Genomic DNA, 57,671 nt, shown 5'->3' with positions numbered 1-57,671 from the left:
AAATGCAAATCCAGATTATCGAGCGTCAAAAGCAGATTGAGCTAGAAGAGCGGGAGATTCTGCGTCGAGAGCGGCAATATGATTCAGAAGTGAAGAAAAAGGCAGACGCAGAGCGATATGCGATCGAACAGCAGGCAGCGGCTGATAAGATGAAGCAAATTGCACAGGCAGAGGCAGAAAAATATCGTATCGAAGCACAGGCCCAGGCAGAAGCGGAGAAAATCCGCCTTGATGGACTGGCAAAAGCGGAAGCAGAAAAGGCCCAAGGAACAACAGAGGCAGAAATTATTCGTCTACGTGGTCTAGCAGAGGCGGAAGCAAAGCAAAAAATTGCAGAAGCGTTTGAGCAATACGGACAGGCAGCTATTTTGGATATGATTATCCGTATGATGCCAGAATATGCTAAGCAGATTGCTGCTCCTCTATCAAATATCGATAAGATTACAGTAGTCGATACAGGAGGAGGATCAGGAGGCGGCGCCAACAAGGTCACTTCTTATGCAACAGACCTGATGGCAACTCTTCAGGAGAGTTTGAAAGAATCATCGGGAATTGATGTTAAACAATTGATTGAAGGCTATGTCAGCGGAAAATAAATGTGTCATTACTGAAAAGATACCATGAGCATAATATATGGTATCTTTTTTGTTTTTTTAACAGATAGGGAGGTTTGATTGCGTTAGGGAAGTTAAATATACGAAAAAGATTTGCACATAGGAAACAAAGTGTATATAATACAAATAACAAACTGGAATATGAAGGGGACTTACTGCATGGAAGAAAATGTGCTGCTGGCAATTGGGCTGACCTTGTTCGCCGGTCTTGCGACAGGAGTAGGTAGTTTAATTGCTTTTTTTACCTCGCGTACTAATACAAAATTTTTATCTTTTGCATTGGGGTTTTCAGCCGGGGTAATGATCTATGTTTCGCTTATTGAAATCTTTGTAAAAGCAAAAGATTCCTTAACGGCTGCTTTAGGTGAGACACAGGGATATTGGATGACACTAGTCGGTTTCTTTGGTGGCATGCTGCTGATTGCGCTGATTGATAAGTTTATCCCAAACAAAAACAATCCGCATGAGGTCCGAATGGTAGAAGATATTAACAAGGCAGAGGCGCAATCAACAATCGCCGACGCCGATAAGCTGATGAAGATGGGAACCTTCGCTGCTCTGGCCATCGCTATCCATAACTTTCCGGAGGGGATTGCAACCTTTATGTCCGCTTTGCAGGATCCAAGTCTTGGGATTGCAATAGCTGTAGCTGTAGCCATTCATAATATTCCGGAGGGAATTGCGGTAGCAGTACCGATCTTTTATGCAACAGGTAACCGAATGAAGGCATTCAAGCTTTCTTTTTTATCAGGACTGGCTGAACCGGTTGGGGCTATCGTTGCTTATTTGGTCCTAATGAATTTTTTGACAGATGTTATGTTTGGGGTTATTTTTGCGGGGGTTGCCGGAATTATGGTGTTTATTTCTTTAGATGAATTGCTCCCAGCAGCAAAAAGATATGATGAAACACATTTATCTATTTATGGTCTCGTGGGGGGGATGGCAGTAATGGCAGTCAGCCTTGTACTGCTTGCATAGGAGGAAAAAGAGAACCTGCACATAAAAGGTGTTCGCGCGTATGCGAACACCTTTATTTACGATGCAGATGTAACGTTTTCAGAGGCAACAGTAAAAAGGGTATTTACATGATTTGAATTTTCTAATTCATCAATAACAGCTACTGCAAAATCTGCATAGCTGATGTAGCTGTTAAACTGTGAGTTGACAACTAGACGCTGGCTTCCGATAATGTAGTGGCCAGTACGGGGGCCCTCTGAGTCAAACATAGCCGACGGACTTAAGAACGTCCATTTAATTGATGAATTCTTCAAATCTTGTAAATTTTGCAGCTGATACTTGGCAGATTCACGCAGGTGCTCCGGATAATCCTTATGCTCCATTAGACGAATGGAATGGTCTTTATCAACATAAAGACAGCCTGAGCTGCCGACAACGAATAATTTCTTTTCTGTACCTTCCATAATAGAAATTAAATGCCTGCCTGCTTCCACATGCAAGTAGGCGTCATCATTATTAATCGGGGCAAATGCATTAATCAGCACATCAAACGGCTCGATATCTTCCCTTGTTAAGTGGAATAGATCTTTTTCCAACGTTTCGACGTCATTTACCCTTAAGTTGGCCTTGTTCATGACAATAGCTGTTACGTCATGCTCTCTCATGAGTGCCTCACGTAAAATATGGCTTCCTGCTTTACCAGATGCAGCGATTAAACCAATTTTCATTTTCCATTTCCCCTTTCTTTCTTGATATCTAGTAAATATACCCCAAAATTAGCGAGAGTATGCATAAAAGAAGAGACTTTAATGAAAATTCAGACTTTTGTATGAGATTAAAAACCGCCCTTTGCACAAGGCGGTTGTACTTTTAATAGAATACTTGAGTCGTAACACCGGCTGGAGCAGCCTTTGTCAATAAAATCGTATGCTCGGGAAATGTTTTTTTCATCAAAGATAAAAATTGTGCCGCCAATTCATCTGGTATGAGCGAAATAAGAGTAGGGCCAGCCCCACTTAATGCTGTACCATAAGCGCCAGCTTGTTTTGCAGCCTCACGAATAGCATTATAGGCAGGGATTAGTTTAGCACGAAATGGTTCATGCCATAAATCCTGTTCCATATAACGTCCTATTCTTTCATAATCCTTGATCATTAAAGCAGCAGCCAGCATATTGGCACTTGCGCTTGCTCGTACTGCATAGCCGCGATCAAATTGAGAAGGAAGAACACTTCGGGCTTCGGCGGTTTTTAATTCTACCTGTGGAATATACACAACAAATGAGGCACCCAGCGCTGGTATATGAATTGTATCAACAACTCCGTTTTCACCCATGGCTGATACCGTCAGACCACCAAGTACAGATGCTGTAGCATTATCAGGATGTCCTTCAATTTGTGAAGAGATATTTAACTTGTCCTGTATAGATAGCTTTAATCCACATACAGCGTCAGCTAGTTCGATTGCTCCCACAATTGCTGCTGCACTACTTCCTAAACCACGTGCTAATGGCAGCTCGCTTGTCATTTCGACATGGCAGGCCGGTAGTTGATGGCCGAATTTCTCTGCTACTTCATTAGCGATTTTGTAAATTAAATGATTCTCAACCGTTGTGTCTGTTGGTACATGAGGCCCTTTATGGGTGAATTTCCACTCATCCGCTAAAGTGACAGTTAAACTAAGGTAAAGTGATAAACCAAGCCCGACAGAGTCGAAGCCAGGGCCTAAGTTGGCTGTACTTCCCGGGACTGTAATACGCCATTTAGTGCTCATAAGATGCCCTCAATATATTCACGAATTTCTTTTTCCTCATTTTTCAAGGAGATAAGGTCAATCGTAGAAACACTCATCGCTGTATCGGGGTCTTTTAAGCCGTTTCCGGTAAACACTGTTACTACCTGACTGCCTGCCGGGATTTTACCGGATTTTACGGATTTAATAACACCGGCAAGGGAAGCGGCTGAGCCGGGTTCCACAAAAATGCCTTCTTTGCCAGCAATCAGTTTATAGGCTTCAAGAATTTCTGCATCTGTCACCATATCGATAATGCCGTCGGATTCATCTCTTGCAGCCTCTGCAAGCTTCCAACTGGCAGGATTACCGATCCGGATAGCTGTAGCCACAGTTTCAGGATTAGCGATTGGTTCTCCTTTTACAATGGCCGCAGCGCCTTCAGCTTCGAACCCGAACATTTTTGGAAGCCCCGTATTTTTGGCGTCATTATATTCTTTAAAGCCTTTCCAATAGGCTGTAATGTTCCCCGCATTACCAACAGGGATACAGAGGAAATCAGGTGCTTTTCCTAATCCATCTACAATTTCAAAAGATGCTGTTTTTTGGCCTTCAATCCGGTACGGGTTTACAGAGTTTACAAGTGATACGGCTGTTGTCTCAGAAACTTGCCGCACAATATTTAGAGCGTCATCAAAATTGCCGTCTATTTCAATAATTTTAGCCCCGTACATGCAAGCCTGTGCCAGCTTACCAAGAGCAACTTTCCCTTTTGGAATGACAACAATAGACTGGATACCTGCACGGGCAGCATAGGCTGCTGCTGCAGCCGATGTATTGCCGGTAGAGGCACAAATGACACATTTTGAACCCTCTTCAACCGCTTTAGCTACCGCAAAAACCATTCCACGATCTTTAAAGGAACCGGTTGGGTTTGCCCCCTCTATTTTTCCGTATAGCTCAATCCCCAGTTCTTTTGAAAGATTGACCAGGTGGACAAGAGGGGTATTTCCTTCATTTAAAGTTAAAGGGGGTGTATTTTCGGTAACAGGTAAATATTGTTTATATTCTTCAATTAAACCTTTCCACATAACAAAACAAGCTCCTTTGTGCTCACTGGATGAACATTTGTTTTTTTATACAAGACATTGTACTCCTACGAAAAATCTATTTCAATAGGAAATAGATAAATAGTCGAAACAATGGGATATTTAAAGTTTTCTATTGTCACTTTCTCGAAACAAATGTATAGTAACTAAGTAACGTCAAGTGTAAAGACAGGTGAATAGAATGGTACAAGTAAAAAAACAAGCAATGGCAAATGCACAGCCTCTTTCCCGTAACAAGTTATTAGGTGTAGCAGGGGTAGGATGGATGTTTGATGCGATGGATGTCGGAATCCTATCATTTGTCATTGCAGCAATCAGTACGGATTGGGGATTGAATTCTACGCAGATGGGATGGATTGGCAGTGTCAATTCCATCGGGATGGCAGTCGGTGCATTGCTGTTTGGTGTGCTGGCAGATAAAATAGGCCGCAAGCAAATTTTTATGTGGACACTAATCCTTTTTTCCGTAGCAAGCGGTATTTCAGCTTTCGCTACGACATTAACGGTATTTCTCATTTTAAGGTTTTTAATCGGAATGGGACTTGGCGGCGAACTGCCTGTTGCATCGACTCTTGTTTCGGAAAGTGTAGAAGCAGAGGAACGCGGGCGGATTGTCGTATTGCTTGAAAGCTTTTGGGCAGGAGGATGGCTTATAGCAGCGGTTATTTCTTATTTTGTCATACCGGCAGATTTCTGGCCTGTTGAAGGATGGCGAATTGCTTTGTTATTGACAGCATTACCGGCCTTTTACGCTGTATATATTCGTTTAAAGTTACCGGATTCTCCACAGTTTGCTGTAAAGGCTAGATCGGAAAAACGCTCGGTCTTCCAAAACATGGCGACTGTTTGGTCGAAGGATTATGCCAAATCTACCCTTATGATGTGGATTTTATGGTTCGCTGTAGTGTTTTCATATTATGGCATGTTCCTTTGGCTGCCAAGTGTGATGGTCGGGAAAGGCTTTGATTTAATTTCCAGTTTTAAATATGTATTAGTAATGACATTGGCCCAGCTGCCAGGCTATTTTACAGCAGCCTGGTTTATCGAAAAGTTCGGTCGTAAATTTGTGCTTGTACTGTATCTGACAGGGACAGCTGCGAGTGCTGTAGTATTTGGAAATGCAGAAACTATATCGGTTCTTCTAATCTCGGGTATGCTATTATCTTTCTTTAATCTAGGTGCCTGGGGAGCTTTGTATGCTTATACCCCTGAGCAATACCCGGCTATTGTGCGCGCTACAGGGACAGGAATGGCAGCAGCAGTCGGCCGGGTAGGAGGAATTTTTGGCCCTCTCCTTGTCGGGGCGATGCTGGGAAGAGGGTACGAATACGGTACAATTTTTACTATCTTCTGTGTAGCTATTTTAATCGGAGTAGCAGCTGTAATTTTTTTAGGAAAAGAAACGAAGCAAACAGAGTTATATTAGCTTAAAAGAGAGAGTAGCGAATGCCGCAAAGCATATCTGCTTCTCTCTTTTTTGTATATCGATGAGTAGAAAAATACATTTCCTGCTTAAAGGATGACAAAGAAATTGCTAAATCTTTTAGGTGTTCTCGCTATGAGTAGGAGTGCTGTCAACTTTGTACTGAAAGCAATTTTATTGTTTAAAGTGATAAAGTTTTTTCAGAAAAATCATTGTATTCACTCATTATTCATGTTAATGTATTTTTTATTATATGGACCACCTTATGAATTAGGTTGACATCACTGACACCATTCAATTAGAGAGAAAAGAAAGGGAATGAGGTATGAGTATTTGCGACAGTATTAAAAAAAAATACATCAGATTGTCTAAAGGGCAACGTAAAGTGGCGCAATTTGTAATTGATAATCCGACTATTATTACAACACAAGTGGCTTCTGAAGTAGGTAGACAGGCTGGCGTAAGTGAGTCAACAGTCATTCGTTTTTGTTATGCAATGGATCTGTCGGGGTTTAATGAGCTCCAGCAGAAAATGAAAGAGTATTTAATTGAGAAAAATGGCTCTGCTCCGGCACCCTCAAAAAAGCGTGCCTATAAAAGACAGAATATTCCATGGAATGAAGTCATGTCAAAGGATGTAGATGGAATTATTGAACTTATGGAGAATATAAGTGAGCCTGACTTTACTAAAACAATTAACATACTTCACAACGCAGAACGTATATTTATTTTAGGAATGAGAGAGTCTACTCCAGCTGCCCTGCTTTTATACAATGGTTTGGTATCCTATCGTAATGACGTATATTTAATGAGCTATAAGTCAGAAAGAATGGCAATAGACTTAACACAAATGGATGAAAAATCTGTCCTTTTTGCTATAGAGGTTAATGAGCAACAGGAAGATGTCCGTGCGGTAGTGGAGTTAGTAAAACGGAAAAATGGTAAGATACTTGCTATTGCAGAAGAGGACTCTACTCTTTTACAGGAACAAGCAGATCTCTTTTTTTCAGTAGGAAGAAAAGGTCAAAAAGTTATCGAATGCGATATAGCTGTTTTCTCCCTGATACATGCAATCGTTGATCGTATGATAGGGCAGTATAAAGAACATTATCCAGCTGTAGACACTAAAAGTAAAAAGTATCCGGCTGAATCCTTAATAGAAATGGTCTGAAATAAAACCGCCCAATAAGTGAATCTTATCGGGCGGTTTTATTATTTTGATAAAAATTTGCTATAATAATACTCATCTTGCAACTCATTTTCAAGCTTGAAGGAGCCTTTTCGTGTCCCTTCACATACATAACCATTTTTTTCAAATAATGCCTTTGCCTTTGCGTTGGAAACAACGATGTGTGCTTCTACTCGTTCGATTTGATGCTCTAGACACCAGGCTTCGGCTTGGTTAAGCAGGGATGTTCCGATACCGATATTCTGGTAGGCCTCTATAACACCGATGCGTAAAGAGGCTACATGTTTTGTACGGGAAGATGTGTGTCCCTTAATCATGACATAGCCGGCAAATTCACCATTTACTATACAAAGCAGAATATTGCTTGTTTTCGTTTTTCGCCATTCGGCTAAAACCTTTCTGACTTGTTGAACAGTTAAATTCTGCTCATTGTCATCAAAATATTCAAAATCACATTCAGTAAAAACAGATTCCTGTAAGTTGATGAACGCTCGGGCATCATCGCTTTCAATCGAGCGGATGATATATGTATGGGCATGGTTACCGCGGGATTCACCATCATTTTCATTATTTGTTATCCGGGAGAAAGTAACCGATCTTCCGAGTTTTACATCAATTACATTGTAGTTCGCATTAACCCATGATAAGTAATGGGAAAGGGGTGGCTTTGTTTTCTTCCACCAGCTTAAATTTAAATAAGCGGCATTCGGCAATTCCTGGCCCATAATATTTTCGATCGCTTCATATGTAAGCGTCATTTCAGGTTGGGTGGAATTTTGGAAGAACTCGGCTAATGGAATGTATTTCTTCTCCATTTTCTTCGTCATAAGAATCCTCGTTTCTTTTTTAAATAAAAGTTTCGTTACCCTATAATTTTATCATAAAAGGCATTTTTTTAATAATGATTATATAAAAATATATAATAACTTTCATTATCTGTTGCTTTAATAGTATTAATTTACATAAAATGTAACTTTTAGTTCTATCTTTCATTCTTTCTTGATGAAATGAAAATAATAAATGAACTCTGATACTGAAATTTGTTCTTATAGTGAAAAAGCGTAGCTTAATAACTGCAATCCTATCAGCTTAAAGAACTTATAAAAGTGAAAGGACAAGGAATAACGTTCTGCTATGGAAAAGGTATCTACAGGCAGGCATAGGGTTTTAGGAAGAGCCAAAATGAAGAAAAAAAAGTTCTATTTTTCTTCCCGCAGCGAGGTATGATAAAATGAATTCGGTAAATACAAGTAGATTTCGTAATATAGGAGGAATAAGATGAGTAACGTATTAGTCTTCGGTCACAAAAACCCAGATACAGATACTATTACATCTGCCATTGTGTATGCATATTTAAAACAGCAGCTTGGCGTAGATGCAGAGGCAGTGAGACTAGGGGAAGTAAACAATGAAACAAAATTTGCCCTAGAAAAGTTCGGTTTTGAAGCCCCACGCTTTATTTCAAATGTAAAAGAGGAAGCGGAAAGAGTAATTCTAGTCGATCATAATGAATTCCAGCAATCTGCTGACGGAATTGAAGAAGTGCAAATCGTAGAAGTGATTGACCACCATCGTATTGCCAACTTCCAAACAGCAGATCCACTTTATTTCCGTGCAGAGCCTGTTGGATGTACAGCAACAATCTTAAATAAGATCTTTAAAGAAAATAGTATTGATATCCCAGCAAATATGGCAGGGCTTATGTTGTCAGCGATTATTTCGGATACATTGCTGTTTAAATCACCAACTTGCACAGAGCAGGACATACAGGCTGGTAAGGAATTGGCAGCAATTGCAGGTGTAGATGCAGCAGAATATGGACTAGCTATGTTAAAGGCAGGTGCGGATCTTTCTGATAAATCATTAGAAGATTTGCTTTCTTTAGATGCTAAAGGCTTCGAATTCGGGGAATACAAAGCTGTTGTTGCACAGGTAAATGCTGTTGATATTGAGGATGTATTAGGACGTCACGAGGAACTGACGAACTTGTTAAATAAAAATGTTGCAGATAATGGGTTAGATTTATTCTTCTTCGTTGTCACAGATATTTTAAATAATGATTCAACAGCTGTAGCTGTAGGCCGAGTGGCAGAAGCAGCTGCAAAAGCGTTCGGTGCTGAAATTGTAAATGGCCGTATCAGCTTACCTGGTGTTGTATCGCGTAAAAAACAAATTGTCCCTGTATTAACAGAGTCACTTAAATAATTGTTGGAAAGGATGCCATTTAGGCATCCTTTTTATCTAACTCCAACGGATAAACAGCAGGACCCTCGATTACCTGTCCTTTGGCATTAAAGCGAGAACCATGACAAGGACAGTCCCATGTCTTGTCCCCTTCATTCCAACGCGTCTTACAGCCAAGATGTGTACATGTCGGTGCCTCATTACGAGCGACATGTCCTTTGACGAACTCGGCTCCCATAAAACCGGTGTTTTTAAGTCCTTCCTGAAGACCTTCGAGCCCTTGGTGACGTGTCGGCTGATAAATTGCACTCGCAGGGTGTTCCTGTTTGGCCATATAACTAGCTAAAATCTCGCCTGCTACTAAGGAATTTGACAATCCCCATTGATCGTAGCCTGTTGCAATATAAATTTTGTCGCTGCTCTTTACAAATGGTCCTACGTAAGGAATGTCGTCAGGAGTTTGCATATCCTGGTTACTCCATAGATATTCCGGTGCAGGGAGATGAAAGGTTTTTTGAAGTTCCTGCGTAAACGTCTCATAGTAGTTGTTTGTTTCAGTAACAGTACCAGCAGGGTGCTCGCCGCCACCATAAACGAAATAGAGCTTTCCACCAACCTCGGCTGTTCTTATTGTGCGGCTTGGTTCATCTACACTAACATATTGACCCTGAAGCGGCTCGGCTGTTGGAACAGCTGTTAAATAGGAGCGCTTAATGGCAAGTTTAGCTGTGTACATCCGCGGTAAGGAAGAGATTGGGTAATGCGTACAGAGAATTAATTTTTGGAAATGAACGCGGGCATCGTTTGCCAGTTGTACATAGTCTTCATTAACGGTTGTCACACGAGATTTTGTGTGAATTCTAGCCCCTTCTTTAATCGCAAGGTTTGCTAGATGGGTTACTAAATCAGTCGGGTCAACTTGTACCTCATTTTCAATAGCAAGTGCCAACATGACATCAAAAGGCAGTTCTGTTTCATTCGTTGCATGGGAAGGGATGCCGATTTTCTGATAAGCTTCATATTCCTTTTGTAAATCCATCTTCCCTTGCTCTGTTGTTGCATATATATAGGATGTAGCACGCTTATAAAGAGAAGAAGGCAGATCTTGGAGAAGTCTTTCGATTGCCTGGTGGTTTGCCTCATAATAGACGGCAGAATCTTCCAGCGAGAGCTTTGAATATTTAAGCCCATGCTGAACCGTAAGCTTTCCAGTAGAAAGCGAGGTCGCTCCTGCCCCAATCGATTCTTTACCCTCTAGTAAAAGAACATCATGCCCATTTTTTGCTAGGAGATAAGCTGTATAAATTCCTGATAACCCTCCACCAGCCACACAAATCTCACATCTGTTGTCCTGCGTTAGTTCTGTAGTTGAAACTAACTTTTTTGATTCCAGCCATAGCGATTTTTTCATAATTATCCAACCTACTTTATTAGTTTTTATTAAGTATTGGGTAAATGTCTTGGCAAATATTCAATGAGCGTATTAATTGTAGGAGTGAGTAACTCCTCGTTACAATAAAGAAAAAGGAGGCCCATTACATGAAAATAGAAGTATGGTCAGATTATGTATGCCCGTTTTGCTATATTGGTAAACGGCAATTGGAAAAGGCAATTAAGGAATCAGGCTATGAAGAACAGATTGAAGTAGAATATAAAAGTTTTTTATTAGATCCTTCTACACCGATTGATATGGAGGAGCCAATCTTTACAGCATTGTCAAAGAAATATAATTTATCTGAAGAAGAAACCAAAAAAATGACCGCCAATGTTGCTGTTCGAGCAAAGGAAGTTGGCCTTGAATATAACTTTGATGTAATGAAGACGGCTAATACGACAGCGGCGCACCGTTTAGCGAAGTTAGCAAACGAGCTGGAAAAAGCCCCCGCTTATAATGAGCGTCTAATGAAAGCCTATTTTTTAGAAGGAGAGGCAATTGGCCGCCCGGATGTATTAAAAAGGCTTGCAGAAGAAGTTGGGCTCGACCGTGCGAAGGTAGAGGAGGTTCTTGACAGCCGTCAATTTGAGGATATCGTAGAAGCGGATATTTATGAAGCGCAGCAAATAGGTGTACGCGGGGTGCCTTTTTTTGTATTTAATAATAAATATGGGATATCAGGTGCTCAGCCACAGCCGTTATTTGCCCAGACGATTGAACAGGCAGCGGCAGAGGCCGGCTTGCGAAAATCGATCCAGCTTGTAGGTGAAGGTGGGGCGGCATGCTCTGATGGGGAATGTGAAATATAAATTCAGCCTAAAGTAGTAAAGTAATTTAGTTGAAAAAAGTAAGGTTCTCTATTATTATATAATTATATCTTGAATTCGAGATAAAAAAGTTCGTAATAATTAAGGAGAATATTATAAATGACAAATGTATTAGTAGTAAAAGCAAACAATCGCCCGGACGGCGTTTCAACGAAAATGTATGAAACTTTTATGGCGGAAGCTGCTAAAGTAGAAGGCCTGAATATCACAACATTTGATGTATTTGAAGAAAATCTGCCTTACTTTGGTCAAGAGCTGTTCAACGCTTTTGGTAAAGCACAGGCTGGCGAAGAATTATCAGAAATTCAAGCAGCTTCTTTAGCGGCTTTCAACAAATCACGTGAAGCACTATCTGCTGCTGAGGTAGTAGTATTTGCCTTCCCGCTTTGGAATCTTACAATCCCAGCTGCATTACAATCATTTATTGATTACACATATGGTGCTGGCTATTCATTCAAATATGATGAGAACGGCAACTTAGTAAGCTTAATGAATGATAAAAAATATATCGTTTTATCTGCACGCGGCGGTATCTATTCAACACCTGAAACTGCTCCAATGGAAATGGCAGCAACATACGTTCATAATGTTATCGGTGGAGTATACGGTATGGAGAAATTGGAAGAAGTAGTTATCGAAGGTCATAACGCTGATCCAGCAAATGCTGATGCAATTATCACAGCAGGTTTAGAAAAAGTACAAGCAGCAGTTCAAAAATTAGCACAAATTGCAGTAAAATAAAAAAAATTTAGACACTCCTATCTGGAGTGTCTTTTATTTTCCATTTTTTGTTGTATGGTTTGACCTTAGACGTCTGAATTGAGTTACCATGCTATCCTAAAGATGAAAAAAGTATGTCATATTGGTCAGTTGTATGGTGGATAAATCACTTATTTTTTCTTTGAACCGCATTAATATGCTATGTTTTTGTACAAATATTGTACACTAATAGGTAATAAGAATCGGTTATTTTTCATGAAAATGATTTACAATTATTCCTGACAACGGATATCAGGAGGTTACAAATGCGTAAATCTATTATGACAGGAACATTGGCAGCAGCTTTTTTAGCTACAGGATTTGGACAAGTACATATTGCAGAGGCAGCAGAAAATCCACAGGCACCCGTTACTCGCGGTGAATATGTGGTAGAGCTGATTAAGCATTTAGGAGTAGAGGTTGGGGACGGAACATCCATCACGTTTAAAGACGTTCCTAAAGAGCTGGCGCCATATGTAGAAAAGGCGGTAGAGCTAAAACTGATTTCAGGGATCAATAAAGATACATTTGCTCCTGATCAAAAGTTAACACGCCTGCATGCTTTCGTTATTGCTGGGCGCAGCTTGCAGATGGAAAATGCGCCGCTATCTACATTGGATAAATTTAAAGACAGCAAAAATATTGATGCGATGCATAAACAGGCGTTAGCAAACGTAGCAGCAGCAAATATTTTAAAAGGTTTTATGGATGGGACAATCCGTTCTACTAAAATTGTAACAGCAGGACAAATGGCAAATATTTTAGACCGTCTGATGGACAACATGCAAACAACGCCGGTGGAAGATGAAGATAAGGTTACATTGCGCGTATTAGGTACTTCAGATATCCATACTAACTTGGCAAACTATAATTATTACTCAGATAAAGAAGACAATACGATTGGGCTTGCTAATACAGCAGCATTGATTAAAAAAGCACGCACTGAAAATCCAAACAGTATCCTTCTGGATAACGGGGATCTCATTCAGGGAACACCGCTTGGCTCCTACGCCGCGCTGAAAAAGCCTTTGCAAAAGGGTGAAGTGCATCCTTCTGTTGCAGCATTAAATATTTTAGGATATGATGCCGCGACACTTGGAAATCATGAATTCAACTATGGATTGGATTTCCTTGGCGAAGTAATGGATGATGCAGAATTTGACTGGGTAAATGCTAACGTACGAAATGCTGCTACTGGAGAAAATTACTTTAAGCCTTATACGATCCTAAGCCAGGAAGTTGTTGATGAGGATGGAGAAAAACATAAGATTAAGGTGGGAATAACGGGAATTGTACCTCAGCAAATTTTAGGCTGGGATGCGATTCATTTAACAGGCAAAGTAACAGTGGATGATCCGATTGAAGCATTAGAGGCTACTATTCCTCAAATGGAAGAAGCGGGTGCGGATGTGATTGTCGTATTATCTCACTCTGGGATCGGTTCTGATACATATGTAAAAGGAACTGAAAATGTAGGCTACCAAATTACAGCGCTTGAAGGTGTTGATGCTGTCATCACAGGCCACTCTCATCTAAAATTCCCAGGTGACTATGCTGATTTAGAAAATGTCGATTCTGGCAAGGGTACGATCAATGGCACGCCGACAATTATGCCGGGCTCTTATGGCTCTTACCTTGGTGTAATCGATTTAGACCTTGAACTAGTAGATGGCGAATGGGTCGTAAATGATGGAACAGGTGAGATCCGCTCAATTGAAGGCGTAAAAGCAGATCAAGAAGTACTGGATGCAGTAAAAGAAGCACATGAAGGTACAATCGATTACATTCGCCAACCGGTTGGTGAAACAGCAACACCAATTAACAGCTATTTCGGTTTAGTACAGGATACGGCCGCTATTGAGATTATTACAGCAGCCCAAACAGCCTATGTGAAGAAGCAAGTAGCGGGTACGAAGGATGAAAGCCTGCCAATTCTATCTGCTGGGGCTCCGTTCAAAGCGGGGTCTCGTGAAAACGCAGCAGATTATACAAATATCTCTGCCGGCCCATTAGCGATTAAAAACATGGCGGACATTTATCACTTCGATAATACAGTATCTACTGTGAAGGTGACAGGAGCAGAAGTTATTGAATGGCTGGAAATGTCAGCGGGCGTATTTGCTACAATTGATCCTGCTTCTACTGAAGAACAAAATATTATCGATGCTGAAGCTCGCTCTTATAACTTCGACGTATTAGACGGGATTACTTATGAAATCGATGTCACTTCTCCGGCAAAATATGACCGTCGCGGCACTGTAGTAAATGAAAAGGCAAATCGGATTAAAAACGTACAATATAATGGCAAACCGATTGATTTAACGCAGGAATTTTTAGTAGTAGCCAACAACTATCGGGTAGGCGGTTCCTATGGAGCGACATTCGTTAAAGAAGATAAATCGAATTTAACAGTTTATGCTTATGAAAACCGGGAAGCAATTGTTGACTATATTATCGAAAAGGGCTCGATTAATGTAACGCCGGATAACAACTGGAAATTCACAGCATTCCCAGCGAATACAAATATTATGTTCCGTACTGCGGATGTAGCGAAAAACTATATTCCAGAAGGCAGTAATATTGAGTATATCGGGGAAGATAAAAACGGCTTCGGTAAATTCCGACTGAAATAAGAAAAAGGCTACCTGTCTCTTCAAAGAGGCGGGTAGCCTTTTCGTAATGGAAAAGTAAATGAAGCAGAGACGAAGGCTATACAATCCTCCATAGGGGTAGGAAGGAAATAGGACATGCACTTTTCCTAACCTAATGATATATATCTAGATAAACTGTAATCTGGATATTTTCATCAATAATCGTACCTCCTGCTTCAATGAGCGTATTGTAAAGTAGACCGAAATCCTTACGGTTAATTACTGTCGAGCATGTAAAGCGATGGTTTTCCGAGCCCCAATCATTCAACTCTTTTCCTATGTATAGCACATCAAAAACTACGCTTTTCGTGATGTTTTTAATCGTTAGGCTCCCGGCCAATTGGAGGAGTCCCTCTTCACCGGGGGTCAGGCTTGTTTTAGTAAAATATATTTTAGGGAAGCGATCGGCGTCGAAAAAGTCTGCTGATACTAAATGCTGGTCACGCGCTGCATCCAAGGTGGAGATGCTTGCTACGTCAATTTCAATATCAATTATACCTTTATGAAGATCTGTTATAGCCGGAGCTTCAATTTTTACATTATACGAAGCAAATGTGCCTTTTACTTTTGAAATCCGCATATGCCGAACTGTGAAACAGATTTCTGAACGTGCTTTGTCCACCGTAAAAATGGTCATAAAATGCCCTTCTTTCTGTCATTATGTATTAAATATTAAATTAAATGGAAAAAGCACTCAATATAATATGAGCATGTATTTATTACAATATAAAGGATTTTCCATTAAAGTAACTTACTTTTAATAACTAAATAGAAAAAGGGAAAGTACTATAAGAAAGGGTGAAGGAAAATTTACTTTCCTTTGAAATATCGTTAAAATAAACGAGGTAGAGGTGACCAAAATGAAGGAAACAGCATTATGTCCTCGATTAGCCAAGGCAATGGACCTAATCGGCAAAAGGTGGACAGCTTTAATTATTTATCAGTTATTAAGTGGGCCACAACGTTTTAATGCTATCGAGTCTGCTTTACCAATCAGTGGGCGATTACTTTCGGAACGTTTAAAGGAATTAGAAAAAGAAGGCGTTGTCGAGCGTAAAGTATATTCAGAAGTACCGGTCCGTGTAGAATATTCTTTAACACCAAAGGGCCGATCTTTAGAGGGTGCTGTTCGCGAAATTGAAAAGTGGGCACAAAATTGGACGTAGAGAAAGGGAATGGCTTACATGACAATAGAAAAATGGGCGTCGGATTTAGCCCAAATCGTAAATCCGGAGAACATTAAGTGTAATGAATCTTTAAAACAATATACAATGACTAAATTAGGCGGTAAGGCTGATATTTTTGTGATGCCGGTAACAGAAGAGGAAGCGCAAAAGGTTGTACAGTACGCGTATCGTCATCAAGTACCATTGCTGATGCTTGGTAATGGCTCAAACATGGTTGTACGGGATGGCGGCGTGCGGGGCATCGTTTTGCATTTTGCCAAGCTGGATCGTATTCATATTGAGGGCGAAGTCGTTATTGCCCAAGCAGGCGCGCTTATTAAAGAGGTGTCTAAACAGGTAGCGGTTAAGAGTTTAACAGGTTTTGAATTTGCTTGCGGCATTCCAGGATCCATTGGGGGAGCTATGGCTATGAATGCAGGGGCCTATGGCGGAGAAATTAAAGATGTGATCGTCGATTGCACTGTATTGACACAGGAGGGTGAGCGTCTGGTGCTGACAAAAGATGAACTAGAACTGGCTTATCGGAAAAGTATAATTGCTAAAAAGGGCTATTATGTATTGAGTGCAAAATTCCAGCTGGCAAAAGGCAAACAGCAGGAAATCGATGCGAAAATTGCTGATTTAACATATCAGCGAGAATCAAAACAGCCGCTCGAATACCCATCAGCAGGCAGTGTATTTAAACGCCCTCCTGGTTATTTTGCAGGGAAATTGATTCAAGACAGCGGTTTGCAGGGTAAAGGTGTCGGTGGTGCAGAGGTTTCTACTAAGCATGCCGGATTTATTATAAACAAAAATAATGCGACAGCGACCGACTATATCGAAACCATTAAAATGGTGCAATGTACAGTAAAAGAAAAGTTTGATATTGAGCTGGAAATGGAAGTAAAAATCGTCGGCGAAGATTAATGGGATAAGAGAAGGGTCTGCTACTAATTAGCGGACCCTTTTAATCAGAAGAGAGCTATATGTTTCTTTATCGCAAAAGGAGAAAAAGATGAAGTTCATTTCGTGGAATGTAAATGGTATACGTGCTTGTGTAACAAAGGGCTTTTTGGAGTACTTTAAGGAAATGGATGCCGATTTCTTTTGTATTCAGGAATCAAAGTGCCAAGCCGGTCAGGTAGAGCTGCCATTAGAAGGCTATGAGCAATACTGGAATTATGCTCAAAAGAAAGGGTATTCCGGTACTGCTGTTTTTACAAAGCATAAACCAATAAGTGTATGGTATGGAGTGGGGGAAGAGGAAGCAGAGACAGAAGGACGCATTATTACTTTAGAATATCAAGATTTTTATTTAGTAAATGTCTACACTCCAAACGCGCAGAGGGACCTTGCGCGGCTGCCATACCGGCTCCAGTGGGAAGACCGTCTGGCTATTTACCTAAAGCAGCTTGATGCAAGAAAGCCGGTCATCTACTGTGGCGATCTAAACGTGGCTTACCAGGATATTGATTTGAAAAACGCAAAGGCAAACAAAGGAAACTCCGGTGTTACTGTGGAAGAGAGAGGAAAGATGAAAGCTTTATTGGAAGCAGGCTTTACAGATTCGTTTCGTTACTTCTACCCGGACCGCCAGGATATTTATACATGGTGGAGCTATATGGCAAAAGTGCGAGAACGTAATATCGGCTGGCGTATTGATTACTTTATTGTTTCGGATCGCCTTATCCCACAGCTGAAAAAGGCTGACATTCATCCTCACATATTAGGGAGTGATCATTGTCCTATTGAACTTGAAATAGAAAATTTATGTATTTAAGTAGTAGAATCCCTCGTATATTAGAGGGATTCTACTTTTTTATGTAGAAATTACCTAGTAGGGGGATGGTGTTATGACAAAAGGAAATAAGCTAATACGTATTATTTTATGGGCACTTGGTATTATAGCAGGATTGATTGCAATTGCACTTATCGCATTTAATTTTTACATAGGAAGCTCAAAGCCGATTATCGAAGGTGAGCTGACTGTATCGATTTTAGAAGAGGATGTAAAGGTAGTGAGGGACGGAGACGGGGTACCCCATATTGATGCACAGTCAGATGCAGATCTTTACCGTGCCCAAGGCTATGTACAGGCACAGGACCGCCTGTTTCAAATGGATTTGGCAAGAAGACAGGCAAGCGGACGGCTGGCCGAGGTAGTAGGTGCTGCTGCTGTTGAAAATGATAAATTTTTCCGTACTTTTAGTCTACGTGATGCAGCAGAGAAGTCATGGGATGGATATGATGCACAGTCAAAGCAGGTGCTCGAATGGTTCGCAGAAGGAGTAAATGCTTTTATGAAGGAAGAAAGGTTGTCCTATGAATTTAAGTTATTGGGATATGAGCCTGAACCATGGACACCCATTGATTCTTTGACGATTGGTAAATATATGGCGTATGATCTCGGAGGGAATTGGAGCCTGCTCGCATTCCGCCACTGGGCATTAAATAATTTACCTGAGGAATTAACAGCGGAGTTGATTGTCGATTATCCGAAGGAGGCACGCTCCATTATTGAAGCGAACAAGGAATCAGAAGTAAAGATGGCAGGATCGTTTCCGATCGAAGCCATTCCAAATGAGTTCAATGGGAGTAATAACTGGGTAGTATCAGGAGAGAAGTCGGAAACAGGGATGCCTTTACTAGCCGACGATCCGCATCTAGGATTGAGTACACCATCTATTTGGTATCAGATGCATTTGCAGTCACCTGAACAAAATGTAAGCGGCGTTATCTTTGCCGGGGTGCCTGGAATTATTTTAGGTCATAATGAGGATGTGGCCTGGGGAGTGACAAACGTCAATCCACAGGTACAGGATTTATATATTGAAAAGCAAAGCCCTGATAATCCATACGAATTTTTATATGACGGGAAATATTATGAAGCGGAAGTAAGGGATGAACCGATTCATGTAAAAGGCGGTAATATTGTAGATTTCGAAGTTATCGTAACAAAGCATGGGCCTGTCATCTCCGATCTTGTATTTGATAAGGAGCCGGTAGGAGAAGTGTTTTCAATGCAATGGACAGCGTTGGAGCCGACTCGTGAGCTTCAGGCTGTATTAGGCTTTAATAAATCAAAAAACTGGCAGGATTTCGATCTGGCTTTGCGTGATTTCATGGCCCCTGCACAGAACTTTGTATTTGCTGATACGACGGGAACCATTGCCTACCGGGCAAACGGTAACATCCCAATCCGGAAAATAGGGGAAGGAAAGCTCCCGGTACCGGGGGATTCATCCGATTATGGATGGGAGGGATATATACCATATGAAGAGTTGCCGACAGTAATCAATCCAGAAGAAGGTTATATTGCCACAGCAAATAATAAAGTTGTAGGGGAAGAATATCCTTACTACATTACAGATTTCTGGGCACAGCCGTATCGTTTTGAACGTATTGTGGATTTGCTGGAATCTAAAGAGAAGCTGTCTGTACAAGACATGAAGAATATACAGATGGATACAGTTAATTTATACGCAGCGGAATTTTTGCCTTACTTCCTAAAAACAATTAAAGAAGCTGATGTTGATGGTAAATATACGGACATAATTGCTTCTTTAGAAGCGTGGGATTATAACGAAACGATTGATGCGCCACAGCCCCTTGTATTTAATTTCCTGATAGAGGAGCTGAAGGAATCATTATTTGCTGAAGAAATCCCGGAAGAAGTTTATATGATGATGCCTGGTAAGTATCAGATCATGGATAATCTGCTCAGGGACGCGTATAAAGGAAATGAAGGCATGTGGATAGAAAAAGCAGGCGGATTAGAGAGATTTGTATATAAATCATTTGAAGAAACAATAAAAGAACTAAAGGATACGTATGGAGACAATTATAAGAAATGGGCATGGGGAGATTTTCACCAGCTTACGTTTGACCATTCGATTTCTGCAGCAAGTGACTTGGTAGCCTGGTATTTAAACCCTGCACCACAGCCGGTTGGCGGTTCGAGGACAACAGTTCAGGCAGCTGGAAACCGGATCAACGGGAAAGTCAATCATGGTGCATCATGGCGCTTTGTAGCAGATGTTGGAAACTTATCAAAAGCGGATCACATTGTCGGACCGGGCCAAAGCGGGCATAAGAAATCAGAATGGTATCACGACCAGGTGGATGACTGGGCGAAAGGAAATTACCATACAACAAGGCTAGATGGCGAATATGAAAATGCAAATGAGTTATTACTAAAAGCAGGTAAATAAAATAGGGGGTAGTGTGGTTTTCCATTCATTCAGAAAAGCATGCTATATCCGTTAAGTATAGAAGAGGAAGATTCCATCGGCTAGGGCCTTTGGTATCTTCCTTTTTAATTCAAATAAATATTTGAATGTTTTGAAATAATTGCATATACTAATAACAATCAAATCCATATTTGAATGAGGTGTTGATATTGGCTAAAGATATATGTGCAGTAACGGAAATCCATACAGAAGTAGTAGGACGCGTACAAAGGCAAATGCCTGATTTGTCCAAGGTAGCAGGCTTTCTGAAGGCGCTTGCTGATGAAACAAGATTAAAGATCGCTTATGCGTTAACACTGGAATCTGCATTATGTGTATGTGATGTCGCAGAAATTATTGGCTCTTCTGTGGCTAATGCTTCTCATCACTTACGTTATTTAAAGGAACATGGATTAGCAAAATCTTATCGGGAAGGAAAGATGGTTTATTATTCGCTTGCAGATAAGCATGTTTTTCAAATTGTAACGATAGCTTATGAACATTCAAAGGAGTTGAATGAAGATGGCAGTGAAGGAGAAGCAGCAATATAGGCTGCAAAATTTGTCATGTGCAAACTGTGCAGCAAAATTTGAAAGGAATATTAAAGAAATCCCAACAGTAGAGGAGTGCCAATTAAATTTTGGCGCAGCAAAGCTGACGGTAGTAGGTGAAGTGACGATAGAACAGCTCGAAGCAGCAGGCGCGTTTGATGGAATCAAGGTGACGAAAGCAGAGGAGCGGGCTGAAAAGGCTATTCCATTTTATCAACGAAAGGAAAACATACTAGCAGGAGTTTCCCTCCTCTTTATTATAGTTTCTGTTGTTTACAGCATGAGTCAGGGAGAAGGGAGTGCCCTCTCAAATATACTTTACTTTTTTGCGATTATGATAGGCGGTATAAGCATCTTTAAGACGGGTATAAGAAACCTCATACGGCTTGAGTTTGATATGAAGACCTTAATGACAATTGCCATTATAGGGGCAGCTATTATTGGAGAATGGCAGGAGGCAGCAATTGTTGTCTTTTTGTTTGCGGTAAGTGAGGCACTCGAGGCCTATTCCATGAACAAGGCGCGTCAGTCGATTGAGCGGCTGATGGAAATAGCACCGCCTGTAGCGCTGGTCAAGCGGGCACATGGCAGCCATTCTCATGAAATAGAAGTGCCGACAGAGGAAATTATAATTGGTGATTTATTAATGGTGAAGCCGGGACAGAAAATCGCGATGGATGGAATAGTTGTCAGCGGGTCCTCCACTGTCAATCAGGCGGCTATTACTGGGGAGCCTATTCCGGTGAAGAAAGAAAACGGGGATGAGGTTTTTGCGGGCACCCTTAACGAAGAAGGCGCCTTGGAAGTAAGAGTGACGAAGCTGGCTGCAGATACAACGATCGCAAAAATTATACATCTTGTAGAGGAAGCACAGGCTGAAAAGGCACCATCCCAAAAGTTTGTTGACCAGTTTGCTAAATACTATACACCGCTTATTATGCTGGTAGCATTGCTTGTTGCCGTTATCCCTCCTGTTTTCACTGGGGATTGGCAGCACTGGATCTATCAAGGACTTGCTGTATTAGTCGTTGGCTGTCCTTGTGCCCTTGTCATTTCCACACCTGTTGCAATTGTGACAGCGATCGGTAATGCAGCGAAACAGGGTGTACTCATTAAAGGCGGCGTGTATTTGGAGGAGCTTGCGCGTACAAAGGCAATCGCATTTGACAAGACAGGTACGCTTACAAAAGGAAAACCTGAAGTAACAGATAGTAAAGTAGTAAGTAACATGACAGAAAAAGAGTTTCTGCGGTTAGTTGGTACAGTAGAAAAAAGTTCACAGCATCCATTAGCCGGGGCAATTTTAGCAAAGGCGCAGGATTTACAAGTTTCACTAGCAGAACCGGTCAATTTTAACTCTGTAACCGGTAAAGGTGCTTATGCTGAAGTAGACGGAGTAAAAGTGAACGTAGGGAGTATTGAATGGATTCAGTCTCAGGTTTTCCTAGAGCCGGAGATAAAACAATATGTAGAACAGCTTGCAAGACAGGGGAAGTCCGTAATTGCAGCTGCTACAGAACAAGAGCTTCTCGGCATTATTGCTATTGCCGATCAACTGCGTGACGGTAGTAAACAGGTGATCAGCGAGCTAACGAAGAGCGAAGTAAATACTATGATGCTAACAGGTGATGCAGAGCTCACAGCTTCTGCTATTGCAAAGGAATTACAGCTAACGGAAATAAGAGCGTCTCTGCTACCGGCCGATAAGCTTGAAGCAATAAGAGCATTTCAGCAGCAGTACGGCTCTGTTGCTATGGTTGGCGATGGGGTAAATGATGCGCCAGCTTTAGCTGCCTCCTCTATCGGCATTGCTATGGGAGGGGCTGGGACAGATGCCGCTCTCGAAACAGCAGATATTGTATTGATGGGGGACAATGTAGAAAAAATACCTGGCATCATCCGACTGAGCAAAAAAACATTATCTATTATCAAACAAAATATTGCCTTTGCTCTCGGATTAAAGGCGATCGCCCTCCTGCTTGTTATTCCAGGTTGGCTTACGTTATGGATTGCGATTTTTGCCGATATGGGTGCAACATTGCTTGTTGTATTAAACTCGCTGCGTCTCATGAAAAAGGAAAGTTAAAATTATATAAATTGTATGCAGTGTTACCCTCGGATTTTTCTAAAAAAAAGGATTGCCTAGTTGAGTTCTTGTTTTGATAGTTATATGATAAAGTGAGCACACATTAACAAAAAAAATGAGGCGAAGGAAATATATGGAGCAACCTTTACTAGTCAATGTTACGGAGGAGATTGTTCGGGGATTGGTAAATTTTTTGCTGTACGGCAATGACTATCAAACATTTTGCCATTGTGAGCAATGTAAGCTTGATGTGACTGCCATTGCGTTAAATGCGCTACCTCCGAGATATGTGACGTCGCCCCAATGGCGGGACGTAGTATTTAATGAAATGAATACACCAGAAAGCCTTGAGGAAATTAATAAACAAATAATCCATGCGATTCATATAGTAGGGCGTAAACCTAAACATTCAAAATGAGCCGGATCAAGTGCATTCGGCTCGTTTTTGTTTTCAGTTAACTTTTTGACAGAGATTGTAGTAAACTTATACTAGCATTAGGAAAGTGAGGAGACAGGATATGCCGACACCTAGTATGGAGGACCACATCGAACAAATTTACTTATTAATTGAGAATAAAGGATATGCGCGTGTGTCCGACATTGCAGAAGCATTATCTGTTCTACCTTCCTCAGTTACGAAAATGGTCCAAAAATTAGATAAAGACGGATATTTGGTATACGAAAAGTATAGAGGCTTAACACTAACACCTAAAGGGGTAAAGCTGGGAAAACGGCTTGTTCAGCGTCATGAGCTGCTGGAACAGTTTTTACGCCTGATCGGTGTGGAGGAAGACCGGATTTATCAGGATGTTGAGGGAATTGAGCATCATTTAAGCTGGAATTCGATCGATCGGATTGCAGACTTAGTTCAATTAATGGAGGAACAACCGGATTTTATGCAAAAACTTGAAAAGATGAAAACACAGCAAAATGTGTAATGAAAGGGACGAATAAATGAATGAATGAATTAAAATCAGGACAAACTGTATCGCTGACTGTATTAGAGGAACAAGGCTCACGCTATATATTAACAAATGGTGATGTTGAGATACCTTTAAACAGTTCAGAAGTTACAGAGCCATTGTCAATTGGTGATCTTGTAGAAGTATTCTTATTTGCAGACCGCCGTGGTGATTTGCAGGCAACAACGGCATTACCCACTGTCCGACAAGGTGAATATGGCTGGGCTCGTGTTCTGAAAGTAACGCGTGAAGGGGCGTATACCGATATTGGGACATCAAGGGAAGTCCTAGTGAAGGCAGAGGATTTGCCGGCCCTTCAAGAGCTTTGGCCTCAGCCGGGAGACCATTTATATATGACATTGCGGATTGACAGAAACGGTGACTTATTCGGACGTTTAGTAACGGAAGAAAAAGTGAATGACCTTTATGAAGGTGCACTTGAGGATATGCATAATAAGAACGTTATGGCACGTCCATACCGGCTATTACCTGTAGGGTCATTTCTACTGGGAATAGACACTCCATACCGTATTTTCGTCCACCATTCAGAAATGAAAGGTGAACCTCGACTTGGAGAAGAAGTAGGGGTACGTATTATCGATGTAAAAGAGGATGGCTCATTAAATGGCTCTCTTTTACCGCGCAAACATGAACGTCTCGGTGAGGATGCAGAGAAAATCATTGCTTATCTTGAAAGTGTTGGAGGGAAAATGCCATTTGGCGATAAATCTTCACCTGAAGAGATCCAGGAAATGTTCGGTATGAGTAAAGGTGCCTTTAAACGGGCGCTTGGTACATTGATGAAGGCACAGAAGATCAAACAGCAGGACGGTTGGACAGAAATTTTATAAGTAAAAAAGCAAAAGGCGGGAAAATGAATGGCAACCTTTTGCTTTTTTTAACGTATGTATTATCTGAAAGGGGAGGTTTCTGACTATGAAACAAAAATATGTACCGCTTATGCTGACATTGATGCTAGCAGTGTTTGCTATCATCCCAACACAAGCAGCAGCATCGGTTACAGAAACAAAAGCTATTAATGAAAAGCTAGGTGTACCGATTGTCGTATATGGAGCAAATCTTTCAGAAGCAGAGAGAGAAAAAGTAAAGACAGCTCTACGTATAAATGAAGAACCGGAATTTGATGAAATCACAGTTTCAGGGCAAGACCTAGTAAAATATATTAAAGACAGCAATGCAAGCTCGCGTATGTACTCTTCAGCAAAGATTACACGTCAGGATGAAGGTAAGGGGCTTGTGATCAGTATTGTGACACCGGAAAATATTACACAGGTAACAGCAGAAATGTATGCAAGTGCTATGCTGACAGCTGGTATAGAAGATGCGATTGTTGAGGTAGCAGCACCAAAGCCGGTAACTGGACACTCCGCTCTAGTTGGAATTTATAAGGCATATGAAGTAAAAACGGGTGAGACACTAGATACAGAACGAACAGATGTAGCAAATGAAGAGCTTTCTGTAGCAACAACAATTGCAGAAAATGGGGATGTCTCGGATGAAAAAGTGGCCGAGCTTTTGACAGAAATCAAGAAGGAAATTGCTGATAAAGCACCAACAACAAAGGAAGAGGTTCAGCAGATCGTAGATGACCAGCTTTCAAAATTAGAAATCAATTTAAGTGAGAAAGATCGTAAACTATTAGTAGATTTAATGGATCAAATCCGAAGCTTAGATATTGACTTTTCAAAATGGTCTGGTCAACTGTCTGATTTAAGTCAGAAGATTGAAGAAAAGTTTGGGAGTATCAGTGACCTTGTACAGGATGAAGGATTCTGGGAAGGTGTAAAAAATTTCTTCAAGAACTTGGTTGATACAGTTTCATCTTGGTTCTCTTCAGATAATGATACTCAAACAGAATAATAGAGTATGCCCGCTGGTATGTATTACTAGAGGGCATTTTTTCATTATGATATATTAAAAAAAAGGAGGGATAAGTAATGGAATTCACTTTAAACAAAACGGGTACACATAACGCCTTCGAGCATAGCAGAGATGGAGAACGTTTAGCGGAGATTACCTGGGTGGAAACAGGTGGCATTATGACGATGGATCATACTTATGTATCACCTGAGTTACGCGGACAGGGAGTAGCTAAAAAACTGCTGGACAAAGCTGCTGATTATGCACGGGAAAATAACCTGAAAATGAATGCAACTTGCTCATATGTAGTCACAGCATTAGAAAACAGCGATGAGTATAATGATATAAAAGCATAAGTGTAAATGAACCTAAATAAAGGGCAAAGCGGTTATATCGCTTTGCCCTTTATTTTATCGTTTAGAATATAACCGTATAGATGAACATCGTTAATATACCTGCTGCACCGACGAAGCTAGTGACTTCCTTCCAATCGTACGTGATATCTTTACTATTAAACATGTTCATCACTCCTTTTCGTGTCCTCATTAATATACTAATATATGCCCACTTGATTCTTTTCTTAAACAATATGATCAATATTACATTCAAAAAATAGAAGAAGGGGTTGAATAAAAGGAAGCAGTGCAGGCAGAAAAATGATGAACAGTAAGGAAAATGAATGAGAGGAGAAATATTTAGGGAAGCGAAATAATGTTTAAAAAGAGGACGTGAGGGTAAATATTCCACATAACAAACATGTGGAGGGATTAGCATGGCAAAGTTAAAAGGTAAAGGTGTTGTGCTTGCCGGATTAGTGGCAGGTGCTGCTTCTTATTTAAGTAAAAAGGAAAACCGTGATAAAGCGATGGAATATTTCAATCAACTAAAAGGGAAAGCAAACCAATTTCAACAGGAAACTGGAGGCGTCCAGGGGTTAGTAAGTAAGATAACAAATCCGAATGATGCAACGCATACACAAAATGTTCCCAATAAATCTGTAGAAGAGACAATGGCCTCCACTCAGTCGAATAAAAAGGTTTCACCATCTGAAATGGCTGCCACTGGTAATGATGGACATGTGGATGAGTCTTTATCAGATATTGCAGAAACAGCAGCGGAACCAGTTGACCTTGTACTTGAAGGAAATCATATGGTCGATGAAGGGGCACAAACAACGGTTCATCATTATAACGAGGAACAGGACCCGCAGGATTCTAAAAATAAGAAGAATCATTAATGGATAAATAAAATCGGTATTCCTAATGAGGGATACCTTTTTTATGTCTGTTGCAGCATGGAATTTAAAAGAAGAAAGCCCAACAAATTTAATTTGTTGGGCCATTGAAAAGAATTACGCTTTTGTAGATTCTTTTTTCATTGTTTTATTATTAGCAAGGTTTACATGCCATGAAAGAGCTTCCTCTAATAGATGAGGAGTATGTGCATTGCCAGTTGCTTCTCCAGCACGGTTGTAGTAATCCCATAACTGTTCTTTGAAGTCTGGGTGAGCACAGTTTTCGATAATTAGAGGTACACGCTCTTTTGGAGCTAAACCACGTAAGTCAGCAATTCCTTGCTCAGTTACAATTACGTCTACGTCATGTTCAGTATGGTCTACGTGAGACACCATTGGTACGATTGAAGAAATCGCGCCGCCTTTAGCATAGGATTTTGTTACAAAGATACCTAAACGAGCGTTACGAGCGAAGTCTCCAGAACCGCCGATACCGTTCATCATTTTTGAACCTGACACGTGTGTAGAGTTTACATTGCCATAGATATCTAACTCAAGAGCTGTGTTGATTGAGATTAGGCCCAAACGACGAATCACCTCTGGGTGGTTAGAAATCTCTTGGGGACGTAAGCAAATTTTATCGGCATATTTTTCAAGGTTGCCATACACTTTTTTCTGTAATTCTTCTGTTAACGTAATAGAAGTAGCAGCGGCGAATCTCACCTTACCAGCATCGATTAAGTTAAATACAGCATCTTGAAGTACTTCAGAAGCTACAACTAAATCTTCGAATTCTGAATTAGCGAAGCCGTCAAGTACAGCGTTTGCTACAGAACCAACACCAGATTGAAGCGGCATTAAACTATTTGTTAAACGGCCAGCTTTAATTTCATCACGGAAGAAATCAAGCAGGATGTTTGCCATAGTTTCTGTTTCCTCGTCAGGAGGAACGATTAAGGAAGGAGCATCTGGTTCTTCAGAAATAACGATTGCCTGAATTTTTTCTAGTGGTACACGGATACCGATTTCACCAATACGTTGCTCAGCATTTGTCAATGGAATTGGTTCACGGTCACCTTGCTCACCTGGAATATAAATATCGTGAATACCGATTAAAGATTCTGGATGAGAAATATTTAATTCAATGATAATATTTTCTGCATATTGAGCAAAAATAGGCGAGTTACCAACAGAGTTTGTTGGAATGATTAAGCCCTCTTCAGTAATAGCAACCGCTTCAAGAATTAAGTGCTTGATCGGACCAATAATACCTTGACGAACTAATTCTGCATTATGCGAAAGGTGAGCATCTACATATGTTACATCACCTTTGTTGATTAAGCCGCGAATAACAGCATCGCCTTGGAAAGGTCCACGCTTATTGATCGCACCTGCAGCAGCTAGATGATTATCTACTTCTGGACCTAAAGACGCGCCTGTATATACATCGATTTTAACTTGCTCGTTTTTTGCACGTTCTGCTAATGCCATTGGGACTACTTTTGCATCCCCAGCACGAGTGAATCCAGACATCCCTACGACTGAGCCGTCTTGAATTAATGCAGCAGCCTCTTCTGCAGAAACGATTTTATCTGCTAATTGTTTTAAACCTAAGCGTTTCTCAACTCTTGGATCCATACTGAAATCCTCCCCTAAATTAAGTTTAGTAAAATATAAATATTTTTAGAAAATTTTGTAAGAATTTTCTGTTTATTCGATAGATTGATTGATCAACCGTTCAAAATGATAATATCACTAAATTGTCACATTTTCTTCATCTTATGCATGAAAGTGCTTAAAAAGTGTTTGAAAGAGAAAAAAAGCGCCTTTTCGATTTTTTAGTATTTTAGAGCTAAGTAAGGGGGAGGGGAAGGATAACAAAAAAATACAAAAAGCCTTTTGTCGGCAGGACAAAAGACTTTTTGTACTAATAGTAAAATGTTATTGGTTAGAAACCAAGTGAACGGCGGAAATAACTAGCATAACGCTGCGAAACAGGAATCCGAGTACCATCTTTCATGATTAATAAGAAAGTGGAGTGTGAATCTGGTTGGATTTCATCGATGTAGTCGATATTTACAATGTAGGAACGGTGACAACGAATAAATGAATCAGGCGCTAAAAATAGTTCTAGATCACTTAAGTTTAGACGGTGATAACCTTCACGGTTCATTGTTTTAACGAATGTTTTACGAAGTTGTGTTTCGAGATAAATTACTTGATTATGCTTGATTGGGTACCAGCAGTCATCGATTTTTACAGTAATGTAGTTTGTCAAAAACGGTGATGGCTTTTGAGGGAAGATAGCAGTTATGGCACCTTTTGCTTCGCCTTCATCAATTAAAGGGATACTCATACCGAAATACGGTACACCAAATACGTCAGGTTCAATGTATGTGCTGATTTTTTGACCATATGTTAATGCTTTATGAGCAGCTGACCCTTCCTTTACAGGATCACCTGGTTTAATTTTTAAGTCTACTTTTTTGCTTGGTTGATAGTATAAATATTCATTTGTATCTGAGATGGCAATAGACGTGTTCTCAGGGAAAAATTCTTTTATTACTTCCATAATTTCTTCAATCTGTTTCGGATCCACTTTATAACACCTCTTTTAAGGATTTTAAATCATTTATCTTTTATTTTACTACATATTTATAGAAATAACATAGAGAAGATTCAGGAATAATGGCGAGAACTGAATTGATTATCCACTATTCTTAAAAAGTGCAATGAAATTTTGGAAAAAGGGAGATTCTTTGCCAAAATGTGCGCAGCTTTCGTACATTCTGCAATGCTTCGATGTGTTTTACTTGCAAGATATGTCCCCTCTTCTTTTCCAGATTTTTTGAAATTCCTCTTTTTATCGGGAGCCTCTCTGAGTATGGAAGTGAAAAGGAACTAACTTATTTATTTCCTTATTGTTTATTAGTTATACAATGCGAGGCTAATCCATTTAGTTATTATCAGTTTTAGAACAGTCTTACTACCTAGTTGTGAGATTTTTGAACTAGATAGTTGGTAAAATAAAGTTGAAAAAAAATCGCAAAATATGGTAATATTCTCTGTAGTTAGTAAGAGGCATCCAAAAAGGGAATTTTTAGTTGTATAAGTATTGAACATCTTATGACCAAAAAATATCGGGAAAATAGTAATTAAGTATTTTCGTATCTTACTTTTCAGTATATATTATTATAAAAAGGGATGTTATATTTTGTAAAAAAATATGCGGTGAGCATTTATAAGAAAGATGGGGTAATCTATGCAACTACATCAACATTCAATATCTGAAACGATTTCAAAAAGATATTTCCAAGAAATCGACAATATTAACCACTATCAGGGGATTGAGGAATTTTTTAATATTGAATCGAAGCTGTTGTTCGAGATTTATCATTTAGAAGCGTCCAAAGCAAAGAAATCTTTACATGGCATTATCGATATCTTATCTATCCGTTTTGGGAAACAAGTGATTAAGGTCGTCCGGCATTATTTTATTACTTTATCCTCTATTGTAGCCCGAAAGCTGCTTGATAACCAAGTTCCCTCGAAAAAAGCATTTGCTTTTAATTTAGCATGTGCAGATATGATTGAAAACAGAATGAAAGATGCAGAGTTTTTGCAATTCGCAGATGATCTGATCGATTTCTATGTTTACTTTATTGCGGATAGAAAGCAGCCTACTTTCCGCCATCAAACAGTTAACAAGGTAATTATGTATATTAATGATGAGCTAGAGAATGATCTGACAGTTGAGAGTATTGCCGCAAACTTCCATATTAGTACAAGCCATTTGTCACGTATTTTCCGGGAACATGTAGGAATTACATTGGTAGAATACTTAAATGTACGCAGGGTAGAGGAGTCGCAATATTACTTGCGCCACACGAATAAGAGTATTACTTCTATTTCTGACCAGTTCCATTTCTGCAATCAAAGCTATTTTACACGGATTTTCAAAAAATATACAGGTGTAACGCCAAAACATTTCCGTGATGAGCTGCATCATGAATTTTATCGCTTTGAAATTGGCGAACCTGAGTATCAAAAAGCATAGTCATTTATAAAGTTTCTGCTTTTACAAGCAGGTCTCAGATTGAAGACAAAGTCGTTTTATGACTTTGTCTTCATATGTTTTTACATAATATCGCAAAAAGAAGAGATACTCAGCCTGTCTTTATGGGTATTACCTGCCTGTAGTGGCACAAAACAAGTGGTCTGAGTCTTCCTCGTCTATACCATATTCGTGTATATCGATATAGTGGGCTACCATCATGTAATATTAAACGGGGACTTTCATTACTTTTGCTATTTCGTGTTGGCGTTAAGAGGGGCATTCCTGTATACTTCAACTGTAAAAACAATGAGAAGGTGACAAAATGAAACATCTTAAATTAGGTGGACTGTTAATTAGTGTTCTTTTCTTGCTGACGGGCTGCCAAGCTGTTGAAAATGAAGAAGGTTTCTTCTATAGTCTTTTTGTAAAGCCAATGAACTTTTTATTAGATTTTCTTGGGAACACCGTATTTAACGGAAGCTACGGACTGGCCATTATCGCTATTACTGTAATGATTCGTCTTGTTCTTATGCCGTTTATGCTCAAAAATTACCGTAATCAAGCAGTTATGAAATCAAAAATGGATCACGTAAAGCCTAAGATGGAAGAAATTCAGGGGAAATTGAAAACTGCTGAAAAGAAAGAAGACCAAATGGCGCTTCAGCAAGAGATGCTCAATTTGTATCGGGAACATGGTATTAATCCATTAAATATGGGATGTTTGCCGATTTTAATTCAATGGCCGATTATCATGGGACTATACTTTGCTATCCGTTATTCTGCAGATGTAAAGACACATGAGTTTTTATGGTTTAGCTTAGGCTCTCCGGATATTATTATGACAATTGTGGCGGGAATTATTTATATGATACAAGCCCAAGTGTCATTATGGACAGTACCTGAAACTCAAAAGCAGCAGATGAAGTGGATGGTCTACATTTCGCCGATTATGATTGTGATTATTTCCTTCAGTTCTATGGCAGCATTGCCTCTTTACTGGTCAGTCGGCGGATTTATTTTAATTGTTCAAACGTATATTGGCCGTAAATTCTTCTCACATTCTCCAGAGGCGAAGTAAGGAGTTTTAATATGAATGAAAAAGTAATTTCCTTAACGCTTGTAACAATTTCAAGTTTGCTTGCTTTATATTTTGTCATTGTAGGGAACTTTGAATTGGCTGTTTTGTTTTTAACGATTATGTTTACCTTTACAAACTTTTTCCGTTACCGCAGCTTTCAGCAAAAGGGGATGGAGAAAGAGGCAAAATGGATGCGGAATACCGCCTTCTTCTTCGGGCTGCTAGTGTTAGTAGTACTGTACATTGTTGTAGCAGGTTAATGAGAAATAATTCGGTACACAAAAGGGTAAGAGCAGTTTCTTCTTTTCTTCTGAGAAGGAGTGGGTATAAAGAGGCGGGCAGACTCATCACCTGCTTTTATGAAGAAAGGAATCTCTTAGAAACTGTAAGAGATTCCTTTTTTGACGGGGAAGAGGTAAGAGAGTTAATGAAGAAGTATATAAAAGACAAGCGCCCTTTTTATAAAGAAGGCGTTTTTTTAAGGGAAAATAGGGCGTAAAGGTGATAGAATAAGAGTATTGTTTAAGAAAGTAGGCGCAATATGAGAAAAACTAGAGGGAATCGGCAAAAAAGTAAGAAACCAATTGTAATCGGCATTATAGTGCTGGTGTTTTTGATAGTAGTTTCAATAATCGTTTATATAAATCGAGATACTATTTTTTCAGCGAGTGACAAGCAAGAGGAAGTGACGGCTCCTCAAGAAGGCCAAACCGCTTCTAAGGAAGAGAATATTGAAAATTCTAATGGCACAAAATCTGAGGAAAAGAAAGAAGAGCCGACCTTTGAAATTGATGAAGGGGGCTATCCAGTAGATGTAAAGGAAGCTGCGGAACCGACTTATATTGATGGCGTATTAATTGCAAATAAAAAATACCCGCTTCCAAAAGATTTTGATCCGGGGGAAGATCCGGAGGCCTTAGCTGCGCTAGATCAAATGGCTGCGGCTGCTAAAAAGGCCGGATTTGAGCTTGTTGCATTTAGCGGCTACCGCTCCTATGAGTATCAGACACAGCTATATGCAAACTATGCAAACCGTGATGGTAAAGAAGCGGCAGATCGATATAGTGCACGTCCGGGACATTCAGAGCATCAAACAGGTCTAGCATTTGATATTGGAGAAAAAGGGCAAGAGGATTTATGGTTGACAGAAGAGTTTGGTGAATCCCCTGCTGGAAAATGGTTAGTAGAAAATGCACGCAACTATGGCTTCATCCTCCGTTTTCCAAAAGGAAAGGAAGATATGACAGGCTTTATGTATGAATCTTGGCATTTCCGATATGTAGGAAAAGAGCTGGCGGAAAAAATATACAAAACAGGATTGTCATTAGAAGAATATTTAGGGATAGAATAATGAAAACCGCTTCATCAGTTAAATTGCTGATGAAGCGGTTTTTTATATAAGGATATTTACCATAATGCAGTCCTGTATTTCAACTGTATGATGTTTTATCGGGTTTTGTAGTGCTGCACAATTATTTTATAAAATAGGAGATAATAAGCGAGAAATAGATTCCTTAAACTTTACACGAATCGAACGATTTTGATAGGTTTCCATCGTAAGCTCCTTACAATCTAAAATATCTTTCTCGAAAATTTCTGCTAAGTTATGAGAAATATCAAGATCATAGATAAATGCATTTACTTCAAAATTTAGACTAAAGCTTCGTACATCAATATTGGCCGTCCCGACTGTAGATACTTCATCGTCTACTACGATCATTTTTGCATGAATAAAGCCTTTATCATAATGATAAATTTTGGCTCCTGCTTCCAGAAGCTGTCCTACATAGGAGTAGGTTGCCCAGTAGACGAAGGGATGATCAGGCTTATTAGGAATCATGATGCGTACATCAATACCGGAAAGGGCTGCAATTTGGAGAGCATCTAAAAATGTATAATCCGGGATGAAGTAGGGGGATTGAATATAAATATATTTTTTTGCATTCATAATCATTTTCACATAAGCATTTTTAATACCCGCATATGGTGTATCAGGACCACTTGAGACTATCTGTAACGCTATATCCCCTTTTTGAGGTATAGCGGGGAAGTATCGCTCGGAATAGCTAATCCGATGACGAAGGCTTGCCTGGTTCCAATCGAGCAGAAAGCGTGTTTGCAGTGGATGAACCGCGCTCCCTTCAATCCGCAAATGTGTATCTCTCCAGTAGCCGAATTTTTTCTTTAGCCCCAAATATTCATCTCCTACATTAAATCCTCCTGTATAACCGATTCGCCCGTCAATGACGACAATTTTGCGATGGTTACGGAAGTTTAATCGGGGATTGATGAGGGGGAGAATGGAGGGAAAGAAAATTTCCACTTCGCCGCCTACATCCAACAGTTCTTTAAAATGACGTTTTTTAACACCTCTTGAACCCATTTCATCATATAAAACTCTTACTTTTACGCCCTGTTTTGCTTTTTTAATCAATGCATGCAAAATGCGCTGTCCTAAATTGTCGAGCTTAAAAATATAATATTGAATATGAATGTGATCTTTTGCACTTGAGATATCCTCAATCAATGCTTCAAACTTTTCATTCCCATCATCATATATAACCAGTGCATTATCCTGTGTAAGGACTGCATAGTTAGTAGTTAAATTCATATAGATAAGATCCTGAAAATTTTCTACATGATGGTCGCGGAATTCAAGTTTTCCTTCCTTAAGTGCGTCGATTTGATAATTAATCAGCTTATCGATTCCAATATCTTTTCTGCCTTCCCAGCGGAATAGATGTTTTCTGCGGAGCTTACGTCCGAGAAGTAAATATAAAACGAAGCCGGCTACGGGAAGGAAAAATAATACGAGAATCCACGCCCATGTAGAAGAGGCATCTTTTCGTTCTAAAAAAATGATCATCATAGCAAATAAGATATTTAGTGTAATGATTAAAAACGTAAGTGCATTATTATCGAATGAAAATGTCATTTGACCACCTTCTTTCTTCTTTCCTCATACCTATCTTATCTCATTTTAGAGGCGGATGTGTGAATTTCTATAAGAGCCCATAAATAAAGCCCTTTGGCAGCCCTTTTACTCTGCGCCAAAAGGTAAGAGGGTTAGTAGTATTCCAAGTAAAATAAAATATCGCTAAAATTGCATGTTTCTAAGCATTTATGATTAATAAAAAATTTGGCTACACCCGAATCCCCCCACATGATACCTTGGGCGTCATCTGACACAATTTGCAGAAGGAGAGTATCGTATTTTTGAAAAGATGGATTCCAAGCTCTTGCATCTTCCTCTATAAAATAAGGGTAGCCGCCAATTTTGTGGTCGGCACTTGAAAAGTGTTGTAGATAGACCTCATTAAAAGGCTGCTGTTCAATAAGTGTAAACTGTTCTGCAAGCTCTGCAGAGATAAAATGATGCAGCCTATAGTCCGTTGCGGAAATCGGTTCTACTTCTTTAGAAAATGTCAGTAGTAGCTCCCGACTGATCGGATATTGAGATGCAACTGAATAATGCTGGAAAGAAGAATTTCGCAAATAGGAAAAGTCTGTGACCAGATTGTTTGTTGTAATGATAGGATAGTATCGGACTTGAAAGAAATTTGGAGGTACACAATTGTTTATACCCAAAATTTGCTGATAGTTAAAAGCTGACATGAAAATTTGCAGCAATCCAAATTTTGGGAAAGGTGCAGGGAAGCTTCTTTCTGAAAAATTAATTTGAGCAAGCAATATCATATATTCGCCTAAATCATCTATTGGGGGATTAGTGCCCTTTGGCAAATAAGGGCGACCGCCCAGTTTGCTATTTGCGATAGAAGGGGCTTCATCCCATGCATGGACTTTCATATATTCCACAGCAGATTGTTCTAAAATATGACGAAAATCTTCAAGTTGCCTAGGTAGTGAAAGTGTTTTTTGTATCATGAAATTCCTCCAGCCGATGATTGTCCATATGAAAAGCGAATAACTAAAAGGGAAAGAGATAGGTGTTTCTATTCATTCCACCCTGTCATGTAAGTAAAACATCCTTAAAACAATTACAAAGCTGCAGGAAGAATGATAGGAACTATGAAAGCAAAAAGTTCTTGTGTTATTTGTCGTCAAAGCTTTTCAATGAATGATTAATAATACAAAGGTATAAGTTAAAAGCATTGCCACTAATGCTGCAATGCTTTTAACCCTTACTATACACCGCTTTAAACTGTTTTATACATTTATGGCTGTTAATAGATGGAAGTTGATTTGGTAATTGAATAGTTATAGTGTCAGGAGCTTAAACAAGAGAGGCTCCAAACAGTGTTTAGCTCTATATGATAGTTTGCAAAAACAGTCATCAGAAAACGAGAGCCGGTAAAGCCCCGGTCTGTTAGGGGGATGTAGGGTTTACAATTCACAGTGAAGGCAAGGCCGTTTCACGAGAAAAGGGAAGCGATAGGAATAAAGACATATCGACGAGCAAGGCAGGCAACGTTGGATAAGTGTGTTCACCAACAAACTAAAAAACCCCTTATTTATCCTAAATTAGGCCAGTTTGCACTATTTCAGAAATAAAAAGGATTGAAAGTCATTGGAGAAGGTTAAAATAAAAATAGGATAATTTACTTGACTTTTGGAAGTTGTAACATAATTGAAAAACATTTTTGCATATAATAGTGATATGATAGCTATAACTGTAAAAGTCAGACTTCTAATAAGAGAATGAAACTTTTTACAAATAGGAACGTTAAAAGTATAGCAGGAAAGGTTAAGGTGGATTAAATGACGAAAGAAATCGACTTGAAAGAAATCGTTAAAAACTTATCTACACTAGGCGTGAAAGCAACGGTAACTAAATCACGTTTAGAAATATTAAAAGTTTTAGCACCACCAACGCAAACTCCCCAAACACAAAACGTGTAAAAAATAGGCTGCCTAAAGAATAACAGGGCAGCTTGTTTTATGTTAGGGGACTGACAAGCAGAGTGAGAAATAATAGGTGAGAATCCATTTTTTCTGCTTTTTTGAAAGCCACAGCCTTAATGGCTCCCTTTTTATGAGATATCGTAAAAGGACTTTCCTGAGCCCTATTAAAACCAGGGGGAAAATGAGAAAACCGGTGGACCCATAGGTCTCACCGGTTTTTTAATCTTCTTCATCATGTGCAGAGAACATATAAGTCCGATAATGGAATCTCATACTAAACACGAGCCCGATTGCAAGGGCATTCCCCATTAACGAGCTTCCCCCATAACTTAAAAATGGAAGAGGAATCCCAGTAATCGGCAGAAGCTGTATTGTCATACCGATGTTTTCAAAAACGTGGAATGTAATCATGGCAATAATGCCGGCACATACATAGGTACTAAAAGGATCTTTTAATAGTAAAGTCGTTTTTGTTAAATGGTAGATTAATAAGAAGTAAAGACAAATAACGATACTTGCTCCAACAAAACCCCATTCTTCCCCGATGATAGTAAAGATAAAGTCTGTATGATTTTCCGCTACATACACCTCGCGCCCGAAAAGGCCTTTTCCGAAAATTTCCCCAGAGCCGATTGCATTTAATGAAGTGATTAAATGGTAACCCTCATTCGAAGAATAGGAATACGGGTCAAGCCAGGAATAGATACGTGCAAATTGATATGGATTAAAACCAAGCTTTTCTAGGAAATCCTGCATATACAGGGCCATCCATAAAAGAGAGCCTCCAATGAAAACCGCTCCTCCTAACATCGGCAGGATAATTTTCCATGAAATCCCTGCTACAATTACTAATGCGGCAGTAATGGCTAGGAAAACAAGGGCGGAACCAAGGTCTGGCTGCGTCATAATAAAGCTCAGCGGTATAAATAACGTAACCGCAATTTTCCCTAACAACAGGAAATCTGTTTTAATTGTTTTCAACTGATACTTTTCATGATGCTTGCTAATTAAGAAGGCAAGTGCCAGAATATAAAAAGTTTTCATGAATTCAGCAGGCTGAATGTTCCCGACTGGGGTTTTGAACCAGCTCTTTGCTCCATTTACGCGGACGGCGAAGCTTCCCTCAGGAATAATAGCGAGCGCAATCAGCAAGAACATCCCGAAACCATAAAGCAACCAGGACATTTTCTTGTACTGGTCAGGTTCAAAATACATAACAAATGCCACAATGACAGCACCGATGACATACCAACGGATTTGCAGTGGTACGAAATTAATACCATATTGCCCGGAAGTCTGTGCCGAAGAGATGGCAAGCAGGCTGATAATGAGAAACGTGAGAAGTATAAGAGCAAGCGTCCAGTCAAAGCGCTTGGCGAACTGTCGATTATTATTGTTCATGCGTGCCACCTTATTTATAGATCTTTTCGCTTGAAATAGCGTAAACTGTACTAACGATTTAGTTTAACATATTTTTAATAAAAATACCTGTTTCTTAGAGAAGCAAAAGATATGACGATATAAAATTTAAATTGTTTCAAAAAAAGCGAAAGCATCATATAATAATCATATTATTTGTTTAAGGAGTGGACGTGGGATGGCGAGGAAAATGAAAAGCGCAGATGACTTTATTCATCATTTATATGTACATATGAACGATGTAGATCAATTTGTCATCTATAGTGGGCTTTCATGTAAGCAGTTTTTCTCGTCTGTTGAGCCGATGGAAAATGTACTGTTGCTAAAACACGCCTATGAGGATGGCTCCTTTAATATGCATACGCAGTTTGATTTCATTTCGGCAGAAGAGATGGGGCCATTTATTAAGCACCTTCCTGACATGAAGGGAGATTTGTGCTGGGTGGATTTTTCAGGTGAGAAAAGCGTAAACCAATTATCGCCGATGGAGCAGGCAGAACTGCTGTACTTTGGCCATAAGCGTGAGCCGCTTGGTTCTCCTTTTTTCAACCGGCTTCAAAATCGCTATGCCTTTTATGCCTCTCCCATTGATAAAATGACGAAAGTATATTTTCGCTTCCTCGGGGATAGCGAACTGTTAATCGCTAATCTATTCAATAAAATGATTCAGGAAAAAGAAGGTACTGGCAGCTTCTGGCGTAAAAGATCAAAGCAATCCATTCCTGCCATTAACCCAATAGTTTTACGAGCATGTAGACATTTTGTAAAAGAAGGCGCATTACTCTCACTATTTCGTATGGAGAAATCATCCGGTTATGGAATTGAGATTAGAATGTTATCTGACTATAATTTTCCGGATGAAGTATGGGTCGACTTAGATGAGATAATAAAGCAAAATTATGATGAACTAATACAAATTAGCTAGGGTTGTCTCGAATCTTTTCGTGACAGCCTTTTTTCAAGGAAACAAGGGAATTAGTTTATTGGAATTTTTATTTCATGATAAACTAGGGATACTTAAGGAGGTCAACAAAATGAAAAAGAAAATCGGTTTATTATACGGGGGAAAGTCTGCGGAGCATGAAGTATCGCTTTCGACTGCTAAGGCGGTGACGCAAGCTTTAAATTTTGAAGAATATGAAGTGCATCCGGTTTTTATTACAATGGATGGCGAATGGCTAATAGGACCTCGATTAACAGCCCCTGTGGATACGATTGATCAATTACAATTTGGTTCAAATAAAACACCGAATAATATGATAAATTTCATTCAGGCACATAATGAGAGCCCGTTTGATGTTATTTTCCCTCTTTTGCATGGTACAAATGGGGAAGACGGAACAGTGCAAGGATTACTAGAAGTAATGAACGTACCATATGTCGGCAATGGAGTATTAGCGTCTGCAGCCGGAATGGATAAAGTGATTATGAAGCAGCTGTTCGAAATTGCGGGCCTTGCCCAAACACCCTATATTTACTTTACCCGCAGTGAATGGGAAAGCGATCAAGAAGGCATTTTAGCAAAGTGTGTAGAGCTGAAAGCGCCACTGTTTGTTAAGCCTGCAAACCTTGGTTCGAGTGTAGGTATTAGTAAAGCAATGACACGGGAGGAGCTTATTGCAGCTATCAAGGTTGCCTTCCAATACGATCGGAAAATTATTGTAGAGCAAGGAGTTGCGGGTCGTGAGGTTGAAATGGGTGTGCTAGGTAATGATAAACCGAGAACATCTGTAGCCGGTGAAATCAAGCCTGTGACGGAATTTTACGATTATGATTCTAAGTATAAGGACGGGTCGACGGCTCTTATCATCCCTGCTGAGCTGCCGGATACAGTTGTCAGTAAAATGAGTGAAATGGCGAAATCGGCGTTTAAGATCCTTGATTGTTCAGGAATTGTAAGAGCTGACTTCTTCGTTACGGCAAATGAGGAAGTAGTAATTAATGAAGTGAATACGATGCCCGGCTTTACACCATCCAGTATGTATCCGCTTTTATGGCAGCATACAGGCGTGAGCTATCCTGAACTGATTGATCAATTAATCGGATTGGCTTTAGAGCGCCATGCAGAAAAGCAAAAGCTCCAATATAATAAGGATTGATGATAAAATGAAAAAAACTTTAGCACAGCTGGCAGCCTGGCTGAAAATTCGTGAGCAAGATAATGAAGATACAGTAGTGACGGGAATCTCGATTGATACCCGGACTCTTAAAACTGGGGACTTGTTTGTACCGTTCCGCGGTGAGGCGGTAAACGGGCATCGCTTCGTCGAGCAGGCATTTGAGAAAGGGGCGGCGGCATCTCTTTGGTTAAAGGATGAACCAAACCCACCCCAAGACCGGCCTCTTATCTTTGTAGAAGATGCAGAGGCGGCTCTCCAGCAGATGGCTATTGCTTACCGAAGCGAGCACAAGGCAACCTTTATAGGGATTACAGGCTCCAACGGCAAGACGTCTACTAAGGACATTTTAGCAGGTACTCTGTCGCCGTATTTTAAAGTACAAAAAACAATTGGAAATTTTAATAACCAGCTTGGATTGCCGATTACGATTTTACAGCTTGATGAAGATACTGAGGTTTCGGTGTTGGAAATGGGAATGAGTGGATTTGGCGAAATCGAATTATTAACACGTATTGCCCGTCCGCATTTAGCTATCATTACAAATATCGGTGAGGCACATATGCAGGAGCTTGGTTCCCGTGAAGGCATCGCTCAAGCGAAATATGAGATTACAAAGGGTCTGTTAGAAGAGGGGTTCCTATTTTATGATGGCGATGAACCGCTGCTTCGCCAACTTGTAACGGAAGACCCTTATACAGAAACAATGTCCTTTGGCTTTGGGAAAGAAAACACATTGATGGTTTCGCAGATTGAAACAATAGAGAGCGGGAGCCGTTTTACTGTAAAAGGACTCATAGAGGGAACATTTGATATTTCGGTGCTTGGCGAGCACCAGGTGAAAAATACGTTAAGTGCAATGCTTGTCAGCAAAGCACTTGGCTTAACAGATGACCAAATTCGCACCTCCCTAAAGCAGGTTGCCCTAACAGATATGCGCATGCAGCTCGTGCCAGTAGAAAATGGCCCGTTGTTTATTAATGATGCCTATAACGCTGCTCCTACATCAATGCGAGCGGCTATCCAGTTTATCAAGTCGACAACGATGAGATCTAAAAAGTGGCTGGTGCTTGGTGATATGCTTGAACTGGGGATGGATGAAAAGGCCTTCCATGAGCAATTGGCAGAAGAGATTGACGATTCCGTAGAACGGGTATGTCTTTATGGACCGCGTATGAAATGGTTGTATGAACGACTGCTGCTTGTATTTGATGCATCACGTCTTGTTTACACAGAGACAGACTATGAACCAATCATTGAGGCGATTCGCCGGGATGCAGACGAGGAAACGCTTATTTTATTAAAAGGCTCCCGTGGGATGAAACTTGAAACGATTGTAAATACTTTTAAATAACTATGAAGGGGGCGTCTGCAAATATGTTAAGACGTCCCTTTTATATCGATAGGGGGAAGTTATCCCTTTGGAAACATTACTAGCAGTAACTATACAGCAGGAAGTAAAAGAGGTTTTCTAGCAATCAGGAGTTTCGGGTTAGATTTCAAGATTTTCCAAGCAAATAGTTCCGTCTATCTCAATGCCGGGGAACGGGTAAAAGTAAAATTACGAATAGGATCGTAATAAAGGCTAGTTGGCCAATCTATGTGTTGGAATAGGTGAGGTGGTTTGAGTGACGGTGGGCATACTTGTTTTACATGGTTTTTCCGGCGGACCATATGAGGTTCAGCCTTTTGTGGATTGTGTAAAAGAACATACAGGATGGATAGTGGAAACACCTACATTTTCAGGACATGGAGATGCAGAATCCCTTGATATGAAGGGGTATAAGGCAGAACATTGGCTGATGGATGCGGAGCTGGCTTATCGAAGTCTTGCTAAAAAGGTGGACGAGGTAATGATAGCCGGTTTTTCGATGGGAGGTGTTATTGCTATGTATTTAGCAAAGCGCTATCCCGTGAAAAAACTGCTTCTTCTGAGTGCGGCGGCAAAATATGTAAGCCCGCTGCAGCTGGCAAAGGACATTCGCTCGATGGCAGATGATGCATTTCACCAGAAACTTCGTGAAAATGAACTTTTTCAGCGCTACCATCATAAACTGCGGAATGTCCCGCCTTCTGCAACTGTTGAATTTATGAAGATTGTCAGAAAAACGGAACCGTATATTGGACATATTACCTGTCCGGTATTCATTGTACAGGGGGCGCTTGATGGCATTGTACCAGCAGCTACAGCCCAATACCTGTATGACCGGATTTCAGCTGTTGAAAAACAATTGTATATTTCTGAGTGTGGGAAGCATCATATATGTTATAGCGAAGACTGTGATGAATGGTTTCAAAAAGCAGCTGCATTTTTAACGAGAGCATAAAGTCAGATTATTATGATTCGAGCATAATCGTTGCAACGAGTAGAATGGCGTGTTAGACTATGAAAAGCAATGGATACATTTTGTGCGAAGACTCTTCATGATTATTGTTGAAGAGTACTTTTTTTTGAATTTAACGGTTTCATTCTATTTTTACTATCCTTATTGGGGAACGAAACAATTGAACTATAGAATTGAACCGCTCGGCAAAGACCGGGCTTTCCTTTTCATAATAAGAGAGCTCTGCAGCAAGCGGAGAGAATTTTTAAAGTAACGGAAACGTTCCACATAAAGGCTCGATTTTGCCGACATACTTCATCTGAAAATGTAACCATTTGTCAACTTAAAGGAAAAAAGGAGATTGAAGAGTTTGACAAATTTTTCAGAATTAAACATTAGTGAATCTACATTACGTTCAGTAAAGCGTATGGGATTTGAAGAAGCAACACCTATCCAAGAAGGTACAATTACATTTGCGATGGAAGGCCGTGATGTATTAGGTCAAGCGCAAACTGGTACTGGTAAAACTGCTGCCTTCGGTATTCCTCTAATTGAAAAAATTGATCCTAAAAACCCAAATATCCAAGCTTTGGTAATCGCACCAACTCGCGAACTGGCAATCCAAGTCTCGGAAGAGCTTTATAAAATTGGTTATGACAAACGCGTGAAACTGCTTTCAGTATATGGTGGTCAGGAAATTGGACGCCAAATCCGTGCACTTAAAAACAGACCACAAATCATCGTTGGTACACCAGGCCGTATTATTGACCATATTAACCGTCGTACATTGAAATTAGAAGGCGTCCAAACATTAGTATTGGACGAAGCTGATGAAATGCTGAACATGGGCTTCATCGATGATATTAACGCGATTTTAGAAAATGTACCGGCTGAACGCCAAACATTGCTGTTTTCAGCAACAATGCCTCCAGCAATCCGCAAAATTGCAGAGACATTCATGCGTGATCCTGAAATTGTGAAGATTAAAGCGAAAGAATTAACGATGGAAAATATCGAGCAATTCTTTGTAAAAGCACAGGAGCGTGAGAAATTTGATGTTCTGACTCGCCTGTTGGATGTACAGAAACCGGAGCTTGCTATCATCTTTGGACGTACGAAACGCCGTGTTGATGAATTATCACAAGCTTTAACATTACGCGGCTATCTTGCAGAAGGTATCCACGGGGATTTAAGCCAGGCAAAACGTATTTCAGTACTGCGCCAGTTTAAAGAAAATAAAATTGACATTTTGATTGCGACTGATGTAGCAGCACGTGGTCTTGATATCTCGGGCGTATCCCACGTTTATAACTTTGATATCCCGCAAGATCCTGAATCTTACGTTCACCGTATCGGACGTACAGGTCGTGCCGGTAAATCAGGGATTGCAGTAACATTCGTAACACCACGCGAAATGGGCTACCTGCGTATCGTGGAAGAAACAACGAAAAAACGCATGACACCACTTCGTCCGCCAAGCACAGAAGAAGCGCTTGCAGGACAGCAAGAAGTATCGATGCAAACTTTAGTGGAGCTTGTGCAAAACAATGATTTAGGAAGCTACCGTGATATGGCTGCTCAGTTGTTAGAAAACAACGAGGCGATCGACTTAGTAGCGGCAGCGCTTAAATCGATGACAAAAGAGCCAGATGCAACGCCTGTAACGATTACAGAAGAACGTCCTTTACCAATGCGCCGTGAACGCTCACAAGGCGGAGGCGGAGGCCGTGGCCGTGGAGGAGACCGTGGCCGCAGCGGTGGGGGAGATCGTGGTCGTGGAGGCCGTGATCGTCGTGACCGTGGAGGAGACCGTGGACGTAGTGGTGGAGGAGATCGCCGTCGTAACGAACGTAATGACCGTGACCGCCGCCCTCGCCGTCGTGATGAAAAATAATATAACAAAAAAGCCGTTCCTTAAGGAGCGGCTTTTTATTATGGGAAACAGTGAAAAAATCAGGCTGTAGATACATAACGGAAAATATCGGGCGTTAAAAGGGGTGGAGAAATTTGCTGGATCACTGGCTGATGGAGTGGTGTTGTGAATTTACTGTTTTCCTTCATATTGGAACCAAGAATCGATTTGTGCAGAAGAATCTGAAAAAGTGAAACATTTTCCATATCGGGTCGTATACAATAAGAGAGAGAAGAGGTGGCGAAGTGAGAGAACAACCGAGATATAAAATTCCCCAAAAGGGTATAACCGTCTGGCGTATTTATGGAATCCTCCAAACATTCTTTTTAGCTATAGCAGCGGGAGTGGCATCTTTTTTAACTTATTATTTTGAAGGTCCCTTCTATGTTCATTTAATTGCTTGGGTCCTTGTTGTGATAGCGATTGTCTTCCTCATTTGGGCGTTTCCGAATATACGATACCGGATTTGGCGCTATGAAGTTCGGGAGCAGGAAATTGAAATTCAGAGTGGTTTGTTTGTTGTGACACGTACATTAATACCGATGGTCCGGGTACAGCATGTCGATACGGAACAAGGTCCGATTTTAAAGCGATACGGGCTTTCCAATATTTCTATTTCCTCTGCTGCTACGACACATACCATTCCATTTCTTGAAATGGATGAGGCCGACCGCCTCCGGGGGCGGATCTCAGAATTAGCAAGGGTGGCTGAGGAAGATGTCTAAATATAAACTGCATCCTGTATCAGCTCTAATTAATTTAGCCAAAGCATTAAAGGATATGGCTATACCCATCGTCATTATTGCAGTTGCCAATGGGTTTAATTTTACAGTCGATTTTCGAGATGAGAAATTTTTCAGCCAAATGATTCCATTGCTTATATTATTGGTAGTGGTGGCATTTACATTTCTAGGTGGTATTTTAAAGTGGTGGACGTTCCGCTACTGGTTTGAGGATAGCGAACTACGAATAGAGTATGGGCTGTTTGTAAAGAAAAAGCGCTATATTCCGTTTGACCGCATTCAAAGCTTGAATTACCGGGAAGGAATTTTTCATCGCCTATTCGGGCTTGTCCAGGTTCTTGTTGAAACAGCCGGAAGTAAGACGGGGAAGCCCGAAGCTGAGTTAACGGCCATTACACGGGCTGCTGCCGATCAAATTGAATGGGAAATGAATCAGGAGAAGCTAGAACAACAGCCTGTAGAGGAACAAATGATACAAATGCCGACCGGGCGTATTATTCATAAAATGTCACCAAAGGACCTCATTATTTTAGCTACTACATCAAGTGGTATCGGGGTCGTTGTTTTCGGTGTTTTTGCAGCCTTATCGCAATTTGCAGAGTTCATCCCGTTTGATTGGATTTATGATGAATTTGCTGAGTTGATTCAATATGGAGTAGCGATTGTGGCATTTCTCCTTTTCTTCGGGCTATTAGGTGCCTGGATTATTTCCGTCGCTATTTCACTGCTTAATTATTATGATTTTACCGTGACGGAAGAAAACGAACGATTAATTATTACACGGGGGCTTTTAGAGAAAAAGCGTATTACGATTCCGCTTAATCGTATACAGGCTATTAAAATTGTCGAGAACCCTTTGCGTCAGCCTTTTGGTTTGGCGGCGGTTCAAGTGGAGAGTGCAGGAGGGGGCTTTACATCGGAAAAGGAAAAAAAGATTACCCTATTTCCGCTCATTTCAAAGAAAGAGGCGCTAGAGAGACTTGCGTTGCTTTTTCCTCAGTTTGATTTATATATAGAGGAGAAACAGATGATAAAGCCTCCAAAAAGGGCCCGGGCCTACTTTTACCGGATCGATTTTTTATGGCTGGTTCCATTGGTTGCTGTTCCAACATATTTCTTTTTCCCGTATGGGTTACTGACAGCTGTACTTATTATACCTGTTATCCTGCTTGGTATATGGCAGCATAAAACAGCGCGCCTTTTCCTGCTGGATGCCCAGCTAACGATTATTTACCGACATATTAGCCGCATTACTTTCTTTGTAGAAAAGCGGCGTATTCAGGTAGCAGAGCAGCGCCAGAGCTATTTTCAAAAAAGAAAGCAGCTGGCTACCGGTCGTGTCGTTGTCATGTCAGGTATGACAGGAGCAGAAGCGAAGGCTTATCATATGGAACAGAAGGATATTGAACATATGATGGATTGGTTTGAACACAAAAAAGCTTCCACGGAATAGACCGTGGAAGCTTTTTATCATCTTTTCCAAGTCGCGATCGGCTTCGGCTTGAAGAAGAACAGGCCGATGACAAAGCCCGTCGCAAGTCCGCCAATATGGCTTGCAGCATTCACCCCGGCCTGCAGGAATGTCATGATGACGCTGATCACGATGATCGGTAGGATAATTTGACGGAGCTGGGGCAAGGAATTGCGATAACGGACCAGGATGGCACCAAATGCCCCAAAAATCCCGAAGATGGCGCCGCTTGCTCCGACACTAGCATAGAAAGGGTCCGGGATTGCCAAAGTCACAAGCCCTCCGCCGATACCGGATAAGAAGTAGATAGCCAGAAAACGCATCTTTCCGGCAATCCGTTCAAGTTCCGGTCCAAACAAAAACAGTGAGAACATATTAAACAAAATATGCATCCATCCGCCATGCAGGAACATAGCAGTAACGATGCGCCACCACTCCCCTTGGGTAATCAATCCGTTGACACTTACCCCAAAACTGAAGATTTCTTCTCCTAAGTTTGGGATTAATGTCATAATGAAAATGGCAAGGTTGATGGTAATGAGGGTGGCTACAGCAGGGTAAGCATTGATATACTGTTTAAAATTTTCATTGCGAATAAACATAATTCCACCTCGATTTACCCGTATTATACATTCATTGATCAATAGAATGAAAGGAAGAGGCTCTAGATGATTTTAGGAATTGGATTGGATTTGGTTGAGTTAGAGAGGATCGAAAAGGCATATAACCGGTCCCGGAAATTTGTAGAACGTATATTGACCGATAGGGAGCTTGCCATTTTTGATAGGCTTTCTCCAGGGAGGCAAATTGAATTTTTAGCCGGAAGGTTTGCAGCTAAGGAGGCATATTCAAAGGCGTTGGGTACAGGAATAGGAAAGGGCTGTGAGCTGCATCAAATTGAAGTGCTAAAGGACGAGTCAGGAAAACCGGTCCTCTACTTTGATGGGAGGGCGGTAAACGGCTTTATCAGCATTACACATACTAGACAGGTAGCGGCCGCGCAAGTTGTCCTGATGAAATAGTACATAAATTGCCGAATCGCGCCATACACTTACGGTAAGGAACAAGGAGAAAGGGTGGAGCAGTGCGATTTCGATTATTCGGTCTGCTGGTGATACTGGGGTTATTGTTAACAGCTTGTGGGGGTGCATCGCAGGAAAAAGTAGTGAAAAAACTGGATGAACAGTGGGGTGACAGTAAAGGGTACGAGCTTACAGCAACGATGGAAATGAAGACAGGAGGAGAACCTCGTACATACGATGTGAATGTGTGGCATACAAAGCCTGATTTCTATCGTGTGACTGTAACGGAACAAAATGATAATGTAACACAAATGATTGTCCGTAATGAAGAAGGTGTATTTGTGGTAACGCCGGCACTTAGGAAAACATACAAATTCCAAAGTGAGTGGCCGAAGCAAAATAGCCAAGCATACCTAATTGGGGCTTTGGCAGAGGATCTTCTCCAGGATAAAAAGGCGGTAATGAAGGAAGAGGATGGGGCCTATGTATTCGAAACAGCAACTCGCAATGCAGATAAGACAGGTCTTCCGTTGCAAAAAATTGTAGTAGATAAAAATTCAATGCTGCCAAAAACAGTTTCGATTATGGACGAAACACAAGAGGAAAAGATTGTGATCAAGTTTAAAGACATTGATTTAACTGTGGCACATAAAAAAGAAGAGTATGCAGTTGAAAAATTCTCTGAAAATGAGGAAAATGAAGTAGCAGCCGCTGATATGGAGAACAAAGAATTCCGTACACATTATCCAACTGTAGAGTGGGATAATACAAAGCTTTCGGGTGAAAAAACTGTAGAAGAAGCAGGTGGGGAGCGGGTTATCTTAACGTATGAAGGAGACAAGGCCTACACGCTTATGCAGCAGCCTGCAGCGGCCGGCAATTCCGTACTCCCTGTTTTTGCACCAGGCGATTTAGCTGATTTAGGCTTTACAATCGGTGCTATTACAGATACTTCCATTAGCTGGGAAAAGGATGGCGTTTCATTCTTCCTTGCTTCTACAAAGCTAACGCGGGAGGAAATGATGGAAGTGGCGTCCTCCATGACTGCTGGAGGCGTGAAATAAAGAGATGGGCAAGCTTTGTTGGGCGGGCTTTCGCGTGCAACAAATAACAAGTTTATAAATTATAAAAGAGGGTATAACAGACAATGGAGCATACACAACAGTACCGTCCGACAAAGGCGATTATTGATTTACAAACAATTCGTGACAACGTGCACAATTTGCGCAGCTACCTGCAGGAAGGTGTGCAGATTATTGCCGTTGTAAAGGCAAATGCTTACGGACATGGGGATGTAGCAGTGGCAAGTGCAGCATTACAGGCAGGCGCGGGCATTTTAGCTGTCGCAACGCCTGATGAAGCTGTACGAATGCGACAGCACTTCCCGGATGTCGGCATTTTAGTTTTAGGTGCTGCACCAATATCATTTGTCCGATATGCAACTGATCATAAAATCATGTTAACAGTATTTTCTACCGAATGGGTCAAACAGGCCAGATCAGTACAAGGGCTTTCAAAGCCACTGCTATTACATATAAAGGTCGATTCAGGTATGGGAAGAATCGGCGTCACATCCAACGAGCAGTTGCTTGAGCTATATGAAGAAATTCAGGCAACAGAGGATTTCATAGTGGATGGTATCTTTACTCATTTTGCCACGGCTGATGAGGAAGATACAACGTACTTTGATAAGCAAGTTGTTTTATTCAAGGAACTGGTAAATGCGCTGCCAATCAAACCAAGACTTGTTCATGCGGCTAATACAGCTACGGCATTAGTGAAAGATGCCGCACTCCAGTTTGATGCTGTCCGGTACGGAATTTCGCTGTATGGATTAGCACCCTCTGGCTATGTAGCTGATCTTCTTCCATTTCCAATCAGGCAGGCATTTTCTTTACAGACGGAAATCGTTCATGTGAAAAAATTGAAGGCAGGCCAATCTGTCGGCTATGGCGCTACATATACAGCAACAGCAGATTGCTACATTGGTACTTTGCCGATCGGGTATGCAGATGGGATGATTAGGAAGCTTGGCGGGCAGACAGTTCTTGTAGGAGGAGAGCGTTGTCCGATTGTGGGCAGAATTTGCATGGATCAATGTATGATTTTAATGCCTCGTGCATATAATATTGGTGAACTAGTAACATTGCTGGGTGCACAAGGAAACGATTTTATTTCGATCGATGAATGGGCGACAAAATGCGACACGATTAATTACGAAGTACCATGCATTATTACTTCTCGCGTTCCAAGAACATACATTAATGAGTAAACATACAGTATTCCCTAAAAGCCATAAGTTAAATACAAGAATTGTCAAAGTTTTTATATTCTTGTCTTTTCATGCCGGGTTTTCGGTGTTAAAATAAACTTGTAATTAAGAAGTGTACGTATGGCTTTTGGTGGAGGTGCTTTTTGTGTACGCGAAAAAATTAGAAATGCAGGACGTAATTGTGAAGCAACCAAATGATTTTATTATCCAGTTCAACCAAACGTTTGAACTTAGTTATTTTGGCGAAAATGAGGTCACGTACATGTCGACTGAAAGGTTTTCGAAGCATAAGCAACCAAATCAAATACGGGAAGCTTTAATGAAAGGCTATGTGGAAATGTCGCACATAAATCTGACTATTTGTAGTGAATGCCTACATGCAGAATATGAAGCGGAGCATATGGTGGAGCGTCTCGTTAGCGGGGGATGACAAGTTGATTGTAAAACGTGGGGACGTTTTTTTCGCAGATCTTTCACCTGTGGTCGGTTCTGAACAAGGTGGTACAAGACCTGTTTTAATTATTCAAAACGATATCGGTAATCGATTTAGCCCGACGGTAATCATCGCTGCAATTACTGCGCAAATTCAAAAAGCAAAATTACCTACTCATGTAGAAATCGACGCGAAGAAGTACGGTTTTGAACGCGATTCGGTAATTTTGCTTGAGCAATTGCGTACTATTGATAAATCTCGGTTGACAGACCGAATCACACAGCTGGATGATGCACTAATGGAAAAAGTTGATGTCGCACTAGCGATCAGCTTAGGGCTAGTTAAATTTTAAATACATAAAATGAAAAGCATCGAGACAGAGTATTGTATCGATGCTTTTCTTTTTTCATCTTTTTTGGGAAGAATAGAATCTTGTTTATATTTGGCATATAGGTTAATTTAAAGGTAAGAGGGGGAAATTATAGTCTCGGGAAATTTACTTCTCCCAAGAGAGAATAAAAGAGCTGAATTTGCCATGGTTAATAAATAGGAGAATAGTATTCTTATAAAATAGAGAAATTTAAAATGGAGTTCCTACTAAATCATCTTAGTCAGCTAAGGAACGCTATAATATGGTGGGTAGCGACAAGATTGTATTAAAATAATTTGTGCGGGAATCTCCCGAAGGAATTGGGGGTTCGAAGATGAGTGAAAAATCTACAATCGATATTATAACAGAATGGGATATTGTAGCTGCACGCCAACTTGGTCGCAATGTGGCAAAAGAAGTCGGTTTTGGTACAGTTGATCAAGCCCGGATTACAACTGCCATCAGTGAGTTGGCGAGAAATATTTATTTATATGCCCGTGCTGGAGAAATCATCATTGAACCAATAGAAGGCGAAGACAAAAAAGGAATAGCGATTACAGCTACTGACAAAGGCCCAGGTATAGATAATGTGCGCAGGGTGATGGAAGATGGATACTCTACTTCCGGAGGTCTTGGTGCAGGTCTGCCAGGGGTAAGACGCCTGATGGACCATATTGAAATTCAATCTTTAATAGGTCAGGGAACAATAGTAAAAGTGGAAAAATGGCTGTGACAGGATGTGATAAAGAATGAAGGAGCTCCAAGCCCAATATAAACGAATTTTGGCTGATTATATAGAAAGTCAGACAGAGCGTAATTTATATATAGGACAAAATTTTATACGCCAGCTCATTCAAAAAAATGTAACGCCTGAAGAAGTGATCAACATCCATAAAGCTTCAATGGAGGAGATTTATCCAGAATTACCGGCAGCTGTTTCACACGGCTATGATTTTCTTATTGAAATTATGGTGCATTTTGGGCTTACATTACGAGAACATCAAAGTCTTCTTGAACAACAAGAGGAGCTTCGGATTGAAATGAATGTGGCGACAAAAATACAAAACATGCTTTTAAGAACAACAGTGCCCCAATCCTCTGCCATAGATATAGGGATGGTATCTGTTCCTATCCGTAAGATGAATGGTGATTATGTTCATTTTCTCAATGAAGATGAACAATATGTCAGTGTAGCAGTTACAGATGTTGTCGGGAAAGGAGTACCGGCTGCGCTTTGTATGTCTATGGTAAAATACGGGCTGGACACACTTGAATATTCTAATGGCAATCCCTCCTATGTACTCCAAGTGTTAAACCGTATTATTGAGAGAAGCGTAGACGACAGTATGTTTGTCTCTATGTTTTTCGGCCGGCTGGATGTAGAAAACGGACTCTTCACCTATGGCTCGGCCGGCCATGAGCCTGCACTTTATTATAGAGCATCGGAAAAAAAATTCTATGATTTGGAATCAAAAGGTCTTTTGCTCGGTGTGATGCCGGAGGTTAAATATCCGCAATTTGATATTACTCTAAAGGACGGAGACTTCATCGTAATGATGACCGACGGAGTCACAGAGTTTAGAAAACAGGCAGATATAGATTCCCGAGAAATCATTGAAAAACTTCTTTTAAAATATATACACTTGAATGCACAGCAAATGTGTGAAATGCTATATAAAGAACTACAGAAACTTCAAGATTTTGGACTGGAGGACGATTTTACTGTTGTGATTTTAAAAAAAAAATGATTAATGAGGTTTAAAAATTTTTAGTAAGGGAATTGTAAGATAGTCTAATTGGAGGTGTCCGGTATGAATGTTAATGTACAATTTCGGGAAGATGGAAATATAATGCGAGGGTTTGTAGAGGGTGAAATTGATACTTTCACAGCTCCAATTTTACGTGATGAGCTGGACTCAATTCGCATTTTTGAAGGTTTAACTATTGAATTGGATTTATCAAAAGTAACTTATATGGACAGTACAGGTTTAGGGATTTTTGTTGCTTTTTATAAAAAAGTAGTAAGGGAAAAAGGGGAATTTAAGCTAGTTGGTTTGACAGACCGTCTTGTGCGCCTTTTTGAAATTACAGGTTTAAGTGAATTGATGAATATCGAAACGGATAAAAAGGTGGAAATCAGTAATGAAAGCATTTGATTATGTGGAGATTCGTGTGCCTGCCAAACCGCAATATGTTAGTGTGATTCGGCTTGCTGTTTCTGGCTTAGCAACCCGTTTAGGATTTACGTATGATGAGATTGAAGACTTGAAGATTGCTACAGGGGAAGCAGTTACAAACGTTGTCCACCACGCTTATGATGGCGAAGAAGGCGAAGTTGTAATGGGATGTGCCCTATTTGAAAACAAAATCGAAATCATGGTAGCTGACTATGGCAATAGCTTTAATTTCGAGGAAGTCAAAACAAAGATTGGTCCATATAAAGAAGATGAAAATGTAGCGATGTTACGAGAAGGTGGCTTAGGGCTGTATTTAATGGATACTTTAATGGACGAGGTGAAATTAAATAACGAAGGCGGCGTCACTGTTTTCATGACAAAATATGTCACGAGAGAGCAGGTGGAAGAAAATGTCGAAAGAATCACTACCTAAAAACTCGTCTAAAGAAGAAGTCCTTATGTGGATAGAAAAATACCAGCAATCCCAAGATGAGGAAGCGCAGACGAATTTAGTGTTGCATTATCAGCAGCTTGTAGAATCAATTGCGCGCAAATATTCACATGGGAAATCTTATTATGACGATATCGTACAAGTAGGGATGCTCGGTTTGTTAGGAGCGATTCGACGTTTCGACCCGTCATTCGGTAGAAGTTTTGAGGCTTTTGCCGTACCCACGGTTGTTGGAGAAATTAAACGGTTTTTACGGGACAAGACGTGGGATGTCCATGTACCACGCCGTATTAAAGAGCTGGGTCCTCGTATTAAAGCAGCTGTAGAATCATTAACAACTGAGTTGCAGCGCTCCCCGTCCATTAGCGAAATTGCTAACTATCTGGAAGTGCAGGATGAGGAAGTCCTGGAAGCGATGGAGATGGGGCGCAGTTATCAAGCGTTATCGATGGATCATTCTATCGAATCCGATTCGGACGGAAGTACAGTGACTCTGTTTGATGTAGTCGGTAAGGAAGATGAAGGATTTGAGATGACCAACCGCCGAATGATTGTAGCGGATGCTATGGGTATTTTAAATGACCGGGAAAAACAGATTATTCAGCTGACCTATTTAGAACAAATGAGTCAAAAAGAGGCCGGTGAACGGCTCGGTATTTCACAAATGCATGTATCCCGCATTCAACGGAAAGCAATTAAGAAATTACAAGAAGCGATTGCCGCAACCGGCAGTCTTTCGCTGTAAAACTAAGAGTCTACTATTTTACATAGTAGACTCTTTTTGTGTTGGAAAGCATAAAGAAAAATAATGATGACACGAGTCATATATAACAGCCAAGAAAATCATGACCAGGCAATTTAGCGCTGGCAAATGCGCTTTTATGCTGTTAATGATAAAATGTAGTCATGTTAAAGGAAAGGTAGTGGAATGGTGGAACAAAAAGAAATGCTACAAATGATTGCCTCGGAATCACAAGTAAAACCCCATCAGGCTGAAGCGGTGATCAAGCTCCTTGAAGAAGGTAATACAGTACCGTTTATTGCGCGTTATCGAAAAGAGGCGACAGGTTCGCTTGATGAAGTGCAAATTAAAGAGATTGAAGACCGCTACCATTACATACAGCAAGTTGAACAACGCAAACAAGAAGTACTTCGCCTAATCGAAGAACAAGGCAAGTTAACAGAAGAATTGGCTGCATCTATTAAAGCAGCTACTGTCCTTCAGCGGGTGGAAGACTTATATCGCCCTTATAAGCAGAAACGACGGACCAAAGCAACAATCGCGAGAGAACGAGGGCTGGAGCCTTTAGCGGATAAACTGATGAAGTTTCCGAAAGGAAGTCTGGCAGAAGCAGCGGCTTCGTATCTGGATAGCGAAAAAGGGATAGAGACAATTGAAGATGCGCTGGCAGGAGCGCGTGATATATTAGCTGAACGTTTTGCCGATGATGCAGGCATCAGAGAACAATTAAGACAGCTGACACGACGCAATGGCAAAGTGGTCTCAGCTCTGAAGAATGCCGAGAAAGACGAAAAGCAAGTATTTGAAATGTACTATGAATATGAGGAGCCGGTAAATCGTATTGTGCCGCACCGTATATTAGCTATGAATCGCGGAGAGAAGGAGGAAGTTCTCCGAGTAGGTATTTCCGTGCCAATAGAGCGAGCCGTTCAAATAATGGAGAATAAGTGGATTCCCCGGAATTTTGCGGGAGAAGCAGTAGAACAGGCAAAAGAGGCGATTAGCGACAGCTATAAAAGGCTGATTGAACCATCAATTGAACGGGAGATTCGCTCGGAACTCAGCGAAAAGGCAGAGGCCCAAGCAATTCATATCTTTTCAGAGAACTTACGCAATCTCCTACTACAGCCGCCGATTCGTGGAAAGATGGTACTTGGTGTCGATCCGGCCTATCGTACAGGATGTAAATTAGCTGTTGTTGATGAAACAGGAAAGATGCTTGAAGTGACGGCAATTTACCCTCATAAACCACAACGAGAAACAGCTAAGGCGATGAAAACGGTTCAGGCATTGCTAGGAAAATACCCTATCAGCATTATTGCCATTGGTAACGGTACGGCCTCAAGGGAAACAGAGCAATTTATTGCCGATACATTGAAGGAAACGGACAACGAGGCTGCCTATGTAATTGTGAATGAAGCTGGTGCCTCGGTTTATTCTGCTTCTGAAGTAGCAAGAGCAGAATTTCCAGAACTGCAGGTGGAACAGCGAAGTGCGGTTTCCATTGCCCGGCGTTTACAGGACCCGTTATCTGAGCTTGTGAAAATTGATCCGAAGGCAGTGGGAGTAGGTCAATATCAACACGACGTTTCTCAAAAACAGCTTGCTGAATCGCTGGCTTTTATTGTGGAAACGGCAGTAAACCAAGTAGGAGTAGATGTGAACACTGCATCGGCCTCATTACTACAATATGTTTCAGGCTTGTCAAAAACAGTAGCCGAAAATATTGTACAAGCACGAGCGGAAGGCGGGCGGTTTACTTCCCGTGCCCAATTTAAAAAAATTCCACGGCTTGGCGCAAAAACGTATGAACAGGCAGTAGGGTTTTTACGTATTCCAGGAGCGAAAAATCCCCTTGATGCGACAGGGATCCACCCTGAAAGCTATAAACTGGCTGAGCAGGTTCTGGAATTAGCAGATGTGACAAAAAAGGACGTAGGAACGAAGAAGGCTGAGGAAGCACTTGCTGCATTATCTATTGAAAACCTAAGCAATCAGTTGGGAGTTGGGGAAGTAACGATTCGAGATATTGTTGATACGTTGATGAAGCCCGGAAGAGATCCTCGTGACGAATTCCCGCAGCCTTTATTAAAAACAGATGTTTTGCAAATGGAAGATTTAAAACGTGGAATGGAACTGCAAGGCACAGTTAGAAATGTAGTAGACTTTGGCGCCTTTGTTGATATCGGAGTAAAACAAGATGGACTTGTTCATATTTCCAAGTTAGCCAATCGCCGTGTGAAACATCCGCTTGATATTATATCGCTTGGAGATATTGTCACAGTGTGGGTAGAAGAGGTAGATGTAAAAAAAGGCCGCATTTCTCTAACGATGCTATCACCTATCTCACAAAATGAGTAAAATAGTGAGTGTACGGTTTTATACCGTGCACTTTTTCTATAGGAGGCAGAAAGAATATGTCAGACGAACAAGTACAACGTTTAGTAGAAGAGTTATCAATCACAAAGTTCGGGATGCCTTTCCTGCATAAGGCCTATTTTAATAAACGATTGAAAACAACCGGAGGGCGTTATCTTTTGCGTTCTCATAATATTGAGCTTAATAAAAAATTATATGATCATTTCGGAGAAGGAGAATTGCAGGGTATTATCCTGCATGAGCTATGCCACTATCATTTGCATATAAGAGGATTAGGCTATAAGCATCGGGATCAAGATTTCCGGAAGCTCTTGAAGAAAGTGGGGGCGCCAAGATTCTGCTCTACGATTGAAACAGAAAAAAAGAAACACAAACAGACAATCCATACGTATATTTGCATGAAATGTCACCAATTATATAGAAGGAAACGTAAAATGGACACAAGTAAGTATTGCTGTGGTAAATGTAAAGGTAAGCTGATATATGAAAAAAGTGAAGTAACTGAGGAAGTATCGGGAGAAGTATATTAGAGTGAGCAATTCTAACTCCATATAGTTAATTAAGAACACTGATATATCAGCATTTTGAAAAGGTCTTTAAGAAAAAAACAAAAAAGTGATAAAAAAGTGTTGACGTTTCTATTAAGCCTGTCTATAATAATAAAAGTCGACAGCGTGATGCGCGACAGAAAATGACATTCCGAAGTAGCTCAGTGGTAGAGCAACCGGCTGTTAACCGGTTGGTCGTAGGTTCGAGTCCTACCTTCGGAGCCATGGCCCGTTGGTCAAGTGGTTAAGACACCGCCCTTTCACGGCGGTAACACGGGTTCGAATCCCGTACGGGTCACCAC

General features: G+C 40.6%; 56 protein-coding genes and 2 tRNA genes (1 of these 58 running past the window's edge). 46 read left to right on the top strand and 12 right to left on the bottom strand.

Translation table 11 applies throughout. From position 1 onward, the window contains the following. Nucleotides 1-596, top strand: the final stretch of a protein-coding gene (locus BOD01S_RS16155) for a flotillin family protein (RefSeq protein WP_036152999.1). The gene continues 859 nt to the left of window position 1, outside the view; the window shows 596 of its 1,455 coding nt (coding positions 860-1,455); the start codon falls outside the window, past its left edge; the stop codon is at nt 594-596. A gap of 177 nt (nt 597-773) precedes the next feature. Continuing rightward, entirely contained in the window at nt 774-1,592 is an 819-nt protein-coding gene (gene zupT / locus BOD01S_RS16150; RefSeq protein ID WP_036152725.1) for a zinc transporter ZupT, read from the top strand. Nucleotides 1,593-1,648: 56 nt separating this feature from the next. On the opposite strand, the gene BOD01S_RS16145 is transcribed toward zupT, so the two are convergent. The 3 genes from BOD01S_RS16145 to thrC form a co-directional block, all read right to left on the bottom strand. Next, entirely contained in the window at nt 1,649-2,299 is a 651-nt protein-coding gene (locus BOD01S_RS16145; RefSeq protein WP_036152724.1) for an NAD(P)-dependent oxidoreductase, read from the bottom strand. Nucleotides 2,300-2,441: 142 nt separating this feature from the next. Next, nucleotides 2,442-3,344, bottom strand: coding sequence for a homoserine kinase (gene thrB, locus BOD01S_RS16140; protein WP_036152723.1), 903 nt, complete (start codon nt 3,342-3,344; stop codon nt 2,442-2,444). Continuing rightward, nucleotides 3,341-4,393: a threonine synthase gene (gene thrC / locus BOD01S_RS16135; RefSeq protein WP_036152722.1), complete on the bottom strand. Its 1,053-nt coding sequence runs from the start codon at nt 4,391-4,393 to the stop codon at nt 3,341-3,343. The genes thrB and thrC overlap by 4 nt, the downstream gene beginning before the upstream one ends. Before the next feature lie 199 nt (nt 4,394-4,592). Here thrC and BOD01S_RS16130 point away from each other — a divergent pair, with 199 nt between their 5' ends. Both BOD01S_RS16130 and BOD01S_RS16125 read left to right on the top strand, forming a co-directional pair. Next, the gene (locus tag BOD01S_RS16130; protein ID WP_036152721.1) at nt 4,593-5,837 is read left to right on the top strand and encodes an MFS transporter; all 1,245 of its coding nucleotides are present in this window, start codon (nt 4,593-4,595) and stop codon (nt 5,835-5,837) included. Between the two features lie 322 nt (nt 5,838-6,159). After that, on the top strand, nt 6,160-7,005 hold the full coding sequence (locus BOD01S_RS16125) for a MurR/RpiR family transcriptional regulator (protein ID WP_052124758.1): 846 nt from the start codon (nt 6,160-6,162) through the stop codon (nt 7,003-7,005). Nucleotides 7,006-7,046: 41 nt separating this feature from the next. Here the strand turns inward: BOD01S_RS16125 and BOD01S_RS16120 are convergent, their stop codons facing one another. Continuing rightward, nucleotides 7,047-7,850, bottom strand: coding sequence for a GNAT family N-acetyltransferase (locus tag BOD01S_RS16120; RefSeq protein WP_036152720.1), 804 nt, complete (start codon nt 7,848-7,850; stop codon nt 7,047-7,049). A gap of 451 nt (nt 7,851-8,301) precedes the next feature. On the opposite strand from BOD01S_RS16120, the gene BOD01S_RS16115 reads away from it, so the two are divergent. Continuing rightward, a complete protein-coding gene (locus BOD01S_RS16115; protein WP_036152717.1) occupies nt 8,302-9,228 on the top strand; it encodes a manganese-dependent inorganic pyrophosphatase in 927 nt (308 codons plus the stop codon). 19 nt (nt 9,229-9,247) lie between these two features. Here BOD01S_RS16115 and BOD01S_RS16110 read toward each other — a convergent pair whose 3' ends face one another. Then, complete coding sequence (locus BOD01S_RS16110; protein WP_036152714.1) at nt 9,248-10,618, bottom strand: FAD-dependent oxidoreductase; 1,371 nt, start codon at nt 10,616-10,618, stop codon at nt 9,248-9,250. Nucleotides 10,619-10,746: 128 nt separating this feature from the next. On the opposite strand from BOD01S_RS16110, the gene BOD01S_RS16105 reads away from it, so the two are divergent. The 3 genes from BOD01S_RS16105 to BOD01S_RS16095 all read left to right on the top strand — a co-directional run bounded on the left by BOD01S_RS16105 (nt 10,747) and on the right by BOD01S_RS16095 (nt 14,861). Continuing rightward, nucleotides 10,747-11,451, top strand: coding sequence for a DsbA family oxidoreductase (locus BOD01S_RS16105; protein ID WP_036152711.1), 705 nt, complete (start codon nt 10,747-10,749; stop codon nt 11,449-11,451). A gap of 117 nt (nt 11,452-11,568) precedes the next feature. Then, nucleotides 11,569-12,210 (top strand): FMN-dependent NADH-azoreductase, encoded by a 642-nt coding sequence (locus BOD01S_RS16100; RefSeq protein ID WP_036152708.1) that lies wholly within the window; start codon nt 11,569-11,571, stop codon nt 12,208-12,210. Between the two features lie 284 nt (nt 12,211-12,494). Then, nucleotides 12,495-14,861 carry a bifunctional 2',3'-cyclic-nucleotide 2'-phosphodiesterase/3'-nucleotidase gene (locus tag BOD01S_RS16095; protein WP_036152707.1) on the top strand — a complete coding sequence of 789 codons (2,367 nt, stop codon included), beginning with the start codon at nt 12,495-12,497 and terminating at the stop codon, nt 14,859-14,861. Between the two features lie 130 nt (nt 14,862-14,991). On the opposite strand, the gene BOD01S_RS16090 is transcribed toward BOD01S_RS16095, so the two are convergent. After that, nucleotides 14,992-15,516 (bottom strand): YceI family protein, encoded by a 525-nt coding sequence (locus tag BOD01S_RS16090; protein WP_036152706.1) that lies wholly within the window; start codon nt 15,514-15,516, stop codon nt 14,992-14,994. 223 nt (nt 15,517-15,739) lie between these two features. Between BOD01S_RS16090 and BOD01S_RS16085 the strand changes: the two genes are divergently transcribed. The 12 genes from BOD01S_RS16085 to BOD01S_RS16030 all read left to right on the top strand — a co-directional run bounded on the left by BOD01S_RS16085 (nt 15,740) and on the right by BOD01S_RS16030 (nt 26,994). After that, a complete protein-coding gene (locus BOD01S_RS16085; RefSeq protein WP_036152705.1) occupies nt 15,740-16,045 on the top strand; it encodes a winged helix-turn-helix transcriptional regulator in 306 nt (101 codons plus the stop codon). An 18-nt stretch (nt 16,046-16,063) separates the two neighbouring features. Then, nucleotides 16,064-16,975, top strand: coding sequence for a UDP-N-acetylmuramate dehydrogenase (murB, locus tag BOD01S_RS16080; protein WP_036152701.1), 912 nt, complete (start codon nt 16,064-16,066; stop codon nt 16,973-16,975). A gap of 88 nt (nt 16,976-17,063) precedes the next feature. Then, nucleotides 17,064-17,828, top strand: coding sequence for an exodeoxyribonuclease III (locus BOD01S_RS16075; RefSeq protein WP_036152700.1), 765 nt, complete (start codon nt 17,064-17,066; stop codon nt 17,826-17,828). 73 nt (nt 17,829-17,901) lie between these two features. Beyond that, nucleotides 17,902-20,259, top strand: coding sequence for a penicillin acylase family protein (locus BOD01S_RS16070; RefSeq protein WP_036152699.1), 2,358 nt, complete (start codon nt 17,902-17,904; stop codon nt 20,257-20,259). Between the two features lie 188 nt (nt 20,260-20,447). Then, nucleotides 20,448-20,828 (top strand): ArsR/SmtB family transcription factor, encoded by a 381-nt coding sequence (locus tag BOD01S_RS16065; RefSeq protein ID WP_036152698.1) that lies wholly within the window; start codon nt 20,448-20,450, stop codon nt 20,826-20,828. After that, nucleotides 20,800-22,914, top strand: a complete 2,115-nt coding sequence (locus tag BOD01S_RS16060) for a heavy metal translocating P-type ATPase (RefSeq protein WP_036152696.1) — start codon at nt 20,800-20,802, stop codon at nt 22,912-22,914. Before BOD01S_RS16065 ends, BOD01S_RS16060 begins: the two co-directional genes overlap by 29 nt. Nucleotides 22,915-23,047: 133 nt before the next feature. Continuing rightward, nucleotides 23,048-23,332 (top strand): late competence development ComFB family protein, encoded by a 285-nt coding sequence (locus BOD01S_RS16055; protein WP_036152695.1) that lies wholly within the window; start codon nt 23,048-23,050, stop codon nt 23,330-23,332. Nucleotides 23,333-23,432: 100 nt separating this feature from the next. Further along, on the top strand, nt 23,433-23,852 hold the full coding sequence (mntR, locus tag BOD01S_RS16050; RefSeq protein WP_036152693.1) for a transcriptional regulator MntR: 420 nt from the start codon (nt 23,433-23,435) through the stop codon (nt 23,850-23,852). Between the two features lie 20 nt (nt 23,853-23,872). After that, nucleotides 23,873-24,727, top strand: a complete 855-nt coding sequence (locus tag BOD01S_RS16045; RefSeq protein WP_036152691.1) for a CvfB family protein — start codon at nt 23,873-23,875, stop codon at nt 24,725-24,727. 121 nt (nt 24,728-24,848) lie between these two features. Then, on the top strand, nt 24,849-25,757 hold the full coding sequence (locus BOD01S_RS16040) for a DUF1002 domain-containing protein (protein ID WP_407656005.1): 909 nt from the start codon (nt 24,849-24,851) through the stop codon (nt 25,755-25,757). A 77-nt stretch (nt 25,758-25,834) separates the two neighbouring features. Continuing rightward, nucleotides 25,835-26,113, top strand: a complete 279-nt coding sequence (locus BOD01S_RS16035; RefSeq protein ID WP_036152687.1) for a GNAT family N-acetyltransferase — start codon at nt 25,835-25,837, stop codon at nt 26,111-26,113. Nucleotides 26,114-26,529: 416 nt separating this feature from the next. Next, the gene (locus tag BOD01S_RS16030; protein ID WP_036152676.1) at nt 26,530-26,994 is read left to right on the top strand and encodes a hypothetical protein; all 465 of its coding nucleotides are present in this window, start codon (nt 26,530-26,532) and stop codon (nt 26,992-26,994) included. A gap of 114 nt (nt 26,995-27,108) precedes the next feature. Here BOD01S_RS16030 and BOD01S_RS16025 read toward each other — a convergent pair whose 3' ends face one another. Continuing rightward, nucleotides 27,109-28,629, bottom strand: coding sequence for a succinate CoA transferase (locus tag BOD01S_RS16025; protein ID WP_036152673.1), 1,521 nt, complete (start codon nt 28,627-28,629; stop codon nt 27,109-27,111). A 310-nt stretch (nt 28,630-28,939) separates the two neighbouring features. Further along, nucleotides 28,940-29,590, bottom strand: a complete 651-nt coding sequence (locus BOD01S_RS16020; RefSeq protein ID WP_036152670.1) for a LytTR family DNA-binding domain-containing protein — start codon at nt 29,588-29,590, stop codon at nt 28,940-28,942. Between the two features lie 663 nt (nt 29,591-30,253). On the opposite strand from BOD01S_RS16020, the gene BOD01S_RS16015 reads away from it, so the two are divergent. The 4 genes from BOD01S_RS16015 to BOD01S_RS15995 all read left to right on the top strand — a co-directional run bounded on the left by BOD01S_RS16015 (nt 30,254) and on the right by BOD01S_RS15995 (nt 33,477). After that, nucleotides 30,254-31,048, top strand: a complete 795-nt coding sequence (locus BOD01S_RS16015) for a helix-turn-helix transcriptional regulator (protein WP_036152666.1) — start codon at nt 30,254-30,256, stop codon at nt 31,046-31,048. Between the two features lie 322 nt (nt 31,049-31,370). After that, nucleotides 31,371-32,126, top strand: a complete 756-nt coding sequence (gene yidC, locus BOD01S_RS16010; RefSeq protein WP_036152660.1) for a membrane protein insertase YidC — start codon at nt 31,371-31,373, stop codon at nt 32,124-32,126. Between the two features lie 11 nt (nt 32,127-32,137). Continuing rightward, complete coding sequence (locus tag BOD01S_RS16005; RefSeq protein ID WP_036152657.1) at nt 32,138-32,386, top strand: hypothetical protein; 249 nt, start codon at nt 32,138-32,140, stop codon at nt 32,384-32,386. A gap of 281 nt (nt 32,387-32,667) precedes the next feature. Next, a complete protein-coding gene (locus BOD01S_RS15995) occupies nt 32,668-33,477 on the top strand; it encodes a D-alanyl-D-alanine carboxypeptidase family protein (RefSeq protein ID WP_036152651.1) in 810 nt (269 codons plus the stop codon). Between the two features lie 126 nt (nt 33,478-33,603). On the opposite strand, the gene cls is transcribed toward BOD01S_RS15995, so the two are convergent. Together cls and BOD01S_RS15985 are read right to left on the bottom strand one after the other, a co-directional pair. Beyond that, on the bottom strand, nt 33,604-35,061 hold the full coding sequence (gene cls / locus BOD01S_RS15990; protein ID WP_036152647.1) for a cardiolipin synthase: 1,458 nt from the start codon (nt 35,059-35,061) through the stop codon (nt 33,604-33,606). A 131-nt stretch (nt 35,062-35,192) separates the two neighbouring features. Further along, nucleotides 35,193-36,011, bottom strand: a complete 819-nt coding sequence (locus tag BOD01S_RS15985; RefSeq protein WP_036152645.1) for a YwqG family protein — start codon at nt 36,009-36,011, stop codon at nt 35,193-35,195. Between the two features lie 834 nt (nt 36,012-36,845). On the opposite strand from BOD01S_RS15985, the gene BOD01S_RS23395 reads away from it, so the two are divergent. After that, on the top strand, nt 36,846-36,986 hold the full coding sequence (locus BOD01S_RS23395) for an Lmo0850 family protein (protein ID WP_169745604.1): 141 nt from the start codon (nt 36,846-36,848) through the stop codon (nt 36,984-36,986). Nucleotides 36,987-37,208: 222 nt separating this feature from the next. On the opposite strand, the gene BOD01S_RS15980 is transcribed toward BOD01S_RS23395, so the two are convergent. Then, entirely contained in the window at nt 37,209-38,390 is a 1,182-nt protein-coding gene (locus BOD01S_RS15980; protein ID WP_036152636.1) for an FtsW/RodA/SpoVE family cell cycle protein, read from the bottom strand. A 196-nt stretch (nt 38,391-38,586) separates the two neighbouring features. On the opposite strand from BOD01S_RS15980, the gene BOD01S_RS15975 reads away from it, so the two are divergent. The 7 genes from BOD01S_RS15975 (at nt 38,587) to BOD01S_RS15945 (ending at nt 46,957) form a co-directional block, all read left to right on the top strand. After that, nucleotides 38,587-39,333 carry a hypothetical protein gene (locus BOD01S_RS15975; RefSeq protein ID WP_036152634.1) on the top strand — a complete coding sequence of 249 codons (747 nt, stop codon included), beginning with the start codon at nt 38,587-38,589 and terminating at the stop codon, nt 39,331-39,333. A gap of 109 nt (nt 39,334-39,442) precedes the next feature. Further along, complete coding sequence (locus tag BOD01S_RS15970) at nt 39,443-40,507, top strand: D-alanine--D-alanine ligase (RefSeq protein ID WP_036152632.1); 1,065 nt, start codon at nt 39,443-39,445, stop codon at nt 40,505-40,507. A 7-nt stretch (nt 40,508-40,514) separates the two neighbouring features. Further along, entirely contained in the window at nt 40,515-41,879 is a 1,365-nt protein-coding gene (locus tag BOD01S_RS15965) for a UDP-N-acetylmuramoyl-tripeptide--D-alanyl-D-alanine ligase (RefSeq protein WP_036152630.1), read from the top strand. Nucleotides 41,880-42,153: 274 nt separating this feature from the next. Then, nucleotides 42,154-42,852: an alpha/beta hydrolase gene (locus tag BOD01S_RS15960; protein ID WP_036152620.1), complete on the top strand. Its 699-nt coding sequence runs from the start codon at nt 42,154-42,156 to the stop codon at nt 42,850-42,852. Between the two features lie 367 nt (nt 42,853-43,219). Further along, nucleotides 43,220-44,743 (top strand): DEAD/DEAH box helicase, encoded by a 1,524-nt coding sequence (locus BOD01S_RS15955; protein WP_036152618.1) that lies wholly within the window; start codon nt 43,220-43,222, stop codon nt 44,741-44,743. Between the two features lie 263 nt (nt 44,744-45,006). After that, the gene (locus tag BOD01S_RS15950; protein ID WP_036152615.1) at nt 45,007-45,486 is read left to right on the top strand and encodes a PH domain-containing protein; all 480 of its coding nucleotides are present in this window, start codon (nt 45,007-45,009) and stop codon (nt 45,484-45,486) included. After that, the gene (locus tag BOD01S_RS15945; RefSeq protein WP_036152613.1) at nt 45,479-46,957 is read left to right on the top strand and encodes a PH domain-containing protein; all 1,479 of its coding nucleotides are present in this window, start codon (nt 45,479-45,481) and stop codon (nt 46,955-46,957) included. Before BOD01S_RS15950 ends, BOD01S_RS15945 begins: the two co-directional genes overlap by 8 nt. Nucleotides 46,958-46,974: 17 nt before the next feature. Here the strand turns inward: BOD01S_RS15945 and BOD01S_RS15940 are convergent, their stop codons facing one another. Further along, nucleotides 46,975-47,577: a rhomboid family intramembrane serine protease gene (locus BOD01S_RS15940; RefSeq protein WP_036152611.1), complete on the bottom strand. Its 603-nt coding sequence runs from the start codon at nt 47,575-47,577 to the stop codon at nt 46,975-46,977. 66 nt (nt 47,578-47,643) lie between these two features. Between BOD01S_RS15940 and acpS the strand changes: the two genes are divergently transcribed. The 14 genes from acpS (at nt 47,644) to BOD01S_RS15870 (ending at nt 57,670) form a co-directional block, all read left to right on the top strand. Then, complete coding sequence (gene acpS / locus BOD01S_RS15935) at nt 47,644-47,997, top strand: holo-ACP synthase (RefSeq protein WP_036152608.1); 354 nt, start codon at nt 47,644-47,646, stop codon at nt 47,995-47,997. A gap of 62 nt (nt 47,998-48,059) precedes the next feature. Next, entirely contained in the window at nt 48,060-49,061 is a 1,002-nt protein-coding gene (locus tag BOD01S_RS15930) for a LolA family protein (RefSeq protein ID WP_036152606.1), read from the top strand. Between the two features lie 83 nt (nt 49,062-49,144). Then, complete coding sequence (alr, locus tag BOD01S_RS15925; protein WP_036152604.1) at nt 49,145-50,269, top strand: alanine racemase; 1,125 nt, start codon at nt 49,145-49,147, stop codon at nt 50,267-50,269. Between the two features lie 145 nt (nt 50,270-50,414). Then, nucleotides 50,415-50,699, top strand: coding sequence for a hypothetical protein (locus BOD01S_RS15920; RefSeq protein ID WP_036152603.1), 285 nt, complete (start codon nt 50,415-50,417; stop codon nt 50,697-50,699). Nucleotides 50,700-50,703: 4 nt separating this feature from the next. Then, complete coding sequence (locus BOD01S_RS15915; protein WP_036152602.1) at nt 50,704-51,054, top strand: type II toxin-antitoxin system PemK/MazF family toxin; 351 nt, start codon at nt 50,704-50,706, stop codon at nt 51,052-51,054. A 352-nt stretch (nt 51,055-51,406) separates the two neighbouring features. After that, nucleotides 51,407-51,805: an anti-sigma regulatory factor gene (locus tag BOD01S_RS15910; RefSeq protein ID WP_036152601.1), complete on the top strand. Its 399-nt coding sequence runs from the start codon at nt 51,407-51,409 to the stop codon at nt 51,803-51,805. A 16-nt stretch (nt 51,806-51,821) separates the two neighbouring features. Further along, complete coding sequence (locus BOD01S_RS15905) at nt 51,822-52,820, top strand: PP2C family protein-serine/threonine phosphatase (RefSeq protein ID WP_036152599.1); 999 nt, start codon at nt 51,822-51,824, stop codon at nt 52,818-52,820. Nucleotides 52,821-52,883: 63 nt separating this feature from the next. After that, nucleotides 52,884-53,228 carry an STAS domain-containing protein gene (locus tag BOD01S_RS15900; RefSeq protein WP_036152596.1) on the top strand — a complete coding sequence of 115 codons (345 nt, stop codon included), beginning with the start codon at nt 52,884-52,886 and terminating at the stop codon, nt 53,226-53,228. After that, nucleotides 53,215-53,682, top strand: a complete 468-nt coding sequence (gene rsbW, locus BOD01S_RS15895) for an anti-sigma B factor RsbW (RefSeq protein WP_036152594.1) — start codon at nt 53,215-53,217, stop codon at nt 53,680-53,682. The genes BOD01S_RS15900 and rsbW overlap by 14 nt, the downstream gene beginning before the upstream one ends. Beyond that, nucleotides 53,660-54,445: an RNA polymerase sigma factor SigB gene (gene sigB, locus BOD01S_RS15890; protein WP_036152593.1), complete on the top strand. Its 786-nt coding sequence runs from the start codon at nt 53,660-53,662 to the stop codon at nt 54,443-54,445. Before rsbW ends, sigB begins: the two co-directional genes overlap by 23 nt. Before the next feature lie 186 nt (nt 54,446-54,631). After that, complete coding sequence (locus BOD01S_RS15885; RefSeq protein ID WP_036152994.1) at nt 54,632-56,803, top strand: Tex family protein; 2,172 nt, start codon at nt 54,632-54,634, stop codon at nt 56,801-56,803. 56 nt (nt 56,804-56,859) lie between these two features. Further along, entirely contained in the window at nt 56,860-57,351 is a 492-nt protein-coding gene (locus BOD01S_RS15880) for a SprT family protein (protein WP_036152592.1), read from the top strand. Nucleotides 57,352-57,519: 168 nt separating this feature from the next. Continuing rightward, nucleotides 57,520-57,594: transfer RNA gene (locus tag BOD01S_RS15875), tRNA-Asn, on the top strand. A 1-nt stretch (nt 57,595) separates the two neighbouring features. Continuing rightward, a tRNA-Glu gene (locus BOD01S_RS15870) sits at nt 57,596-57,670 on the top strand. Nucleotide 57,671: the final 1 nt, after the last annotated feature.

The organism is Lysinibacillus odysseyi 34hs-1 = NBRC 100172 (genome assembly GCF_001591965.1).
Classification (GTDB): domain Bacteria; phylum Bacillota; class Bacilli; order Bacillales_A; family Planococcaceae; genus Lysinibacillus_B; species Lysinibacillus_B odysseyi.
Note: the sequence above shows the minus strand (reverse complement) of the source record. Positions and strands in the feature narration are given on the sequence as shown.

Coding starts and splice junctions, on each gene's coding strand:
- zupT (WP_036152725.1), top strand. CDS start 774: ATGGAAGAAAATGTGCTGCTGGCAATTGGGCTGACCTTGTTCGCCGGT.
- BOD01S_RS16145 (WP_036152724.1), bottom strand. CDS start 2,299: ATGAAAATTGGTTTAATCGCTGCATCTGGTAAAGCAGGAAGCCATATT.
- thrB (WP_036152723.1), bottom strand. CDS start 3,344: ATGAGCACTAAATGGCGTATTACAGTCCCGGGAAGTACAGCCAACTTA.
- thrC (WP_036152722.1), bottom strand. CDS start 4,393: ATGTGGAAAGGTTTAATTGAAGAATATAAACAATATTTACCTGTTACC.
- BOD01S_RS16130 (WP_036152721.1), top strand. CDS start 4,593: ATGGTACAAGTAAAAAAACAAGCAATGGCAAATGCACAGCCTCTTTCC.
- BOD01S_RS16125 (WP_052124758.1), top strand. CDS start 6,160: ATGAGTATTTGCGACAGTATTAAAAAAAAATACATCAGATTGTCTAAA.
- BOD01S_RS16120 (WP_036152720.1), bottom strand. CDS start 7,850: ATGACGAAGAAAATGGAGAAGAAATACATTCCATTAGCCGAGTTCTTC.
- BOD01S_RS16115 (WP_036152717.1), top strand. CDS start 8,302: ATGAGTAACGTATTAGTCTTCGGTCACAAAAACCCAGATACAGATACT.
- BOD01S_RS16110 (WP_036152714.1), bottom strand. CDS start 10,618: ATGAAAAAATCGCTATGGCTGGAATCAAAAAAGTTAGTTTCAACTACA.
- BOD01S_RS16105 (WP_036152711.1), top strand. CDS start 10,747: ATGAAAATAGAAGTATGGTCAGATTATGTATGCCCGTTTTGCTATATT.
- BOD01S_RS16100 (WP_036152708.1), top strand. CDS start 11,569: ATGACAAATGTATTAGTAGTAAAAGCAAACAATCGCCCGGACGGCGTT.
- BOD01S_RS16095 (WP_036152707.1), top strand. CDS start 12,495: ATGCGTAAATCTATTATGACAGGAACATTGGCAGCAGCTTTTTTAGCT.
- BOD01S_RS16090 (WP_036152706.1), bottom strand. CDS start 15,516: ATGACCATTTTTACGGTGGACAAAGCACGTTCAGAAATCTGTTTCACA.
- BOD01S_RS16085 (WP_036152705.1), top strand. CDS start 15,740: ATGAAGGAAACAGCATTATGTCCTCGATTAGCCAAGGCAATGGACCTA.
- murB (WP_036152701.1), top strand. CDS start 16,064: ATGACAATAGAAAAATGGGCGTCGGATTTAGCCCAAATCGTAAATCCG.
- BOD01S_RS16075 (WP_036152700.1), top strand. CDS start 17,064: ATGAAGTTCATTTCGTGGAATGTAAATGGTATACGTGCTTGTGTAACA.
- BOD01S_RS16070 (WP_036152699.1), top strand. CDS start 17,902: ATGACAAAAGGAAATAAGCTAATACGTATTATTTTATGGGCACTTGGT.
- BOD01S_RS16060 (WP_036152696.1), top strand. CDS start 20,800: ATGGCAGTGAAGGAGAAGCAGCAATATAGGCTGCAAAATTTGTCATGT.
- BOD01S_RS16055 (WP_036152695.1), top strand. CDS start 23,048: ATGGAGCAACCTTTACTAGTCAATGTTACGGAGGAGATTGTTCGGGGA.
- mntR (WP_036152693.1), top strand. CDS start 23,433: ATGCCGACACCTAGTATGGAGGACCACATCGAACAAATTTACTTATTA.
- BOD01S_RS16045 (WP_036152691.1), top strand. CDS start 23,873: ATGAATGAATTAAAATCAGGACAAACTGTATCGCTGACTGTATTAGAG.
- BOD01S_RS16040 (WP_407656005.1), top strand. CDS start 24,849: ATGCTAGCAGTGTTTGCTATCATCCCAACACAAGCAGCAGCATCGGTT.
- BOD01S_RS16035 (WP_036152687.1), top strand. CDS start 25,835: ATGGAATTCACTTTAAACAAAACGGGTACACATAACGCCTTCGAGCAT.
- BOD01S_RS16030 (WP_036152676.1), top strand. CDS start 26,530: ATGGCAAAGTTAAAAGGTAAAGGTGTTGTGCTTGCCGGATTAGTGGCA.
- BOD01S_RS16025 (WP_036152673.1), bottom strand. CDS start 28,629: ATGGATCCAAGAGTTGAGAAACGCTTAGGTTTAAAACAATTAGCAGAT.
- BOD01S_RS16015 (WP_036152666.1), top strand. CDS start 30,254: ATGCAACTACATCAACATTCAATATCTGAAACGATTTCAAAAAGATAT.
- yidC (WP_036152660.1), top strand. CDS start 31,371: ATGAAACATCTTAAATTAGGTGGACTGTTAATTAGTGTTCTTTTCTTG.
- BOD01S_RS16005 (WP_036152657.1), top strand. CDS start 32,138: ATGAATGAAAAAGTAATTTCCTTAACGCTTGTAACAATTTCAAGTTTG.
- BOD01S_RS15995 (WP_036152651.1), top strand. CDS start 32,668: ATGAGAAAAACTAGAGGGAATCGGCAAAAAAGTAAGAAACCAATTGTA.
- cls (WP_036152647.1), bottom strand. CDS start 35,061: ATGACATTTTCATTCGATAATAATGCACTTACGTTTTTAATCATTACA.
- BOD01S_RS15985 (WP_036152645.1), bottom strand. CDS start 36,011: ATGATACAAAAAACACTTTCACTACCTAGGCAACTTGAAGATTTTCGT.
- BOD01S_RS23395 (WP_169745604.1), top strand. CDS start 36,846: ATGACGAAAGAAATCGACTTGAAAGAAATCGTTAAAAACTTATCTACA.
- BOD01S_RS15980 (WP_036152636.1), bottom strand. CDS start 38,390: ATGAACAATAATAATCGACAGTTCGCCAAGCGCTTTGACTGGACGCTT.
- BOD01S_RS15975 (WP_036152634.1), top strand. CDS start 38,587: ATGGCGAGGAAAATGAAAAGCGCAGATGACTTTATTCATCATTTATAT.
- BOD01S_RS15970 (WP_036152632.1), top strand. CDS start 39,443: ATGAAAAAGAAAATCGGTTTATTATACGGGGGAAAGTCTGCGGAGCAT.
- BOD01S_RS15965 (WP_036152630.1), top strand. CDS start 40,515: ATGAAAAAAACTTTAGCACAGCTGGCAGCCTGGCTGAAAATTCGTGAG.
- BOD01S_RS15945 (WP_036152613.1), top strand. CDS start 45,479: ATGTCTAAATATAAACTGCATCCTGTATCAGCTCTAATTAATTTAGCC.
- BOD01S_RS15940 (WP_036152611.1), bottom strand. CDS start 47,577: ATGTTTATTCGCAATGAAAATTTTAAACAGTATATCAATGCTTACCCT.
- acpS (WP_036152608.1), top strand. CDS start 47,644: ATGATTTTAGGAATTGGATTGGATTTGGTTGAGTTAGAGAGGATCGAA.
- alr (WP_036152604.1), top strand. CDS start 49,145: ATGGAGCATACACAACAGTACCGTCCGACAAAGGCGATTATTGATTTA.
- BOD01S_RS15910 (WP_036152601.1), top strand. CDS start 51,407: ATGAGTGAAAAATCTACAATCGATATTATAACAGAATGGGATATTGTA.
- BOD01S_RS15905 (WP_036152599.1), top strand. CDS start 51,822: ATGAAGGAGCTCCAAGCCCAATATAAACGAATTTTGGCTGATTATATA.
- BOD01S_RS15900 (WP_036152596.1), top strand. CDS start 52,884: ATGAATGTTAATGTACAATTTCGGGAAGATGGAAATATAATGCGAGGG.
- rsbW (WP_036152594.1), top strand. CDS start 53,215: ATGAAAGCATTTGATTATGTGGAGATTCGTGTGCCTGCCAAACCGCAA.
- sigB (WP_036152593.1), top strand. CDS start 53,660: ATGTCGAAAGAATCACTACCTAAAAACTCGTCTAAAGAAGAAGTCCTT.
- BOD01S_RS15880 (WP_036152592.1), top strand. CDS start 56,860: ATGTCAGACGAACAAGTACAACGTTTAGTAGAAGAGTTATCAATCACA.